53 protein-coding genes (1 of these 53 only partly in view) are annotated in these 55,485 nt (G+C 68.6%); 30 read left to right on the top strand and 23 right to left on the bottom strand.

The window, feature by feature from the left end; genetic code table 11:
* Together MCHT01_RS20805 and MCHT01_RS20800 are read right to left on the bottom strand one after the other, a co-directional pair.
* Window positions 1-268, bottom strand: partial view of a flagellin N-terminal helical domain-containing protein gene (locus tag MCHT01_RS20805; RefSeq protein ID WP_067068231.1) — the 5' portion only. It extends 578 nt beyond the left edge of the window; the window shows 268 of its 846 coding nt (coding positions 1-268); its start codon is at window positions 266-268; its stop codon lies off the left edge, out of view.
* A gap of 448 nt (window positions 269-716) precedes the next feature.
* On the bottom strand, window positions 717-1,556 hold the full coding sequence (locus MCHT01_RS20800; RefSeq protein ID WP_067068228.1) for a flagellin N-terminal helical domain-containing protein: 840 nt from the start codon (window positions 1,554-1,556) through the stop codon (window positions 717-719).
* 640 nt (window positions 1,557-2,196) lie between these two features.
* On the opposite strand from MCHT01_RS20800, the gene MCHT01_RS20795 reads away from it, so the two are divergent.
* The 24 genes from MCHT01_RS20795 (at window position 2,197) to MCHT01_RS20685 (ending at window position 26,916) form a co-directional block, all read left to right on the top strand.
* Entirely contained in the window at window positions 2,197-2,694 is a 498-nt protein-coding gene (locus MCHT01_RS20795; RefSeq protein WP_067068226.1) for a tetratricopeptide repeat protein, read from the top strand.
* Between the two features lie 384 nt (window positions 2,695-3,078).
* Entirely contained in the window at window positions 3,079-3,402 is a 324-nt protein-coding gene (gene flhD, locus MCHT01_RS20790; RefSeq protein ID WP_067068224.1) for a flagellar transcriptional regulator FlhD, read from the top strand.
* 77 nt (window positions 3,403-3,479) lie between these two features.
* Window positions 3,480-4,016 carry a flagellar transcriptional regulator FlhC gene (gene flhC, locus MCHT01_RS20785; protein ID WP_067068221.1) on the top strand — a complete coding sequence of 179 codons (537 nt, stop codon included), beginning with the start codon at window positions 3,480-3,482 and terminating at the stop codon, window positions 4,014-4,016.
* A 78-nt stretch (window positions 4,017-4,094) separates the two neighbouring features.
* Window positions 4,095-5,207 carry a glycosyltransferase gene (locus tag MCHT01_RS20780; protein ID WP_067068219.1) on the top strand — a complete coding sequence of 371 codons (1,113 nt, stop codon included), beginning with the start codon at window positions 4,095-4,097 and terminating at the stop codon, window positions 5,205-5,207.
* A 100-nt stretch (window positions 5,208-5,307) separates the two neighbouring features.
* Window positions 5,308-6,468 carry an RCC1 domain-containing protein gene (locus MCHT01_RS25805; RefSeq protein WP_169806180.1) on the top strand — a complete coding sequence of 387 codons (1,161 nt, stop codon included), beginning with the start codon at window positions 5,308-5,310 and terminating at the stop codon, window positions 6,466-6,468.
* Between the two features lie 256 nt (window positions 6,469-6,724).
* Window positions 6,725-7,048 (top strand): flagellar transcriptional regulator FlhD, encoded by a 324-nt coding sequence (gene flhD / locus MCHT01_RS20770; protein ID WP_067068214.1) that lies wholly within the window; start codon window positions 6,725-6,727, stop codon window positions 7,046-7,048.
* A 48-nt stretch (window positions 7,049-7,096) separates the two neighbouring features.
* The gene (flhC, locus tag MCHT01_RS20765) at window positions 7,097-7,633 is read left to right on the top strand and encodes a flagellar transcriptional regulator FlhC (RefSeq protein WP_067068212.1); all 537 of its coding nucleotides are present in this window, start codon (window positions 7,097-7,099) and stop codon (window positions 7,631-7,633) included.
* A 12-nt stretch (window positions 7,634-7,645) separates the two neighbouring features.
* Complete coding sequence (locus MCHT01_RS20760) at window positions 7,646-8,413, top strand: class I SAM-dependent methyltransferase (protein ID WP_067068210.1); 768 nt, start codon at window positions 7,646-7,648, stop codon at window positions 8,411-8,413.
* Between the two features lie 202 nt (window positions 8,414-8,615).
* Complete coding sequence (gene motA / locus MCHT01_RS20755) at window positions 8,616-9,473, top strand: flagellar motor stator protein MotA (RefSeq protein WP_067068208.1); 858 nt, start codon at window positions 8,616-8,618, stop codon at window positions 9,471-9,473.
* Between the two features lie 83 nt (window positions 9,474-9,556).
* On the top strand, window positions 9,557-10,504 hold the full coding sequence (gene motB, locus MCHT01_RS20750) for a flagellar motor protein MotB (RefSeq protein WP_067068205.1): 948 nt from the start codon (window positions 9,557-9,559) through the stop codon (window positions 10,502-10,504).
* Window positions 10,505-10,603: 99 nt separating this feature from the next.
* Complete coding sequence (gene cheY / locus MCHT01_RS20745; protein WP_067068202.1) at window positions 10,604-10,996, top strand: chemotaxis response regulator CheY; 393 nt, start codon at window positions 10,604-10,606, stop codon at window positions 10,994-10,996.
* Between the two features lie 16 nt (window positions 10,997-11,012).
* Complete coding sequence (locus MCHT01_RS20740; RefSeq protein ID WP_245643487.1) at window positions 11,013-11,651, top strand: protein phosphatase CheZ; 639 nt, start codon at window positions 11,013-11,015, stop codon at window positions 11,649-11,651.
* 206 nt (window positions 11,652-11,857) lie between these two features.
* A complete protein-coding gene (locus MCHT01_RS20735) occupies window positions 11,858-13,054 on the top strand; it encodes an EscU/YscU/HrcU family type III secretion system export apparatus switch protein (protein ID WP_067068200.1) in 1,197 nt (398 codons plus the stop codon).
* 192 nt (window positions 13,055-13,246) lie between these two features.
* Window positions 13,247-15,349: a flagellar biosynthesis protein FlhA gene (gene flhA / locus MCHT01_RS20730; protein ID WP_067068198.1), complete on the top strand. Its 2,103-nt coding sequence runs from the start codon at window positions 13,247-13,249 to the stop codon at window positions 15,347-15,349.
* Window positions 15,346-17,037, top strand: coding sequence for a flagellar biosynthesis GTPase FlhF (flhF, locus tag MCHT01_RS20725; protein ID WP_067068195.1), 1,692 nt, complete (start codon window positions 15,346-15,348; stop codon window positions 17,035-17,037). The genes flhA and flhF overlap by 4 nt, the downstream gene beginning before the upstream one ends.
* A gap of 344 nt (window positions 17,038-17,381) precedes the next feature.
* Window positions 17,382-18,203 (top strand): MinD/ParA family ATP-binding protein, encoded by an 822-nt coding sequence (locus MCHT01_RS20720; protein ID WP_148661645.1) that lies wholly within the window; start codon window positions 17,382-17,384, stop codon window positions 18,201-18,203.
* Window positions 18,204-18,224: 21 nt separating this feature from the next.
* Window positions 18,225-18,938: an RNA polymerase sigma factor FliA gene (locus tag MCHT01_RS20715; RefSeq protein ID WP_067068193.1), complete on the top strand. Its 714-nt coding sequence runs from the start codon at window positions 18,225-18,227 to the stop codon at window positions 18,936-18,938.
* Between the two features lie 57 nt (window positions 18,939-18,995).
* Window positions 18,996-20,369 carry a methyl-accepting chemotaxis protein gene (locus MCHT01_RS20710; RefSeq protein WP_067068191.1) on the top strand — a complete coding sequence of 458 codons (1,374 nt, stop codon included), beginning with the start codon at window positions 18,996-18,998 and terminating at the stop codon, window positions 20,367-20,369.
* 405 nt (window positions 20,370-20,774) lie between these two features.
* A complete protein-coding gene (locus MCHT01_RS20705; protein WP_148661644.1) occupies window positions 20,775-21,119 on the top strand; it encodes a hypothetical protein in 345 nt (114 codons plus the stop codon).
* 448 nt (window positions 21,120-21,567) lie between these two features.
* Complete coding sequence (locus MCHT01_RS20700; protein ID WP_067068185.1) at window positions 21,568-22,167, top strand: DUF6338 family protein; 600 nt, start codon at window positions 21,568-21,570, stop codon at window positions 22,165-22,167.
* A gap of 31 nt (window positions 22,168-22,198) precedes the next feature.
* Window positions 22,199-22,531 carry a hypothetical protein gene (locus MCHT01_RS26450; protein WP_148661643.1) on the top strand — a complete coding sequence of 111 codons (333 nt, stop codon included), beginning with the start codon at window positions 22,199-22,201 and terminating at the stop codon, window positions 22,529-22,531.
* Window positions 22,532-22,699: 168 nt separating this feature from the next.
* Window positions 22,700-23,944 (top strand): DUF445 domain-containing protein, encoded by a 1,245-nt coding sequence (locus tag MCHT01_RS20695; RefSeq protein ID WP_067068182.1) that lies wholly within the window; start codon window positions 22,700-22,702, stop codon window positions 23,942-23,944.
* Between the two features lie 204 nt (window positions 23,945-24,148).
* Window positions 24,149-26,326, top strand: a complete 2,178-nt coding sequence (locus tag MCHT01_RS26880) for an Ig-like domain-containing protein (protein WP_218017922.1) — start codon at window positions 24,149-24,151, stop codon at window positions 26,324-26,326.
* A gap of 74 nt (window positions 26,327-26,400) precedes the next feature.
* Window positions 26,401-26,916, top strand: coding sequence for a DUF1697 domain-containing protein (locus MCHT01_RS20685; protein WP_067068176.1), 516 nt, complete (start codon window positions 26,401-26,403; stop codon window positions 26,914-26,916).
* 110 nt (window positions 26,917-27,026) lie between these two features.
* Here the strand turns inward: MCHT01_RS20685 and MCHT01_RS20680 are convergent, their stop codons facing one another.
* The 3 genes from MCHT01_RS20680 to MCHT01_RS26875 form a co-directional block, all read right to left on the bottom strand.
* Window positions 27,027-28,982, bottom strand: a complete 1,956-nt coding sequence (locus MCHT01_RS20680) for a GGDEF domain-containing protein (RefSeq protein ID WP_067068174.1) — start codon at window positions 28,980-28,982, stop codon at window positions 27,027-27,029.
* Window positions 28,983-29,049: 67 nt separating this feature from the next.
* Entirely contained in the window at window positions 29,050-31,257 is a 2,208-nt protein-coding gene (locus MCHT01_RS20675) for a putative bifunctional diguanylate cyclase/phosphodiesterase (RefSeq protein WP_067068171.1), read from the bottom strand.
* Window positions 31,254-31,661, bottom strand: coding sequence for an Hpt domain-containing protein (locus tag MCHT01_RS26875; protein ID WP_169806179.1), 408 nt, complete (start codon window positions 31,659-31,661; stop codon window positions 31,254-31,256). Before MCHT01_RS26875 ends, MCHT01_RS20675 begins: the two co-directional genes overlap by 4 nt.
* Window positions 31,662-31,867: 206 nt before the next feature.
* On the opposite strand from MCHT01_RS26875, the gene MCHT01_RS27865 reads away from it, so the two are divergent.
* Complete coding sequence (locus MCHT01_RS27865; protein ID WP_148661642.1) at window positions 31,868-33,532, top strand: sensor histidine kinase; 1,665 nt, start codon at window positions 31,868-31,870, stop codon at window positions 33,530-33,532.
* A gap of 87 nt (window positions 33,533-33,619) precedes the next feature.
* On the opposite strand, the gene MCHT01_RS20660 is transcribed toward MCHT01_RS27865, so the two are convergent.
* The 14 genes from MCHT01_RS20660 to flgB all read right to left on the bottom strand — a co-directional run bounded on the left by MCHT01_RS20660 (window position 33,620) and on the right by flgB (window position 49,005).
* Window positions 33,620-34,243, bottom strand: coding sequence for a response regulator (locus MCHT01_RS20660; RefSeq protein WP_245643485.1), 624 nt, complete (start codon window positions 34,241-34,243; stop codon window positions 33,620-33,622).
* Window positions 34,244-34,340: 97 nt separating this feature from the next.
* The gene (locus MCHT01_RS20655; RefSeq protein ID WP_067068164.1) at window positions 34,341-36,899 is read right to left on the bottom strand and encodes a sensor histidine kinase; all 2,559 of its coding nucleotides are present in this window, start codon (window positions 36,897-36,899) and stop codon (window positions 34,341-34,343) included.
* Window positions 36,900-37,060: 161 nt separating this feature from the next.
* Window positions 37,061-38,206, bottom strand: coding sequence for an EAL and HDOD domain-containing protein (locus MCHT01_RS20650; RefSeq protein WP_067068162.1), 1,146 nt, complete (start codon window positions 38,204-38,206; stop codon window positions 37,061-37,063).
* Window positions 38,207-38,219: 13 nt separating this feature from the next.
* Window positions 38,220-39,467, bottom strand: coding sequence for a flagellar hook-associated protein FlgL (flgL, locus tag MCHT01_RS20645; RefSeq protein WP_084453114.1), 1,248 nt, complete (start codon window positions 39,465-39,467; stop codon window positions 38,220-38,222).
* A 41-nt stretch (window positions 39,468-39,508) separates the two neighbouring features.
* Entirely contained in the window at window positions 39,509-41,488 is a 1,980-nt protein-coding gene (gene flgK, locus MCHT01_RS20640) for a flagellar hook-associated protein FlgK (protein WP_067068157.1), read from the bottom strand.
* A 44-nt stretch (window positions 41,489-41,532) separates the two neighbouring features.
* Window positions 41,533-42,420 (bottom strand): flagellar assembly peptidoglycan hydrolase FlgJ, encoded by an 888-nt coding sequence (gene flgJ / locus MCHT01_RS20635; protein ID WP_067068155.1) that lies wholly within the window; start codon window positions 42,418-42,420, stop codon window positions 41,533-41,535.
* Window position 42,421: 1 nt separating this feature from the next.
* Window positions 42,422-43,567 (bottom strand): flagellar basal body P-ring protein FlgI, encoded by a 1,146-nt coding sequence (locus MCHT01_RS20630; RefSeq protein WP_067068153.1) that lies wholly within the window; start codon window positions 43,565-43,567, stop codon window positions 42,422-42,424.
* Window positions 43,568-43,613: 46 nt separating this feature from the next.
* Entirely contained in the window at window positions 43,614-44,309 is a 696-nt protein-coding gene (locus MCHT01_RS20625) for a flagellar basal body L-ring protein FlgH (RefSeq protein ID WP_067068150.1), read from the bottom strand.
* A gap of 77 nt (window positions 44,310-44,386) precedes the next feature.
* Complete coding sequence (flgG, locus tag MCHT01_RS20620) at window positions 44,387-45,169, bottom strand: flagellar basal-body rod protein FlgG (protein WP_067068148.1); 783 nt, start codon at window positions 45,167-45,169, stop codon at window positions 44,387-44,389.
* Window positions 45,170-45,225: 56 nt separating this feature from the next.
* Window positions 45,226-45,954: a flagellar basal-body rod protein FlgF gene (flgF, locus tag MCHT01_RS20615; protein WP_067068146.1), complete on the bottom strand. Its 729-nt coding sequence runs from the start codon at window positions 45,952-45,954 to the stop codon at window positions 45,226-45,228.
* Between the two features lie 52 nt (window positions 45,955-46,006).
* Window positions 46,007-47,410, bottom strand: a complete 1,404-nt coding sequence (flgE, locus tag MCHT01_RS20610) for a flagellar hook protein FlgE (RefSeq protein WP_067068143.1) — start codon at window positions 47,408-47,410, stop codon at window positions 46,007-46,009.
* Between the two features lie 71 nt (window positions 47,411-47,481).
* Entirely contained in the window at window positions 47,482-48,132 is a 651-nt protein-coding gene (locus MCHT01_RS20605) for a flagellar hook assembly protein FlgD (RefSeq protein ID WP_067068141.1), read from the bottom strand.
* A 43-nt stretch (window positions 48,133-48,175) separates the two neighbouring features.
* Window positions 48,176-48,592 carry a flagellar basal body rod protein FlgC gene (gene flgC, locus MCHT01_RS20600; RefSeq protein ID WP_067068139.1) on the bottom strand — a complete coding sequence of 139 codons (417 nt, stop codon included), beginning with the start codon at window positions 48,590-48,592 and terminating at the stop codon, window positions 48,176-48,178.
* Between the two features lie 26 nt (window positions 48,593-48,618).
* Window positions 48,619-49,005, bottom strand: a complete 387-nt coding sequence (gene flgB, locus MCHT01_RS20595; protein ID WP_067068137.1) for a flagellar basal body rod protein FlgB — start codon at window positions 49,003-49,005, stop codon at window positions 48,619-48,621.
* A gap of 198 nt (window positions 49,006-49,203) precedes the next feature.
* Between flgB and flgA the strand changes: the two genes are divergently transcribed.
* The 3 genes from flgA (at window position 49,204) to MCHT01_RS20580 (ending at window position 50,903) form a co-directional block, all read left to right on the top strand.
* Entirely contained in the window at window positions 49,204-50,016 is an 813-nt protein-coding gene (gene flgA / locus MCHT01_RS20590; protein WP_084453112.1) for a flagellar basal body P-ring formation chaperone FlgA, read from the top strand.
* 120 nt (window positions 50,017-50,136) lie between these two features.
* Window positions 50,137-50,454, top strand: coding sequence for a flagellar biosynthesis anti-sigma factor FlgM (gene flgM / locus MCHT01_RS20585; protein WP_067068133.1), 318 nt, complete (start codon window positions 50,137-50,139; stop codon window positions 50,452-50,454).
* 59 nt (window positions 50,455-50,513) lie between these two features.
* Window positions 50,514-50,903: a hypothetical protein gene (locus MCHT01_RS20580; protein WP_067068130.1), complete on the top strand. Its 390-nt coding sequence runs from the start codon at window positions 50,514-50,516 to the stop codon at window positions 50,901-50,903.
* A gap of 121 nt (window positions 50,904-51,024) precedes the next feature.
* Here MCHT01_RS20580 and MCHT01_RS20575 read toward each other — a convergent pair whose 3' ends face one another.
* Genes MCHT01_RS20575 through kefF form a run of 3 tightly spaced genes read right to left on the bottom strand, consistent with a single transcriptional unit; the run spans window position 51,025 to window position 54,030 of the window.
* Window positions 51,025-51,465 (bottom strand): DUF1841 family protein, encoded by a 441-nt coding sequence (locus tag MCHT01_RS20575; RefSeq protein ID WP_067068127.1) that lies wholly within the window; start codon window positions 51,463-51,465, stop codon window positions 51,025-51,027.
* 25 nt (window positions 51,466-51,490) lie between these two features.
* A complete protein-coding gene (gene kefC / locus MCHT01_RS20570; protein ID WP_067068126.1) occupies window positions 51,491-53,413 on the bottom strand; it encodes a glutathione-regulated potassium-efflux system protein KefC in 1,923 nt (640 codons plus the stop codon).
* Window positions 53,413-54,030: a glutathione-regulated potassium-efflux system oxidoreductase KefF gene (kefF, locus tag MCHT01_RS20565; RefSeq protein WP_067068123.1), complete on the bottom strand. Its 618-nt coding sequence runs from the start codon at window positions 54,028-54,030 to the stop codon at window positions 53,413-53,415. The genes kefC and kefF overlap by 1 nt, the downstream gene beginning before the upstream one ends.
* 61 nt (window positions 54,031-54,091) lie before the next feature.
* On the opposite strand from kefF, the gene MCHT01_RS20560 reads away from it, so the two are divergent.
* A complete protein-coding gene (locus MCHT01_RS20560) occupies window positions 54,092-54,733 on the top strand; it encodes a nucleotide-binding protein (protein WP_067068120.1) in 642 nt (213 codons plus the stop codon).
* Between the two features lie 61 nt (window positions 54,734-54,794).
* On the opposite strand, the gene MCHT01_RS26870 is transcribed toward MCHT01_RS20560, so the two are convergent.
* A complete protein-coding gene (locus MCHT01_RS26870) occupies window positions 54,795-55,094 on the bottom strand; it encodes a hypothetical protein (RefSeq protein ID WP_218017921.1) in 300 nt (99 codons plus the stop codon).
* A 4-nt stretch (window positions 55,095-55,098) separates the two neighbouring features.
* On the opposite strand from MCHT01_RS26870, the gene MCHT01_RS27165 reads away from it, so the two are divergent.
* Window positions 55,099-55,485, top strand: a 387-nt coding sequence (locus MCHT01_RS27165) for a hypothetical protein (protein ID WP_218017920.1), incomplete at its 3' end; no start/stop codon positions are given.

Genomic DNA, 55,485 nt, shown 5'->3' with positions numbered 1-55,485 from the left:
GCAGCGAGTCGCCCACCTTGGACAGCGCGCCTTCGGCGGTCTGCGCCAGCGAGATGCCGTCGTTGGCGTTGCGCACCGCGACGTTCATGCCGCGGACTTGCGCGTTCATGCGCTCGGCGATGGCCAGGCCGGCGGCGTCGTCCTTGGCGGAGTTGACGCGCAGGCCCGAGGACAGGCGCTGCATCGACACCGACAGCGAGGACTGCGATTGCGACAGGTTGCGCTGAGCGTTCAGCGATTGCAGGTTGGTGTTGATGATCTGAGCCATGATCCATTCCTTTCGAAATCAGAGACCTTTGTCGGTCCCGACGGACGGTTGAATAACTGTCCGACTGGGCCGGACTACGCGGCCTGCTGATGTTTGCGGACCCGTTGAAGCAGTTATCGGGACGCCTGGAATGGACTTGAGGCCTTCTTGAAAAGAAAGCCTGCAACGGACGGTGTCGTCCGTGAAGGATTGGCGGGAGCCAATCTTGGAACAGGCCCATCTCCCGATGGGCGCGGAGGATCGTCGGGCATGGCCCGGGCCTGGGGCTCGGGCGGCGGCGACAGGGCGCTCAACTCACTTCGCTCGCCTGGCGGCTCGCTGCGTTCAGACAGAACGCGCCAGTCAGTGCTCGATGTCGCCTGGCCTCGCCCCAGGCCCGGGCCATGCCCGACGATCCTCCGCAGGGGCCGGCGTTGCCGGCCCCTGCAGCGTGTGCTGCCTGCTTCTATCAGCGCAGCAGGGCCAGGACCTGCTGGGGCTGCTGGTTGGCCTGCGCGATCATCGCGTTGCCGGCCTGCTGCAGGATCTGGGCGCGCGACAGGTTCGCGGTTTCCGACGCGAAGTCGGCGTCCATGATCCGGCTGCGGGCAGCGGTCTGGTTCTCGACCGAGACCTGCAGGTTCGACACGATCGCGTCGAAGCGGTTCTGCGAGGCGCCCAGCGTGGAACGCTGCGTCGACACCGTGGTGATGGCCGCGTCGATGTTGTCGATGACGGTCTTCAGGCTGGCGGCGTCCGACGTGTTGTCGATGGTGCCGCCGGTCACGGCGGTGATCGAGGCGTCGCCGGTCAGGTCGGTGGTGACCACGTCGACCGAGTCGTTGGTCGTCGTGTTCGCGCCGATCTGGAAGGTCTGCGTGCCAGCGTTGGCGCCCAGGATGGCCTTGCCGTTGAAGGTCGTGCCACCGAGAACGCGGCTGATTTCAGCGCCCAGCTGCGAGTACTCCTTGCCGATCGAATCCAGGTCGGAGCTGGTGTTCGTGGCATTGCGGGCCTGCACCGCCAGTTCACGCATGCGCTGCAGCGAATCGCCCACCTTGGACAGCGCGCCTTCAGCGGTCTGCGCCAGCGAGATGCCGTCGTTGGCGTTGCGCTGAGCGACGTTCATGCCGCGGACTTGCGCGTTCATGCGCTCGGCGATGGCCAGGCCGGCGGCGTCGTCCTTGGCGGAGTTGACGCGCAGGCCCGAGGACAGGCGCTGCATCGACACGGCCAGCGAGCTTTGGCTGGTGGACGTGTTGCGCTGAGCGTTGAGCGACAGCAGGTTGGTGTTGATGACTTGGGCCATGATTGCTCCTAACAGCTATACATAAATACCGGCAAAAGCGCCGAACCACACATGAGCGCCTGAGTCCTCCGATCCTCCGACCCGCCGTGAGGCGAACCGGCCGAGGATCTCGGATGCTCCTGCTGAACCTGCCGGGCCATCCCCGGTTCGGTCCCAGTCCGACGCTAGTCAACCGTTGCCGTCCTACTCCCTCGTCGAGGTCTGAGGAACCGCTGGCCTTCTAACCGGACCACGTGCTGCTGCTGCTTCGATGCGCCAGCTGGTGTTGCTTGCTGGCTTGTCGCTGCGATCAGCAGACCCGTTGTTTTGGTTGTCGGCACGCGTCCCATAGAACTTGAGGGCAATTTGTCAAGACATCTGATCCGTGGATAAGCAGGCCTTGCAACGCGCTATTCATCGTTTGACTTCGACCCGGACTTGCGTCTGGGCGTCGTCTGGCGACGGACATGTCTGTGTCTACGGCCGGTTCGCGGCGGGATTGAGGGCGAAAGGGGGCGCTTTTCGTGCGCTCGATCACGGGGGTGCCCCCCTAAAGTGGCCACCGGCGCTGCCGACAAGGGCGAGCGCCCCATCCGCCGGGGTCCGGAGGGTGACACCAACGGGTCTCGATCGACGAGCCACAACGACCATGGAGAGGTCTATGCCACTGCAATCGCAAACCGAGGCACGGTCCACCGTGTCGATGATCAATGCCTCGATCGAGGAACAAATTCACGGCGAGCGCCGCATCCGCCAAGGATCGAGCGAAGCGCGCCTGCTGCTGGCGCAAGCCCGCAATGCCGCCTATGCGCAGGCCTCGCAAGGTCGCATCGGCGACGGCGTCTCGCTGCTGTGCGACGCGCTGGAGGTGGAGCCCTCGAGCATCGACCTGCTGAGCGACGTCGGTGCGCTGCTGCTGGCCGCCGGTCAGCTGCGCGACGCCGCGCTGTACGCGCACCGCGCCGTCGAGCTGTCGCCGCAGCACGCGCCCTCGCTGTACACGCTGGGCTTCGCGCTGTCGGGCCTGGGCGAGATCAAGGCCGCGATCGAAGTGCTGAGCATCCTGCACGAGGGCGAAGCCTTCGAGAGCCTGAAGAAGGACTCGCCGGAACTCGTCACCATCGTCGAGACCGAACTGGCGCGCCTGCAGGCCGCCTGACCGCCGGCCGGCCCGCCCGGGCCGCCGCATCGCGGGCCGGAGTTCCGAATGTCGGGGCTCCGCGCCACGCCGGATCGCGGGGTCGATCCCAGAAATCTGTCATCCGTCAGCGGGTCGGCCTGTGTCGCGCGTGAGCGCCACCGCCGGCTCGCCTGACAGGGTGTCCGCCTCGCGGCACCCCCGCCCAAGCCCCTGGCCGCCGGCCTTGCGGCCCCTTCGTCCCGAGCTCCCGCCCCCACGGCGCTGGCAGCGTGTAGGAATCCGTCTGACAAGCCCGTCGGTGGGCTTCGTAGCTTGTATCTGGTGGCAACCTGATGTTGCTGGAGCGGCTGCCTGTTCAGAATTCATTCCATCGCAGCACGCCACCGACCAGGAGCCCCCGAGATGAACACCGAGCAGATCCTCGCCGAGATTCGCGAAGCCAACCTGTCCTACCTGATGCTGGCCCAGAGCCTGATCCGCGCGGACCGCGAACAAGCGCTGTTCCGCCTGGGCATCTCGGAAGAGACCGCGACGCTGCTGAACACGCTGAGCCCGGCGCAGATGATGAAGATGGCCTCCGGCAACACGCTGCTGTGCCGCTTCCGCATGGACGACGACCTGGTGTGGGGCCTGCTGACCTCGCACGGCAAGCCGGCCGCCAACGACAGCGTGTCCCGCCTGCACGCCTCCATCCTGATGGCCGGTCGCCACCAGGAAGCCGCCTGATCCCGCGGGGCTTCAGCCCTGCTCAGGCAACCCGATTGCCGCCCGAGAACACCTCCCTATCAAGAGACGGAGCCGTCATGCGTACCAAGTCCATCCTGACCGAAGCCAAGCAGATCGAACGCGCCGTGACGCTGATCAAGCTGGGCGCCCGCCTGCAGGTGCTGGAGTCGGAGACGGACCTGAGCTACGAGCGCCTGCTGCGCCTGTACAAGGAGGTCTCGGGCAAGAGCCCGTCCAAGGGCCAGCTGCCGTTCTCCACCGACTGGTTCATGACCTGGCAGCCCAACATCCACGCCAGCCTGTTCCTCAACATCCACGAGTACCTGAACAAGGTCGCGGAGATGGACGAGATCGACGTGGTGATCAAGGCCTTCCAGCTGTACGACGAGCAGACCAAGGCGCAGGGCCTGGAGCAGCTGCTGTCGGTGACGCGGGCCTGGCGCCTGGTCAAGTTCGTGGACAACGGCATGCTGACGATGACCAAGTGCAGCAAGTGCGGCGGCCACTTCGTGACGCATCCGCACGAGGTCGCCAAGCATTACGTCTGCGGCCTGTGCAACCCCCCGGCGCGTGCCGGCAAGGGCAAGGCGGCCGGCGGCATCCAGATGCATTGATTCGGCGCGACTCGCGTCGACGTCGAATCTCCGCCCGAATCGCTCCGATTCCTTCTCGAACTCAAGCCTCAATCTCCGATGCGCTGGCGCAGCTGTCTCGTCGTGATCGCCCGCAATGAAGCGGCCACGATCACGAGGCTGCTGGCCAGCGTCCGTCCGTTCGTCGACGACATGCTGGTGATGGACACCGGCTCCGACGACGACACCGCGCGACGGGCCGAGGCCGCTGGCGCGCGCGTGACGCATTTCACGTGGATCAATGACTTCGCCGCCGCGCGCAATGCGGCGCTCGAGGCCGCGGGCGCCGATTGGCATGTCGTCCTCGACGCCGACGAATGGCTGATCGGGGAGGGGAGTGGCGCGGCACTCGACGCGCTGCGCACCACCGCGCCGGACTTCGTCGGCACCATCGCCCTGCAGGACCACTTCGACGGCGGCACCGCGCGGTCGCGCCTGAGCCGCGTGCTGCCTGGCGCCGTCCGCTACACCGGTCGCATCCACGAGCAGCCCGCGCATCGTCTGCCCGTTCGCCCGTTGGCCATCGAGGTCGCGCATGACGGCTACCTGCCCGAGCGGCTTCATGTGAAGCAGGGACGCAACGCGGCGTTGCTCACCGCCGCCCTCCAGGACGATCCGTCCAACCCCTATCTCTGGTACCAGCTCGGCAAGGACCACTCGGTCTATGACCGCTTCGCCGATGCGGAGGCCGCCTTCGCGAAGGCGGTGGAGCGCTTGACTGCGCCGACGTCAGGGGAGCCGGGGGACGCCGGGACGAACGGGATGGTGGCGGAGACCGTGACGTCGGCACCGAAGGACACGGTGCTGCCCCCGTGGTGGTTCGACCTCGTGGCCCGCCGGCTGTTCGGGCTCAAATCGCTGAAGCGCCACGCCGATGGCCTGGTCTTCGCCGAGACCCAGCTGCAGGCCTGCGCGGATTCGCCCGACTTCTTCTTCGCGCTGGGCGATCTGCTGCTGGACTGGGCGGCGGAGCTGCCGGCGCAGGCCGAGGTGCTGATCCCCATGATCGAGGACGCCTGGCGGCGTTGCCTGGAGATCGGCGAGCGGCCGGACCAGTCGGGCGCGGTCGCGGGACGCGGCAGCCACCTCGCGGCGCACAACCTGGCGCTGGTCCTCGAGGCCACGGGTCGCACCGAGGAGGCGGAATCTTTGCGACAGTCAATCCCCCCATGAGTTGTGCGATAGGGCGAAGCCATTCCGTAAATGGAAGAGCCCTCAGTCGCCAGCCTCATAAAGTCGATCGCGATGCAATTCGCATCGACAGGGAGAAATGATGAAACGACTAGCTGCAGAAGCACTGGCATTCTTGATGCTGCCGTTGGCAGCCTCCTTCGCCGGCAATGCCCAGGCCGCGATTGCCGAGGAACTGGGGCTCGGATCGACGCATGCCTGCGCGCGGACGACCGATGGCGCGGCCTTCTGCTGGGGTGCCAATGCCCAAGGGCAATTGGGCAACTCGACGGCGGCCAACAGTTCCCAGCCTGTTGCCGTGACCGGACTGGGGGCGAACGTGACCTCCATTGCGGGTGGCTATCAGCATTCCTGCGCCGCGCTCGCCAATGGCTCGGCGGTTTGCTGGGGGCGGAATGACACCGCCCAACTGGGTGATGGCAGCAAAGTGCAGCGCAATGCGCCGGTCCAGGTCTTCGGACTTTCCAATGTGAGCGCCGTGGCCGCCGGGACTTACCACTCCTGCGCACTGCTGAATACCGGGGCCGTGAAGTGCTGGGGGCAAAACAGCGGCGGGCAACTGGGCGACGCCACCGTGCAATCGCCCCGACTGGTGCCGGTCGACGTGGTGAACCTCTCGGGTGCCGTCGGGATCGCGACGGGCCTGGCGCATACCTGCGCGGTGCTGACCAATGGACAGGTGAAGTGCTGGGGCGTGAATACCGACGGGCAACTGGGCAATGGCACCATCGTCAGTTCCAAAACGCCAGTGGTCGTGGCCAATCTCAATGATGCGGTCGCCGTGGTGGCCGGGCAGTACCACACCTGTGCCAGGACCGCTTCGGGGGGCGCGAAGTGCTGGGGCAACTTCAACTACGGTCAGTTGGGCAATGGCATGACGGGGAGCCCGGCCGCCAAGGTGACGTCGCCCGTCGATGTCACCGGACTAACCTCCGGAGTGGCGTCGATCTATGCGCCGAGCGGTGGTGGCAGCACCTGCGCCGTGATGACCGACGGGGCGGCGAAGTGCTGGGGCTACAACGGATCTGGACAATTGGGCACCGGTGACTACACAAACCGCAGCTATGCGGCCGCCGTGACCGGTGTGAATGGCGTCATCAATCGCTTCGCGATCGGGCCGAGCTCGGCGTGCGCCGCGTCCTCTGTGGATGGACTGGTGTGCTGGGGCTCCAATACGGTTGGCCAGCATGGCGCCGGCAATACAACCAACGTGAATTTCCCTCAGCACGTGATCGGCTTCTGACCTCTGCGTCGACAGAAATGCCGCCTCCAGGCGGCATTTTTTCTTGGGGGAGCTGCCAGGGTCATCAATCGGTCAAATATGCGGTCCGCAATGGCGCTGATCCGGCAGCGTGTAGGAATCTGTCTGACAAACGCGTCGGCGCGCTCCCTAACCTTTACATGGAAGCGACCTGATGTTGGCTTCTTGTCCGGATCCCTACAGTTCGTATCACGCTGAAACGCAACGACAGCAACGAACACCCCGCAGGAGCCGCACGATGAACGCTGACCAAATCCTCGCCGAGATCCGCGAAGCCAATCTGTCCTACCTGATGCTGGCCCAGAGCCTGATCCGCGCGGACCGCGAACAAGCCCTGTTCCGCCTGGGCATCTCGGAGGAGACGGCCACCCTGCTGAACACGCTGAGCGCCGCGCAGATGCTGAAGATCGCCTCGGGCAACACGCTGCTGTGCCGCTTCCGCATGGACGACGACCTGGTGTGGAGCCTGCTGACCTCGCACGGCAAGCCGGCCGCCAACGACAGCGTCTCCCGCCTGCACGCCTCCATCCTGATGGCTGGACGTCATCAGGAAGCCGCCTAAGCTAGAGATCGACGCCGTCCGACCCGACCTGAAGCCGGAGACACCGACATGCGCACCAAGTCCATCCTGACCGAAGCCAAGCAGATCGAGCGCGCCGTGACGCTGATCCACCTGGGCGCGCGCCTGCAGGTGCTGGAATCGGAGACGGACCTGAGCTACGAGCGCCTGCTGCGCCTGTACAAGGAAGTCTCGGGCAAGAGCCCGTCCAAGGGCCAGCTGCCGTTCTCGACGGACTGGTTCATGACCTGGCAGCCCAACATCCACGCCAGCCTGTTCCTCAACATCCACGAGTACCTGAACAAGGTCGCGGAGATGGACGAGATCGACGTGGTGATCAAGGCCTTCCAGCTGTACGACGAGCAGACCAAGGCGCAGGGCCTGGAGCAGCTGCTGTCGGTGACGCGGGCCTGGCGTCTGGTCAAGTTCGTGGACAACGGCATGCTGACGATGACCAAGTGCAGCAAGTGCGGCGGCCATTTCGTGACCCACCCGCACGAGGTCGCCAAGCATTACGTCTGCGGCCTGTGCAACCCTCCGGCACGCGCCGGCAAGGGCAAGGCGGCCGGCGGCATCCAGATGCATTGAGCGGCCGCACCGATGGCCGCCCGACTTCCCCGCGCCGCCGCCGAAGGCGACCCCGCCGCGCCATCCGCGTTGCGCTGGCCGACGCTGGCGCTGCTCAGCTGGGCCGCCTGCTTCGCGGTCTGGCGCCTGCTCGGTCCCGGTTGGCCCGCGGCGCTGGTCGCCTCGGGCCTGGGCCTGCTCTTCGCCTGTCTCCATGCCCAGACCTGGCGCCGGTTGATCGTCGCGGGCGGCTTCCCGCTCGCGCTGCTGGCCACCGGGACGGACCTGCCAGCCTGGATCTGGCTGGTCCCGCTGGCCGTGCTGCTGCTGGCCTATCCGCGCCGCGGCTGGACCGACGCGCCCCTGTTCCCCACTCCCCACGACGCGCTCATGGCCTTGCCCGAGCGTGTGAAGTTGCACGACGGCGCCCGGGTGCTGGACGCCGGCTGCGGGCTGGGCGACGGATTGGTGGCGCTTCGCCGCGCTTATCCGGGCGTGCGGCCGACGGGGATTGAATACAGTGGCTTCCTGTGGCTGCTGGCCCGCCTGCGCTGCCCCTGGGCCGAGATCGCCAGAGGCGATCTGTGGGCCCAGTCCTGGCGCGACGCGGACCTGGTCTACCTGTTCCAGCGCCCCGAGTCGATGCCACGCGCGCTGGACAAGGCGCGCGCGGAGCTGCGTCCGGGCAGCTGGCTGGCGAGCCTGGACTTCCCGCTGCCGGGGCAGCCGGTGTTCGCGCAGCTGGACACGGGCACGCGGCATCAGCTGTATGTCTACCGGGCGCGCGATCTGCAGGGCTGAGCGCCGAGGCGGTCGCCCGGACCCGGCCCCCGCATCGAAGGCGCCTTGCGGGCGAAATCAGTGAACGACGTCCGATCGGCGTCCGCGACAGTCACCGGCCGAGACGAGTCGGGCTCAAGCGGGCGGGAAGCCGGTCGATAAGGGATGAGACGGCCCGTACCGCGAGGGGACGCGGCGGCAACTTCAAGACGGAACGATTTCCATGTTTGTCATCATCGGTTGGGTCCTGGCCCTGGCCTGCATCTTCGGCGTCTTCATCGCGCACGGCGGCAACATCAGCGTCGTGCTGCATGCCTTGCCGTTCGAGATGACGACCATCTTCGGCGCGGCCATCGGCGGCATGCTGGCGACCAATCCGCCCAAGGTCATGAAGGCCACGATGAAGGGCCTGGGCGACTGCTTCAAGGGCAGCAAGTACACCAAGGCCCGCTACATGGAGCTGCTGGCGCTGCTCTACGACATCCTGCAGAAGGCCCGCAAGGAGGGCCTGATGTCCATCGAGAAGGACGTCGAGGACCCGCACAGCTCGCCGCTGTTCCAGAAATATCCGACGGTGGGCAACGACCACCACGTCGCCGAATTCATCACCGACTACCTGCGCATGATGGTCTCGGGCAACCTCAACGCCCACGAGATCGAGTCGCTGATGGACGCCGAGATCGACACGCACCACCACGAGGCCTTCCTCGCCGTGATCGCGCTGCAGCGCCTGGCGGGCGGATTGCCCGCCTTCGGCATCGTGGCCGCGGTGCTGGGCGTGGTGAATACCATGGGCTCGGTGGGCCAGCCCCCCGCGGTGCTGGGCGGGATGATCGGCTCGGCGCTGGTCGGGACCTTCCTGGGCATTCTGCTGGCCTACGCCTTCGCCGAGCCGCTGGCGGGCGCGCTCGAGGCCAAGGTCGACGAGGCCGGCAAGGAGTTGCAGTGCATCAAGACCACGCTGCTGGCCTCGATGCAGGGCTATGCGCCGCAGGTCGCGATCGAATTCGGACGCAAGGTGCTGTATTCGACCGAACGCCCGACCTTCGCCGAGCTGGAAGGGCATGTGAAGAAGAAGTAAGCCTGCCTTGCCGGCAGGGATATTCCTTCCGCTCCATCCCCCGTTTCCACTCGCACGAATCGCACGACCAGGAGTGATCCGACATGGCCGGTGACGCCAAGAAACTCCAGCCCATCATCATCAAGCGCGTCAAGAAGGGCGGCCATGCCGCCCACGGCGGCGCCTGGAAGATCGCCTATGCCGACTTCGTGACGGCGATGATGGCCTTCTTCCTGCTGATGTGGCTGCTGGGCTCCACCACCGAGGGCGACAAGAAGGGCATCGCCGACTATTTCGCCTCTCCGCTGAAGGTGGCGATGTTCGGCGGCTCGGGCTCGGGCGACGCTTCGCACATCATCAAGGGCGGCGGTCAGGACCTGACGCGCCAGACCGGTCAGGTGAAGGCGGGCGACGTCGAATCCCCCCGCAAGACCATCAATCTGAAGGCGCTGAAGGAAGAGCAGCGGCGCGCGGAGCGCGTGCGCCTCCAGCAATTGAAGGAAAAGGTCGAGAAGAGCATCGCCGACAACCCCAAATTAGCGGCATTAGGTGGGCAAATCCGGCTCGACATGACTCGCGAGGGCTTGCGCATCCAAATCGTGGACGAGAATAATCGTCCGATGTTTGACAGTGGCAGCGCGGTGGTGAAACCGTATATGCGCGAGCTGTTGCAGGAACTGGGCGGCGTGCTGTCCGAGGTGCCCAACCGGCTGACGCTGGAAGGTCATACGGATGCGCAACCCTTTTCTGCGGGCGAGCGTGGCTACAGCAACTGGGAACTGTCGGCGGACCGTGCCAACGCCTCGCGACGCGAGCTGGTGGCGGGCGGTCTGCCGGATGCCCGGGTGCTCCGCGTGCAGGGTCTGGCGTCGAGCAAGCTGCTCGAACCCAAAGACCCCAACGCCCAGATCAATCGCCGCATCAGCATCATCGTGATGAATCGCGATGCCGAGGATGCGGTGCTGAAGAACCTGCCCGACGAGGACGACGAACCGGCGGACGCGGCGGCCAGTGCGCCGCAGCCCTCAAGTTCAGCGCCCGCGAGCCGATAAGGCTCCGGATGCGCCCGACTCCGAGTCCCCGTCGGACAGGAACACCGCAAAAGAATCGACTAGCCGTCGTTAGCCCTCCAGTCCCCCCAGAGGAACGCCATGAGCACTGACATGAAATTCTTGATCGTCGACGACTTCTCGACCATGCGCCGGATCGTGCGCGGTCTGCTGAAGGAGATCGGCTACAACAACGCCGAAGAGGCGGAAGATGGCGTCGAGGCCCTCAGCATGCTGAAACAGGCGAAGTTCGACTTCGTGGTCAGCGACATCAACATGCCCAACATGAACGGCTTCGAGCTGCTCAAGGCGATCAAGGAAGACGCGACCCTGAAGCACCTCCCCGTGCTGATGGTGACGGCCGAGGCCCGCAAGGAGGACATCGTCCTGGCGGCGCAGAGCGGTGCGGCGGGCTACATCGTCAAGCCGTTCACCAAGGCGACTCTGGAAGAAAAAGTCCAGAAGATCATGCAAAAGCTGGCCGCTGCGGCCTGATGCTGGGGAGTCCACCATGCAGATGGAAGAGCTGGCCAAACTGACCTCGCAGACCAACGAGCCCCTGATGGTCTCGCCCGAGGTGTTCCAACAGATCGGCACGATCACGCGCGTGCTGCACGACACGATGCAGCAGCTGGGCGTCATGCCCAAGCTGCAGGTCGCCACGGACGGGCTGCCCGACGCGCGCAGCCGCCTGACCTACATCGCCAACAAGACCGCCGACGCCGCCAACAAGGTGCTGAACTCGGTCGACCAGGCCAAGGCCGAGCACGCCAAGATCACCGAGGCCGCCAACGCGATGGCCCAGGCGATCACGGCCGACCCGGTGCGCGCCGTGGCCTCGGGCGCGGTGCTGAACTTCGTCAAGGAAGTCGAGAGCTCGACCTCCAAGATCGACACCCACCTGACCGACATCATGCTGTCGCAGGACTTCCACGACCTGACCGGCCAGGTCGTCGCCAAGGTGGTGACGCTGGCCAACGACCTGGAAGACTCGCTGGTGAAGCTGCTGGTCTCGGTGGTCCCGCCGGAACAGCGCGAGAAGGTCGACCCGAGCATCCTGCAAGGGCCGGTCGTCAGCCACGAAGGCCGCACCGACGTGGTGGCCAACCAGTCGGAAGTGGACGATCTGCTGGCCTCGCTGGGCTTCTGAGCCCGCGTCGGCCGCACCGCGATCGCTTGTCGATCGCCCCCCGAAACCCGCGCCTCGGCGCGGGTTTCCGCTTTCTGGCGTCCGCCTGCCGGAACCGGGCGGGCAGGGCGGTGAAGACCGCCGGATTTCCGCCCCTTATCGGACCAAGGCCCGGGGCGCTCCGGCCGAACAATGGCGGCACCACGGCATAGAGCCGTGACCCGCTCATGGCCGATCAAGACGCACAAGACCGCAACTTACCCGCCTCGCAGAAAAAGATCGAAAGATCGCGCAAGGAAGGTCAGCTGCCCCGCTCCCGGGACCTGCCGCATTTCGCGGTGATGGTCACGGGCGGCGCCTTGCTCGCGTCCTCGGCGCCGTACGCCGTCGAGAAGCTGCAGCGCATGCTCGAGGGCTCGCTGCGCTTCGATGCCGAGCAACTGCGCACGGCCGGCATGATGACCGAGCGCCTGTCGGTGCTCACCTGGCAGGGCGCGATGCTGGCGCTGCCGGCGATGCTGATCCTGGCGGCCGCGGCCATCGCCGCGCACCTGGCCGGCGGCGGCTGGAACTTCACGATGAAGCCGCTGGCGCCCAAGTTCTCCAACCTGAATCCGCTGACCGGCTTCGGCCGGCTGTTCCAGTGGCAGCACCTGATGCAAGCCCTGAAGGCGGTGTTGCTGGCCCTGGTGCTGGGCATCGTCGGTGCGCTGGCGCTCAAGGACCGCGTGGCCGGTTTCGTCGGGATCATGTCGGTGCCGCTGCCCGCGGCGCTGGCCTTCGCCGGCAAGCAGCTGATGGGCGGGCTGGCGCTGCTGGGCCTGGCGCTGGCGCTGTTCGCCGCGATCGACGTGCCGCTGCAGCGCTTCCAGTACCTGAAGCGCCTGCGCATGTCCCGCGAGGAAGCCAAGAACGAGCTCAAGGAAGCCGAAGGCAACCTGGAGATGAAGCACAAGATGCGCGCCCGGGCGCGGGAGATCGTCAAGCGTCGCATGATGGCCGCGGTTCCCAAGGCCGACCTGGTCGTGATGAACCCGACCCACTACGCGGTCGCCATCGCCTACGACGAGACCAAGATGGGCGCGCCGCGCGTGGTGGCCAAGGGCATGGACCTGCTGGCCTTCAAGATCCGCGACCTGGCCAAGGAGAACAAGGTCCCGGTGCTGCAGGCGCCGGCCCTGGCCCGTGCCCTGTACGCCCACGCCGAGCTGGACCGCGAGATCCCCGGCGCGCTGTTCGGCGCGGTGGCGCAGGTGCTGGCCTACGTGTACCAGCTCAAGGCCGCGATGAAGGGGCAGGGCATGGCGCCGCAGGCGGTGCCGAACCCGCCGGTGCCCGACGAGCTCGATCCGCACAAGAAGCCGGGCTGGACGCCGCCGGCCGACGAGATGGACGACGCCTTCCCCGAGGGCACGCCGGCCTGATCCCGGGGTGAACACGGCCCGATGCCGGACGCGACGCCGCCCCAGGGCGGGCGACGTGCCCGGCGGCCTCGGGCTCGGGGCCGATTTCAGGGGGGATTCCCCCGCTTATCCCGCTAAAGCGAAAGACCGTCCCGCCGAACAATGGCGGGGCCCGACGGCGGTGTCGGGCGTTTGAACACGAAGGCAGACCCGATGAACGAGCTGATGGCCCGTTTGCAAAACCTGATCGGTCCCCGCGCTGCGATCCTGCAGGCGCTGGGGGCCCCCATCGCCATCATGATGGTGCTGGCGATGATGGTGCTGCCGCTGCCGCCGTTCGCGCTCGACCTGTTCTTCACCTTCAACATCGCCATGTCCATCATGGTGATGATGGTGGCCTCCCAGATGGTCAAGCCGCTGGACTTCGCCGCCTTCCCCACCGTCCTGCTGATCACCACGCTGCTGCGCCTGTCGCTGAACGTCGCCTCCACCCGCGTGGTGCTGCTGGAGGGCCACACCGGCTCCGGCGCGGCCGGCCAGGTGATCGAATCCTTCGGCCACTTCCTGATCGGGGGCAACTTCGCCGTGGGCCTGATCGTGTTCGCGATCCTGGTGGTCATCAACTTCATCGTGGTGACCAAGGGCGCGGAGCGCATCGCCGAAGTCGGCGCGCGCTTCACCCTGGACGCGATGCCCGGCAAGCAGATGGCGATCGACGCCGACCTGTCCGCCGGCCTGATCGACGAGAAGGAAGCCAAGCGCCGCCGCGCCGAGCTCGGCGACGAGGCGGACTTCTTCGGCTCCATGGACGGTGCGTCCAAGTTCGTCCGCGGCGATGCCATCGCGGGCATGCTGATCCTGTTCATCAACATCGTCGGCGGCTTCATCATCGGCGTGGCCCAGCACGGCCTGAGCGCCGGCCAGGCGGCCGACAGCTACATCCTGCTGGCCGTCGGCGACGCGCTGGTCGCGCAGATCCCGGCGCTGCTGATCTCGGTCTCCTCGGCGCTGGTCGTGTCGCGCGTGGGCAAGGACAAGGACGTCGGCCAGATGATCGGCGCCCAGGTGTTCGGCTCGACCAAGGCCGTCGCCATCACCGCCGGCGTGGTCTTCATCCTGGGCCTGATCCCGGGCATGCCGCACCTGGTCTTCCTGCTGATCGCCGGTGGCCTGGGCTATCTGGCGTACTGGATGCGCACGAAGGAAGAAGCCAAGAAGCTGGCCGAATCCCGCGCCAAGCCCGCCGCCGCCGCGGCCGGCGTGCCCAACCCGGATGCCGAGGCCTCCTGGGACGACCTGGTCCCCGTGGACACCCTGGGCCTGGAAGTGGGCTACCGCCTGATCACGCTGGTGGACAAGTCGCGCGAAGGCGACCTGCTGAGCCGCATCAAGGGCGTGCGCCGCAAGTTCGCCCAGGAGATCGGCTTCCTGCCGCCGTCCGTCCACATCCGCGACAACCTGGAGCTGCGCCCCAGCCAGTACCGCGTCACGCTGCGCGGCGCGGTCATCGGCGAGGCCGAGGCTTACCCGGGCATGTGGCTGGCGATCAACCCCGGTCACGCGACGCAGAAGCTGATCGGGACGCCCACCACGGATCCCGCCTTCGGATTGCCCTCGGTCTGGATCGAGGAGCGACAACGGGAAATGGCGCAAATGGCGGGCTTTACCGTCGTTGATTGCGCGACCGTGGTGGCCACGCATCTTTCACACTTGCTGCAAGTTCACGCGGCCCGATTGTTGGGCCGGGTGGAAACCCAGCAGCTGGTGGATCACCTCACCAAGCAAGCGCCTCAGCTCATCGAAGACGTGATTCCGAAGATGGTCAATGTCGCCACCCTGCAACGAGTCCTCCAGTTCCTGCTGGAAGAGGGCGTGCACATCCGCGACATGCGTTCCATCGTCGAAAGCCTGGCGGAGAACGCCACGCAGACGTCCGATCCGGCCGAGCTGGCCCGTCGCATCCGCATCCACATCGCCCCGGCGATCGTGCAGCAGATCTACGGTCCGGCCAAGGAACTGGACGTCATCGCCCTCGAGCCCGAACTGGAGCGTCTGGTCACGCAAGCCCTGAACTCGCCGCACGGTGCGGCGCTGGATCCCGGTGTTGCGGACACGCTTGCGCGGAGTGCCGCCCAGACCGCCCAGTCCCAGGAGGACCGGGGTCTGCCCGCCTGCCTGCTGGTGCCCGATCTCATCCGTGCCCCTCTGGCCCGACTGCTCAAGCGCGCCGCGCCGCGGCTGAAGGTCCTGGGACACAGCGAGATCCCTGAAACGCACACGATCCGCATCGGCTCCATCATCGGAGGCACGGCATGAACGTCAAACGCTTTACCGCCCGCAACACCCGCGAAGCCATGGCCCTGGTCCGCCAGGCCTTCGGCGACGACGCGGTCGTGCTCTCGAACAAGTCGTGCCCCGAAGGCGTCGAGGTGCTGGCCATGGCGCCCGAAGGCATGTCGCAGATCGAGCGCGTGGCGGCATCCGCCCCCCGTGCCGCCGCGCCGCGCCAGCCGGCTCCCCAGCAGCGCCAGGCCGCGCCGCAGCGCCCCGATCCGCAACCGCGTCAGGCGCTCAAGCAGCGTCTGTCCGGCGCGCCGGCCGGCCGCGATGGTCGTGACGCACGCGAACCCGGCTTCGGCGCCTCGGTGGGCGACGACGTCAACGCGATGGCCATGAGCACGCTGTCCTTCCAGGACTACGTGCGCGAGCGCATGCTCAAGCGTCGCGCCGCCGAGATCAACGGCCAGCCCGATCCGATGATGGACGAGCCGGTCGCCGCCTCGCAGTCGCGCCAGATGGCCGAGTCGGTCGCCTCGATGGCCGCGCAGCGCGACCAGCGCGCGCGTTCGGCGATGCAGACCCTCGGCGCCCGCCGCGTCGACGACCAAGGCTACGAACAACAGCCCGCGCCGGCCGCCGCGCCGCGCGTGGTGCCCCCGGTGCTGCGCGACGAGATCCGCGTGCAGCCCTCGCAGGACCTGAGCGGCATCGCCGCCGGCTTCGGCGGCTCGCATCCGCTGAACGACATGCCGGCATCGACCCGCCGCGAGCAGGAAATGATGACCGAGCTGCGCGCCATGAAGGGCATGATCGAAGAGCGCTTCGGCGCCCTGGCCTTCATGGAGAAGCTGCAGCGCCAGCCGGCGCAGGCGCGCCTGACCCAGAAGCTGCTGGATGCCGGTTTCTCGCCGGCCCTGGTGCGCAAGCTGGTCGAGGGCCTGCCCGCGACCATGACCGAGGAATCGGAATCCCACACCTGGGCCTCCGGCGTGCTGGCGCGCAACGTGCAGACCGCCGAGCAACTGCCCCCGCTGGAAGACCAGGGCGGCGTGTTCGCGATGATCGGCTCGACCGGCGTGGGCAAGACCACGACGACGGCCAAGATCGCCGCGGCCTTCGCCACCAAGTACGGCGCCAGCCAGCTGGGCCTGATCACGCTGGACGCCTACCGGATCGGCGCTCACGAGCAGCTGCGCGCCTACGGCCGCATCCTTGGCGTGCCGGTGCACACGGCGCATGACCGCGCCTCGCTGGAAGATCTGCTGGACCTGCTGTCGAGCAAGAAGATGGTGCTGATCGACACGGCCGGCACGGCCCAGCGCGACAGCCGCACCGCCGAGCTGCTGGACATGCTGGCGCACAGGAACATCAAGCGGATCCTGGTCGTCAACGCGGCGCAGCAGGGCGAGACCATCGAGGACGTGGTCGGCGCCTGGCGCGGCGCCGAGGCACAGGGCGTCATCCTGTCCAAACTGGACGAGGCGGTGAAGCTGGCCCCGGCGCTGGACACGGTGATCCGCCACAAGCTGCGCGTGCTGGGTGTGACCAACGGTCAGCGCGTGCCGGAAGACTGGCATCGCCTGTCGGCCCAGGCGCTGGTGCAGCGCGCGCTGCGCAGCCACGGTCAGACCGCCTGGCGCATGGATTCGGCCGACGTGAACCTGATCTTCGCGGCCGGCTCGGTCGGCGCGACGCCCGGTGTATCGCCGATGGGCCTGAACTGAGCGGGCGATCCGCAAGACCGGCGCACTCGGTGGCGCCTTTGCCTCGACTGACCGGATGGTCAGTCAGCGGTCCGAGTTGCCCAAACAGGGCGGAGGTTCTAGAAACAAGGAAGGGCATGGCCCTTCCTTTTTCGTTTCCGGGGACGGAAACCGCGGGGAGGGCGCTGCCGGAAGCGGGTGGCGGTCCGGGTCGGACCCGCCCCGGACCGGTCGAGAAAAGCGGGGTGTTTCCCCCTTTCAATTCCGCGTCACGGGGAGGGCCTCGGGGCGAAACTTCCGGTAACGGCTCCAGTGGTGCAGTCTCTGCGGACTGGAGTGAACTCGAAAGAAGACAAGAGCAGCCCATGCGCGACTTCAGCAATGCTCCCAAGGACCAGGCCGACGGCCTGCGACGCCTGTTCGCCACGGCGCGCGTGCGCGTGGTGCCGGTGGTGAGCAACCCGCATGTGGTGGGCAGCGGCACGCTGCTCGAAGGCCTGTGCGCCGCGTTCGGCGAGCTGGGCCTGCACACGCTGGTGGTGGACGCCGGCGAGCAAGCCGCGGCGGCCTCGGATCTGGCGGCGGTCGACCTGGCCGCGTGCGTGGAGCCGTTGTCGGCCAAGGTGTCCTTCCTGGCCGCGCGCGGCCTGCCGCTGCGCTACATCAACGCGAACGGCTCGGCCGCGCAGTTCCTCGAGGCCGTCACCGACGCCGCCCCCTTCGCCGACGTCGTGCTGCTGCACGCCAGCGCGGCGGAGCTGAGCCGGGTGCTGGTCTCGCGCGAGGTGCGTCCGGTGCTGCTGGCCGACACCGACGTGCAGAGCGTGACCCACGCCTACGCCGGCATGAAGTGGCTGACGCAGCGCGCTGGCCTGATGGTCTACAGCCTGCTGCTGGCCTGCAACCCGCAGCTGCGCCTGGCCGAGCGGATCGCCCAGCAGCTGTCGAGCTGCGGCGACGGTTTCCTCGGCGCGGTGCTGCGCGAGTGGGCCTGCATGGATCCTCGCCAGCCGGTGAGCGCGCCCCTGACGCACGAGCTGCGTCACATGGCGCGTGAACTGCTGCTGGCGTCGGTGCCTGGCGCGGCGCTGGACAGCGCCGCCGATGCCATGCCCCTGCGGCCGCGGCCGATGTGGCAACCCAAGGCAGGTCGCGCCCAGCCGGGTGCGACACTGGCTGCGCATTGACCTCGGATGGGAGACGAGAAGATGTACACCGCCAAGGGTCAACTCGACAACAACTCGCTGATTCGGCAGTACAGCCCGCTGGTGCGGCGTCTCGCGCACCAGATGATCGCCAAGTTGCCGGCCAACGTCGAACTGGATGACCTGATCCAGGTCGGCCTGATCGGCCTGACGGACGCGCTGTCGCGCTTCGACACGGCGCAGGGCGTGCAGTTCGAGACCTTCGCGACGCAGCGCATCCGTGGCGCCATGCTGGACGAGCTGCGTGGTAGCGACTGGATGAGCCGCGGCTCGCGTCGCCAGCAGCGCTCGATCGAGACGGCGGTGCACAAGCTGGAGCAGAAGCTCGGCCGCGCCCCCCAGGAATCCGAGATCGCCGCCGAGATGGGCATCCCGCTGGCCGAGTACCAGGAGATGCTGGGCAAGGTGCGCGGCACGCAGCTGGTCTATCTGGAGGACATCTCCGGGGACGACGACAGCGACGACTTCCTGGACCGTCACGTCAGCGACGAGGCCTCGGACCCGATGGCCATGCTGCGGGACCACCGCATGCGTTCGGCGCTGGTGGAGGCGATCAAGAACCTGCCCGAGCGCGAGGGCTACGTCATGTCGATGTACTACGAGCACGACATGAACCTCAAGGAAATCGCCGCGGTGTTGAAGGTGACCGAATCGCGGGTGTGCCAGCTGCACAGCCAAGCGATTGCCCGGTTGCGCGTGAAGCTGCGCGACTGGTAAAAGAGGCCGAACCGGCCGCATGCCCCTTGTGGTCGAAGACCCAAAGGGAGACGGCCGATGTGGGACTCATGGCGCGGGCGCGCCGGGAAGGCGGCGCCTGACGCGTCGACGGACGACACGGGACTCGTGAGCGCGTCGTCGGCGAACGGCAAGACGTCCACGGTGGTGCGGCAGCTGTCGAGCGGTGTCTCGAAGCTGGGCCGCGATGCCGCCGAAGTGCGTGGTCTGCTGGAGGACACGCAGAAGGTCGTGCTCTCGCAGGCGCAGGCGATGCAGGCGCTGGGCGGCGAGCTCGAGCAGGTCCGCCATGCGCAGGACGGCATCAATCAATCGACCGAACTGACCCGCGAGGCGGTGGAGCGCGCGCGCACGGCGCTGGCCGGCGTCGGCCAGGAGGTCGGCGGGATCGTGTCGACACTGCGGCAGGTCTCGGACGCCGCCTCCGACATCACGCGCATCGCGTTGCAGACCCGGCTGGTCGCGTTCAACGCCTCCGTCGAGGCCAAGCGCGCCGGCGAGGCGGGCCGTGGGTTCGGCGTCGTCGCCGACGCGGTCAAGGATCTGGCCGCTCAGGTGGAGGCCTCCTCGAAGGCCATCATGGGCACGGTCGGGACGCTGGACTCCCGCATCGAGAACTTCAGCCGCGAGCTGCGTGCCGACGGGGCCGGCGGGGCCGGGCAGAGCGCCATCCACCAGGCCTTCGCCGATGTGGAGGTGGACGTCGACAAGATCGCGCAATCGGCGCGGGAGAGCCAGTCCACCACGCAGCAACTGGCGGTGCGCTCGGGTGAGCTGGGGGTCGAGATCCAGCAGGCGATGCGCAAGCTGGAGGCGGCGTTCGCCTGCAGCGACCGCTTCCTGCGGTTGTCCGAGCAGATGATCGAGCAGATCGCCTCGAGCGGCATCGAGGTCGAGGACTCGCCCTACATCCAGGCGGTGCAGGGCGCGGCGGCGGAGATTTCCGCGCTGCTGGAGCGCGCGCTGAAGGATGGCCGGATCGATGCGTCCGCGCTCTTCGACGAGCATTACCAGCCGATGGCCGGGACCGATCCGCAACAGGTCACGACCCGCTTCACGGCGCTGGCGGACCAGTTGTTCCCGGAGGTGCAGGAGCGGATGCTGAGCTTCTCGGACAAGGTGGTGTTCTGCATCGCCGTGGACCGGAACGGCTACGTGGCGACGCACAACAAGCGCTACTGCCAGCCGCAGCGGTCCGGGGACACGGCATGGAACACGGCGAACAGCCGGTATCGGCGGATCTTCAACGACCGGACCGGGTTGGCCTCGGCGCGCAACCAGCGGCCCTTCCTGCTCCAGACCTACCGCCGTGACATGGGCGGCGGGAACTTCGTGCTGCTCAAGGAGGCGTCCGCGCCCGTCACCGTGGCCGGGAGGCATTGGGGTGGGGTGAGGTTGGCGTTCGGGTTCTAGGAACTCGTACCGTTGTCGTACCGTTCCAGAACGAAATACTGATTCCAGTCGGTCGACTACTGGTTGATCTGGTGAATCCCCGATTCCCTACAGATTCCAGTCATGGTGAGGGCGGATGAATCTGTCGATGATTCATTCCAGATGCTCTAAATCATCTGATCAAAGAGCGGGTGGCCGCCCGCTGTGCGGTGTCATCAACCCTCCCCGAGGAATCAACAAATGTCTACGGTCTCCACCCTAGCTGACGTCACCGACGCCGCCCATCGCTTCTCCGCCAAACTCGCCGGGATGGACGCCAAGTCCACCACGGCATTCGGCGGAATCCCACCCCGCAATCCTCCCGTCGACGCCTGCACGGCGCAAGCGGAACCCCCTCGCATCCCCATCCTCGACCGCTGCCCGCTGATGAACGAAACCAGGGTCTCGCTGGAGCTGATCAGCGAACTGAACAACATCCCCGGCCGCTACGAACCCACCCGGCCGCAGGTCGTGGGCTCCCGGTGCTTCCTGCTGAATCCGGGGCTGACGACGCGCGCGGCGCTCTACAGCCTGCGAGATCGGCTCACGCAGGTGACCGCGATCCTCAAGGAATCGCAGGTCCCGTTGGGCACGGCCAATACGGACAGCGGGAACGTCAAGATGGCCTCGGCCGATCTCCTGCACGAGGCCAACTGCCTGCTGTCCACGATCGAGATTGCCGTCTTCGAGGAGCACGACTTCCAGACCCGCCAAGCCCGCCGACTGTCCTGATGTCTCGACTCCCCCATACCCCGGAAAGAGGGCAGGGCTCAAGCAGTAGACAGCCAAGTCGGAGAAAGAAAACGAGCGCCTTTGTGGCGCTCGTTTCGTTTGATGGACCGCAGCATCTTTAGGGCGCCTTTAATAACCAATCCAAGGAAGCTGGAATCGCAGGGTCTTGCTAAGGCGTTCGTGTTTTTCGAACGAATATGGCAGCGAGGGAGTCCACACGAGCGTGGCTCGGAGATCCCGTTCGAAAGTCAATCACTGGAGTGGTTGAGAAAATGACTGGAACGAGTCGTTGAAGAGTTTGGGGCGGGCTCTTAAGCTTTGGCCATCAACTCGTCACTTGCGGTCGCCACCTGCCAAGGCACAGGAGCGGTTGCCAGACTTCCCGAAGAAGTCACTTTCAGATTTGTCCCACGGGGCAGGTCGTGGTGCCATTCATGAGGGGCTCTGAATGATTGAGATCTTGTTGAAGTCAGGCCTGGAAAATTGCATCTTCCTGCTTCCTGGGCTGATCAGCGTGGCGTTTTTCAACGTCATCCTATGCAAAGGCCAGGATCTCGACGGGTTGCGAGTGGTTCTGGCGGTGACGGTGTCGTTTGTCGTCTGGTTTGGTCTGCGCGATCTTCAGAGTAATTTCGGCGCATGGATTCTGGTCATGCGGATCTTGGTCGGTGCGTTGCTCGGCACGGTCGCGGGGTGGGTGTTTCGACTCAAGAGGGATTGGCGACGTCGGGTTCGAGGGGTTCCAGGCAAGCGGGTTTCCAGTGCGCTCGCTTGGTTCGATGCTTTCCGAGGCGAGCAGTCGCATGTGCTGCTCCATATGAAGGACGGTCGGAAGATATTCGGTTGGCCCGAGGGGTGGCCACAAGATCCGGCGGTCGGTCACTTCCTGTTGATTCATCCGCTCGTTCAGGCGAATGGGCGATTCCACAAACTCCGCCCTGACGGCGCCGCGGTCCTGCTACCCGCGGCGGATGTGTCATGGGTGCAATTCTTGGACGCCCTGCAAGCGGAGTCCCATGTTCAGAAGGCTTCCGTGAGCGGGCGGTGATGGAAATTCAATCTGAGTGTTTTGGAGTGCTATGGAACTCGATCTTCGCGAAGAATTTTTCTACCTTCTGCCCGGATTCAGCGGTGGGTGTGTTTACTGGTGGATTTGGCCGGTGCGTCGTCGTCCGTTGGATTTTGCTTTCATGGGCGGATTTCTGGCCCTCGGCTGTCTGGCCTTTGGTCACATGTTCGGCCAAACACTCGTGACCATTGCTGGTAGTTCGTACTTTTTGGGTGCGTGGGGAGATGACTATCTGCTGGCGGCGCGATGCGTGATCGGCATTCTTCTTGGAATCTGGCTGGGGCTTGAAGGGCGCCATCGTGGTCCCGGATACTATCCATTCAGCCCGCTCATGTTTCGCTGATCCGGACGGACCTCCGCCGGGGGATCTCTACAAGGGCTCCACCTGACCCCATCCCGCCCCCGCAGTGATAAAACCCCCGGCATCCCCGCTCCGCACAGGTAGCCCGCCTGCTCTCATGCGCTGATGCCTGAATCTCCATCCGATCCTCGCGCCACCGCCCTCCGCCGCATGAAGCTGGTCGCCCTCGGCTGCCTGCTGCTGTCCTTGGCCGGGCTCGGTCTGAGCCTCGCGATGGGCGCCCGCGGCCCGTGGGCCTGGCTCAAGGCCTTCTGCGAGGCGGCCGCCATCGGCGGCCTGGCCGACTGGTTCGCGGTCGTCGCGCTGTTCCGGCATCCGCTCGGCCTGCCCATCCCCCACACCGCCCTGATCCCCCAGGGCAAGCACCGCATCGCCGACAGCCTCGCCGGGTTCGTCCGCGACAACTTCCTCCATCCCGAGGTCCTGCTCCGCAAGCTCGAGATCCTCGACCCGGCCGCGCGTCTCGGCGATTGGCTGCGCGTGCCCGCCAACCTCGCGCAGGTCACCGGACCGGTCCGGTCCATGGCCATCGAGGCGCTCTCGCTGTTCAACGAACAGGCCGTGCGCCGCGCCCTCGGCGAGTTCCTCGTGGCCCGCGCGCTGTCGTGGAACGCGACGGTCACCGCGGCCTCGGTGCTCGACCTGATGACGAAGGCGGGCCGCCATCAGGACGTGCTGGACGGCGCGCTGTCCAAGCTGCGCGACTACCTCGCCACGCCCGAGGTCCGCGCGCTCGTCGCCTCGCGGCTGGTGAAGTTCTCCCGCGCGCAGTGGCCCAAGGCGACCTCGCTGGTGGACACGATCGCCAATGTGGACAAGATGGCCGACTCGCTGTCCGACAAACTCGCGCTGCAGCTGGTGGAGGAAGTGCAGACCGCGCTCTCCCAGCCCGATCACGCCGTGCGCCGCCAGTTCGATGGCTGGATCGTCGAGTTCATCGAGCGCCTGCGCCAGGATCCCGACTTCGCGCGCGACGTCAACGCGATGAAGGACCGCATCGTGCAGAGCGACGACGTGCGCGCCTACCTCGACGGCGTCTGGACCGAAGTCCGCGCCACCATCGAGCGCGACCTCCGCCGCGACGACTCCGTGCTGATCCGCCATCTCGACCAGTCCCTGGCGTCGCTCGGCGATCGGCTCGGTCGCGACCCGGGACTCGCCCAGGCGATCAACGAGCATGTGCTGTCGTCGGCCGCCCGCATGGTGAGCGGCATGCGCGAGGGCATCACCCATCACATCGCCACCACCGTCAAGGCCTGGGACGACCGCAGCCTCGTGCGGCAGATCGAGCTCAGCGTCGGCCGCGACCTGCAGTACATCCGGCTCAACGGGACGCTCGTGGGCGGCGTGATCGGGCTGGTGCTCTATGGGGTCACGGTGTGGATGGCGGCTTGACCACCTCCAGCCTTTCTGGCTCGGTGAGCCGGGTCCCGAGCGCCAGGTTGAAGAACGCCAGGCGGCTTCCACTCGTTCATGCGGGATGGCTGCTCAGGCGGGTGGAAGACGCTGGCCGGGAATGCAGGAACGGGCTATCGATGCCCGGTCTCGCGAGGGACAGACTGCAGCTCTCCTTGCAGTTTGTTCCCCAGGTCCACCATCATGTCCGCAGTCACCAGAGGGACCGCCCGGTCCCGCACCGTCGCGTCGCCGACCGACACATTCGAGAGAGCCCGCCGCGAGACCGACGATGCCGCGATACGCCGCCGCCTCGACGAGAAGGAGGTGGCGGCCGACGAGGAAGTCCCGCCTGCGTCGCGCGCCGAGTCCGAGGAAGAGATGAGCGACGCGGCGGTCGCCGCCTCGGGGGCCGCGCCCGCGGCAGGTTCGACGCTCTACGTCGGTGGCGCGCTGCTGGCCGCGGGCACTTTGGCGGCGGTCGCGTCGGGAGGCGGTGGCGGGACGGGCTCGGCCCCACCGGTGCAGGTTCAACCCAAGCCGCCCGTGCCCCAGCCGGAGGAGAGCAAACCGTCGCCCGACCCGACGCCATCACCCCGACCCGATCCCTCGCCGACCCCGACGCCCGATCCCCGGCCCGAACCTCAGCCAGAGCCCCAGCCGAAACCGGAACCGGAACCCAAGCCGGAACCGGAACCCAAGCCGGAACCCAAGCCCGAGCCGAAACCCGAGCCGGAGCCGGAGCCGGAGCCGGAGCCAGTGCCCAAGCCGGAGCCAGATCCCGAGCCGAAACCCGAGCCGGAGCCAAAACCAGACCCAAAACCAGACCCCAAGCCCGAACCAGAGCCCAAGCCAGAGCCGGAACCGGAGCCAAGTCGCCCCGCGGTGCCACGGCTGAGCCTGCGCAGCGACACAGGCGCGCCGGTTGAAGCCGACCCCGAACAGCGCTCCACGCGGGACGGTCGCACGCGCGATGCGACGGTCGTGGTCGACGGCATCGTGGCCGGCGCGATCTGGCAGTACAGCCGCGACGGCATCGATTGGGTCGAGGGCAGCGGCAACCGTCGCATCGAGGCGGCCTTCTTCGGCAGCAACGATGGCGCCAAATCCGTGCACGTCCGCCAGATCGATGCCGCCGGCGCGACCAGCGCGATCCAGACCTTCTCCTTCGTTCTCGACAGGACCGCGCCCGCCGTCGCGACGCTCACCTTGCTGGACGGGGACGGGAGCGCGAGCTCGGACCGGCTCAGCAACAACGTCGGGCTGCGGGTCGGCGCGGAGGCCGGCAGCTTCTGGCGCTATTCGTTCGACACCGGTCACAGCGGGCAAGGGGTCGGAGCGGGGACGACCGATCGCACGCTGGCTGTGCCCGACGGGCTGCGGACCGTGGTGCTGCGCCAGTACGACGGCGCGGGCAACTACGCCGAGTCGACGACCTCGTTCGTGCTCGATCGCACGCCGCCGGCCGTCCCCATGGCGCAGCTCGACCACGACACCGGCACCAGCGGCAGCGACCGCCACACGCAGGACGGCAGCCTGACGATCTCCGGACTGGAGATCGCCGCCGTCTGGAAGTACCGCATCGACGGCGGCGCCTGGGTCACCGGCGTGGTCGACAGCAAGACCGCGTCGATCCCGTCGACCGCCTTCGGCGCCGACGGCCACAAGCGGATCGAGATCATGCAGACCGATCCCGCGGGCAACGAGAGCGGCTTGCGCGTCCTCGAGTTCGACCTGGATCGGGTCGCGCTCGCGCCGATGCTCTATCTGCGCGAGGACACCGGCCTGTCCGGTGACCTCATCACCTCGGATCCCATCGTCGTGCTGGGCGCCGTGGAAGGAGGCGCGCGGTGGCAATGGCGTCCGAGCATCTATCAGGCCTGGGAGGACACGACCTCGGTCCAGTTCGACCCGGGCGTGACCGCCGGGCGCGCGACGGTGCACATCCGCCAGATCGACGCCGCCGGCAATGTCAGCCCGGATCGCGTGCTGAGCAGCTGGATCGTGCCCGCGGGCGCCGAACCCGCGCAGCCGCGGCTGAATGCGAAAGGCGACAACGATCTGCTGGTGGGCACGTCCGGCGCGGACGTGTTCCGCTGGCAGCCCAAGACCATCGACTACACGGGCTCCGATCGCGTCATCAATTACCGCGCCGACCAGGGCGACGTCCTCGACCTGACCGGGATCCTGGACATGAGCAGCGGACCGCCGGTCCCGGAGCGGCTCGCGAAGATCAACGACTTCTCGAGCCAGACGGTGACCTTGCTCGTGCAGCACGCGACAGGGCCGTCCGGCACGGTCGACTACACCGTCCAGCTCTGGAACACCCTGCTGTCCGACCCGATCGCGGTGAAGGTGGGTTCGGAGATCTTCATGGTCTGACGGACGGCAAGAGGGGACGGCGCACGTAGACTGCGCCGGTCGCCGACCTGGCGGCGCTTCCACGAACGCCCACCATGCCCCGTTACGTTGCCTTCCTCCGCGGCGTCAGCCCGATGAACGCCAAGATGCCCGACCTGATCCGCGCGTTCGAGGCCGCTGGCTTCAGCCGCGTGAAGACCGTGATCAGCAGCGGCAACGTGGTCTTCGATCACGAGGGCGCGCCGGTCGACGAGCTCGAACGCCTCGCGGAACAGGCCATGACCGACACGCTGGGCAAGAGCTTCGGCACCACGGTGCGGCCGGTCGATCACCTGATCCGCGTCGTCGACGCCGACGTGCACCAGGCCTTCGACCCGCCCGCGACCGCCAAGCGCCTGATCACCTTCCTCAAGCGCCCGCACGAGGGGCAGGTCGAGTTGCCGCTGCGCGGCAACGATGCGGCCATTCTCAAGCTCGAGGGCGTGGAGGTCTTCAGCCACTACCTGCCCAACGAGCAGGGCCCGCTGTTCATGACCATGCTGGAGAAGGCCTTCGGCAAGCAGATCACCACGCGCACCGTCGACACGGTGCGCAAGTGCATCAAGGCCTGACCGTCCTGGCGGCGGCAAGACCCGACCCTCGTCGGCACTGTCGCCATCGCCGTGGTCTTGGCGGTGCGGCGCCGATCGGCTTCGTCACCGCGACGGAGGCGAGCGCGGCCTCAGGCCACGCAGGCCCGGTTCTTCCCGGTGCGCTTGGCCTCGTAGAGCGCCTCGTCGGCGCGGTCCAGCGCCTGCTCCATCGTCTCGCCCATGCGGAACAGCGTGACGCCGGCCGAGAAGGTCACGAACACGTCGCGCCCCTCGTGCATGAACAGGCTGGCCGACAGCGAGCGCTGCAATCGCAGCAGCACGGCCTGCGCCTCCTCGAGCGGCGCCTCCGGCAGGATCAGCACGAACTCCTCGCCGCCCCAGCGGCCGACCTTGTCGCCCGGCCGCAGCAGCCCCGACACCCGCGCGGCGAGCGACTTCAGCGCCTCGTCGCCGGCCGCATGGCCGAGGTTGTCGTTGAGCTTCTTGAAGTTGTCGATGTCCAGCAGCGCCAGCGCCAGCGGCTTGGGATCGCGCTCCAGCTTGGCCCGCTCGGTGTCGAAGGTCGCGATCAGGCCGCGCCGGTTGGCGATCTGCGTCAGCTGATCGGTCTGGACCTCGCTGGAGAGCTTGCGCAGCTCGCCCTCGAGCTGCTCGACGCGCTCGGCCAGCTGCGAGGCGCGGTCGTGCTCGTCGCGCAGGCGGCCCTGCGTGGTCTGCACCAGCGACTGCACGCTGCGGCTTTCCTCGACCATCTCGCGCACCACGCCGGCCAGGCTTTCCAGCGAGTCCGCCTGCTCGATCACGGTGGCGTACTTGCCCACGCTGTCGCTGAAGCGGTCGGTGTGCTGGCCCAGCTCGCCGAGCTCCTGCAGCATGCGGTTGATCAGGCCCTTGAGCGCGTCGCGGGCGCGGCTGCGCTCCTCGCGCAGGCTCTGCTGGCGCTCGCGGGTGTTGTGCAGCAGCTCGCTGACCGAGCGCACGCTGCGCGCCGTCAGTCCCTGCGCCAGCGTCTGGCCCATGGCCTCGCACTGGCCCTGCGCCCAGCTGTCGTCCTCGGCCAGGTCGGCCAGGCTACCGGTCAGTTCGCCGCAGAGCTTGCCCAGCTCGTTGAAGGCATGGGCGCGATGGTCCATCCAGCGGCGCGCGCGGATGCACAGCGCATCCATCTGCGCGGCGCGCTCGGGCGTCGCGCCGTCGCGGATGATCTCGGCGTGCGCGGCGCCCAGTTCCTCGATGAGCTCCTTGGCGCGCGTGTCGTCGGCCAGCAGCGCGTGACGCACCGTGGTGTTCAGGTGGGTGCCGACCTCGGGCCACGATTGCAGGCTGGAACCGGCGTTGGCGGTCGCGGCGCCGGCGTCGCCGTTCGCGCCCATCAGCGTGTCCAGCGATCCGTAGCGCCCGCTCTCGCCCGAGGCGGTGGCCATCGGGGTCGACTCGGCGGGCGGCTGCGCGTTCTCCTCATCGGTGAAGAACTGCGTGGGCGTGCCGGAGCGCTCGTCGTCGTCCTCGTCCTCGTCCGGCGTGGACTTCGCCGAGCCGGCCGTGCCGACCGTCGACGGCAGCTCGTCCAGCGGCGCGGGTTGCGTCTCCACGCGCGCGTCGCTGGTGTCGCCGTCCCAGCTGGTGACCAGCTGGCGCAGCCGCAGCGTCAGGCGTTGCGGATCGCTGCGGTTGCTCTGCAGCACGCGCAGCACGCCGTCCTTCTTGCGTGCCAGCGTCCAGGCGCGGCCACCGCGTTCCAGACCGCGCATCAGCTTCTCGACCAGTTGCGCCAGCTGTTCCGCCTGCGCGCCGGGGCCGTGCGTCTGCTGCAGCGCCTCGAGCGCGCGTTGCAGCTCGTCCCAGCGGCCGTCGCGCACCTGCAGCGACAGGTTCTGGCGCTGCTGCGGATCCGGCACCGCCAGGCCCAGCAGCCGCGCGATGGCGGGCTGGGCGCGCTCGGGCATCGCGCCGTTGTCGCGCATCGGCTCGCCGGCCTCCTGGGCGTAGGCGCGGGCGTAGTTCTCGGGCGTGGGTTCCAGCTTGTCCAGCGCCAGCCGGCGCAGGGCCGCCTTGGCCAGGAGAGCGGGGGGCTGCTGCGGCATCGGTCGGTGCTCGTTGATTCGGTTGATTCAGAAGAGGACGGCCAGCCTGCGCGACATCGGCGCGATGTCAGCGCGGGGGCAGGTCCTCGCCGGCCTCGGAGGCGGGCAGGATCCAGGGCGCCTTGCGGGTCAGCACCGTCTGCGCCAGCCAGCGCTCGAGCTCGTCGGGCGGCAGCGGCTTGCTGAACAGGAAGCCCTGCATCAGGCTGCAATCGAGCCGGCGCAGCACTTCCATCTGGCGCAGCGTCTCCACGCCCTCGGCGATGACCTGCAGGCCCAGCGAGCGCGCCAGCGCGATGATGGCCGTCACCACGGCGGAGCTCTGGGGGGTGATGCCCAGGTCGCGCACGAAGCTGCGGTCGATCTTCACTTCCGAGATCGGGAGCGTCGTCAGATACGCGAGCGACGAGTAGCCGGTGCCGAAGTCGTCGATCGAGATCTCGACGCCGACCTCGTTGAGCCGGTGCAGCGAGGGGATCACGCTCTGCAGGTCCTTCATCAGGCCGGTCTCGGTGATCTCCAGCTGGATCGCGCGGTGGGGCACGCCCCATTGGCTGACGAACTGGTGGATGTGCTCGACCAGGTCCGAGCGCTCGAACAGCCGGTTGGGCAGGTTCACCGCGATGGACTCGCTGAAGCCGAAATTGAGCTGCCAGACCTTGGCCTGGCGCGCGGCCTCGCGCAGCGCCCATTCGGACAGCGGGACGATCAGGCCGGTCTCCTCGGCCAGCGGAATGAAGTCGCCCGGAGGGACCAGCGTGTTGCCGCGGCGCCAGCGCATCAGCGCCTCGGCGCCCACCATGCGGGCGGTGCGCACGTCGATCTTGGGCTGGTAATGCAGCACCAGCTCGTCGCGCTCGATCGCCTTGTGCAACGCGGACTCGAGCTCCAGCTTCTCGCGGCCGCGGCCCGCCAGCATCGGCGAGTACAGCGCCGACGCGTTGCGGCCCTGGTTCTTGACCGCGTACATCGCCACGTCGGCGTTGCGCAGCAGGTCGGCCATGGTCAGGCCGTCGCGCGGGTACAGCGCGATGCCGACCGAGGCGGTGACGAAGCACTCCTGGCCGGCGATGAAGATGGGCTCGCGCAGCGCTTCCAGCACGCGCTCGGCGACGCGCTCGGCGTCGGCCTCGTCGCCGACCTCGGGCAGCAGGGCGACGAACTCGTCGCCGCCCAGACGGCCGACGGCCTCCAACGTGCGGTGCGAGCGCGTGCCGACCGATTCCAGCATCCCTTCCATCACCTGGTCGCTGTGCCGCACGCAGCTGCGCAGGCGGCGGCCGACTTCCATCAGCAGGTCGTCGCCGGCCGCGTGGCCCAGCGTGTCGTTGATGACCTTGAAGCGGTCCAGGTCGATCAGCAGCAGGCCGACTTCATGGCCCATGCGGCGGCCGGCCTCGATGGCGCGCTCGGCGCGCCACATCAGCTGGCGGCGGTTGGGCAGGCCGGTCAGCGCGTCGAAGTTGGCGAGCTCGCGGATGCGGTCCTCGGCCATGCGCCGGTCGGTCACGTCCTGGATCACGCCGGTGTAGCCGCAGGCGTTGCCGTGCTCGTTGAACTCGGGCTCGGCCTCGATGTGGATGACGCGCTTGCGGCCGTCCAGCAGCGTGAAGGGGAGGTCGGTCACCAGCACCGAGTTGTGGGCCACGACGTCGCGCAGCAGGCGCATGAAGAGCAGGCGTTCCTCGCGCGGGACCATGCGCATCACGCCGATGAAGTCCAGCGGATCCGAGGGGCCGCGGCCGAAGACGCGCAGCGCCTCGTTGGCCAGCTTGAAGCCGTGGCCGGTCTGCCACTCGAAGCTGCCCATGCGTGCCAGGTCTTGCGCGCGGGCCAGCTTGGCCTTGCTGCGCTCAAGTTCCTGCCGGGTGCGCGAGCTGCGCAGCAGATAGCGCAGACGTCCCGCCAGCAGACGCCACTGCGTCGACTTGACGAAGAAGTCGGTCGCGCCGGCCTGGTAGGCGCGGTTGATCGAGGCCTCGTCGTCGAGGCCGGTCAGCATGAGGATGGGGGCGTTCTCGAAGCCGGGCAGGGCGCGCAGACGCTCGCACACCTCGAAGCCGTCGATCCCGGGCATCAGCGCGTCCAGCACGATGAGCTCGGGGGTCCAGGTCGTGACCAGCTGCAGCGCGGGCTCGCCGCCGGTCAGGGCGGTGACGTCGAAGCCATGCTCCTTGAGCGCGGCCTCGATCAGCATCAGGTTCACCGGGTCATCGTCCACCAGCAGGACGCGGGGACGCTCGATCAGTTCGACTTCCTTCACGTCGCGGCTCATCGGGACTCGCCGACCAGTTGCCGCATCGCCAGGCGTGCGGAGGAGATGTCGCCCAGCACGGCCTCGATCAGCGCGGCCAGGCCGTCCTCGCGACCGGCGCGGGCCAGGGCCTCGATCTCGGCGCAGCGCTGCGAGAGCGCGTTGGCGCCCAGGCTGGCGGCGGCGGACTTCAGGGTGTGGGCGACATGACGCAGCCCGTTCAGGTCACGCGGAGCCTCCAGGCCCTGCGCGAGCACCAGCTCCTGCTGGTCCAGCGATTTCAGGAAGGCGGCCACGACACGGTGCAGCAGCTGGTTCACGCCGTCCGGGTCCAGTTCGCGCAGGCGGGCGAGCGCCTGCTCGTCCAGCACGGCGGGTTCTGGCTGCGGCAGCGAGGGCATGGTCGTGACGTGGTGGGGTGACATCTTCTGATCATGGCGCCGCGCGGACGGTTCCACGCGGAGTTGCGGACCATTGTCGTTCACCGCAAGGATGGGAGCGCGCGAAAAAGCAGTCAATTCTGGTGTTCTTGGAGGCGCTGTCCGGGGTAACCCCCAGGGTGAGGTGTCGCTTGGAGGCCGCATCCCGGCCGGCCGCCGAGGGCCCCCTCGGTCTACATACAATCGCGCGCATGAACAGGTTGGGGGAAGCTGCCACGCGTCGGCGGCCATGGAGAGCTGCCGCGCTGGCCTTGGGCCTGGCGGTGCTGGTCCTGCTCCTCTTGCTGGCGCTCAATCTCGATCCCAGCGGCCCCGGCCTGGTGCTGACCTCGGTGCTCGCGGGCGCGGCGCTGGTGGTCTTCGTGGCCGCGCTGACCTGGCACCTCGCGGTGCGGCTGGCGCGGGCCCAGTTCGGCGAGCTGCTGCGCGAGAGCCGCCAGCAATCCCAGACCCTCACGCAGCTGGTCCCCGACTGGCTCTGGCAGACGGACGCGCATCACCATCTGGTGCGCTGGCAGGCGCCGCAGGGCGGGCTGGCCTCGAGCTGGGCCGGCACCCCGATGAACGGCGCCGTGACGCAGCGCTTGTGGGAGCGCTTCGAACCGGTGGACGCGGGCCTGGACCTGCGCCGGCGCATCGAGCAGGGGCAATCCTTCGACGGCCTGCGCGTGCGCGACACGCAAGGCAAGGGCTGGGAGCTGCGCGGGCAGGCGGTGCTGGATGCCGCGGGCCGCTTCGCCGGCTACCTGGGCGTGGCACGGGTGGTCGACCCGGCCGTGGCGACGATCGCCGCCGATGTCCCCTCCACCGAGCTCATCGCGTCCCCGGAAGATTCCCCCGCCCTCACCGACTGGCTGCAGGCCTTGCCCGGTCCGGCCTGGCTGATCAGCGACGCGCAGCCCGGCGCGCAGACCCGGCTGCTGGACTACAACGAGGCGGCGGCCCAGATGATGGGCGCTGGCGCCGAGGCGCGCGGCCAGCTCTGGCGCGCCTGCGAGGAGCGCCTCCCCGAGGAGTTGCGCGAGGCGCTGGCCCAGCCCGACCTGCAGTCGGGCAGCGCCTGCGGCGCGTGGTGGTTGTGCCTGACGGCGCTGCCGCAGGGCGGTCAGACGCTGCTGAGCCTGTGGCCGCAGGGCGCGGCCGACACGGTGCCGGCCGCGCTGGCGATGCAGGCGGCCGAGCAGGCGCGGGCGGACCAGGCCTCCTTCAGCTACACGGTGTCGCACGACCTGCGCGCGCCACTGCGGGTGGTCGAGGGCTTCACCCGCATCCTCAAGGAAGACTACGGCCGATTGCTGGATCGCGCCGGCAACGACCACCTGGAGCGGGTGCTGGGCGCCGCGGCGCGGATGCACAGCATGATCGACTCGCTGCTGGCGCTGTCGCAGCTGTCCTCGCAGGCGCTGCGGCACGAGACGGTGGACCTGTCGCTGCTGGCGGCGCAGGTGATGGACGAACTCAAGCGCGCCTCGCCCCAGCGCGAGGTCGATGCGCAAGTGCAGCCCGGCCTGCGGGTGCAAGGCGATCCGACGCTGCTGCGCATGGTGCTGGAGAACCTGCTGGGCAACGCCTGGAAGTACAGCGGCAAGCGCGAGCAGGCGGTGATCCGTTTCGACGCGCAGCAGCGCCAGGGCGAGCGCGTCTTCGTCGTGACCGACAACGGTGCCGGCTTCGACATGCGCTTCGCGGATCGCCTGTTCGGCGTGTTCCAGCGGCTGCACAGCGCCAGCGATTTCCAGGGGACGGGCGTGGGCCTCGCGTCGGCGCGCCGCATCGTGCGCCGTCATGGCGGGGACATCTGGGCCGAGTCCGAGGTCGGGCAGGGCGCCCGCTTCTTCTTCACGCTGCCGGGCTGAACGCCGGACGCCCGCGTGGCGCGGCGGCCGTGCGGGCCGCCATCGGGCTTCAACGCATCAAGGAAGGTGGGCTCCGAGCCCGCGCGCTCAGCTGCCGAGGGCGAGCTGTTCGACCGCCTCGACCAGCCGGCGGGCCTGCTCGCCCAGTTCGATGCGCTGCTCGGCGGCCATGCGTTCCAGGCGCGCGAGGGCCTGGGCGCGGGTCAGCGAGTAGCGGTGCATGAGCACGCCGAGCGCCATGGCCTCGACGACCTGGAGCGACGCGGACGGATCCGCAGGGGCCGCCGCGGGAGCGATGCCGGTTCCGGGTGCCGCGCCGGGCTTGGGCCGGTTGGCGAAGGCGGCCTCGACGGCCGGAACGATCTGGTGGATGTCCAGCGGCTTGACCAGGTAGGCCAGCGCGCCGAGTTCCTTGACCTTGGCGACGGTGGCCTCGTCGGCGAAGGCCGACAGGAACATGAACGGGAGCTGCAGGTAGTCGCGCAGGTAGCCGGCGACGTCGAAGCCAGTCATGCCTTCCATGCGGATGTCGAGCAGCGCCAGGTCGGGGCGGTGCTGACGGGCGATGAGGATGGCGTCGTCGCCGTTGTCGGCGTCGAGCACCTCGTAGCCGGCCTGGGCCAGGCCGTGCGTCAACGTGGCCAGCACCAGCCGGTCATCGTCCACGACCAGGATGCGGCCCTTGCCGCTCCCGCCAACGTTGCTGCTCACGCCGTCCACGCTGCTCCCGTCTGTAGGCTCCCCAAGCGGGGATGACCCGGGATTGTCACCGAAATGCCGCCCGGGGGATTCCCGGGGACGCGGGGCGTCACAGGGCCTCCAGCAGCTGCACGCCGGGCGGCCACAGGCTGAGCTCGCAGACCACATGATCGCCTTCCTGCGTCAGCCCCAGCAGCGCGCTGCGGCGCGGCAGCAGCGCGCGCACCAGGCCCAGGCCGGACACGCCGCCCCGCACCTGCGCCAGGTCGAAGCCCGCCGGCAGCCGCCCCGTGTTGACGATGCGCAGCAGCACCTGCTCGGACTCGAACTGCAGCTCGCAGCGCACTGGCGCGTCGCCGCCGTGCTTGAGCGCGTTGGTGAACAGCTCGTTGAGCGTCAGCGCGATGGGGATGGCCTCGGCCTCGGGCAGGCCCCAGCGGTGCGACTGCTCCGCCAGCGCGCCGTCGACCTCGACCAGGATCTCGCGCCCGAACATGCGCTGCACCGAGCCCATCACCGCCTCGACGATCTTGCGCAGCCGCAGCGGGCCGGACATGCCGACCTGCAGCCCGTAGACCTGCGCGATCGCCTGCACCTGGCCGACGGCCTCGTTGATGACGCCGCGGACCTCCGGCCGGCGCGCGGCGATCTGCTGCAGCAGGCCCGCCACGCCTTGCAGGTTGTTCTTGATCCGGTGATGGACCTCGCGCACCAGCAGCTCGCGCTGCGCGATCGCGGCCTCGAGCCGCGCCGCCTCCTGCGCGCGCTGCTGCGTCACGTCGGTCGCGACCATCAGCAGCTGTTCGGCCTCATGCGCGCCGGTGGGGTCCTGGACGCCGGACAGGTGCAGCAATCGCGCGTCCCAGATGCGGGCCTGGCCACGCACGGTCAGGCGGTACTCGCGCTGCAGCACCTCGCCGCTCTGGAGCGCGAACTCCATGTCCGAGCGGATCGTCTGCGCCTGCTCCTCGCCGAAGAGCGCCTCGGGGCTCGCGCCGAGCAGCTCCTCCTCGGGACGGCCGGCCAGCGCCGCGGCGGCCTGGTTGATCTGCTGGACCTGCAGGGTGCGGGCGTCGTGCAGGCTGATGGCGATCGGGGCCGCCTCGATGATGCGGCTCAGCGAGGCCTGCGCCTGCTGGCTCTGCGCCTCGGCCTGGCGGCGGCGCTCGATGTCCAGCAGCGCGTAGGTCAACTGGCGGGTGCCGTCGATGCCGCCGCCCGTGGCCACCGCGTTGCCCACGACCCAGAACTCGCGCCCGTCGCGCGCGACCAGGCGGCACTCGAAGGTCTCGGCCTGGCCTTCGGGCAGGTCGTCCAGGTAATGCGTCTGGCGGAAGGGGTGGTCGGGCGCGTCGGTCGCGACGATGCTGATGGGCTGGCCGGCGAACTCCGGCAGGTCGCCGCCGAACATGCGCCGCGCCGACCGGTTCATCCACTCGATGCCCTGGCGGCCCACGGTGACGATCCCCACCAGCACCGAGTCCAGCACCGCGCGCTCGCGCTCGGTCTGCAGGACCAGCGACTGCTGGAGCAGCTCGTTGCGGGCCTGCGCTTCCTGGTGGTCGGTGATGTCGACCGTCAGGACGGAGGTCGTGCGCTGGCCCGAGGCCAGCTGGCCGATCTCGACCCGCGTCATCAGCCAGCGCAGGCCGTGCTCGGGATGGCGCACCGCGTAGCGGGCCACTGTCGGCGTCTGCTGCTTGAGCGCGAGCTGCAGCTTCTCGTACTCGACGCGGGAGGCGGGCTCGACCATCTCGCGGTTGACGCCTTGCAGCGCCGGCGTGGGGCGAGGGCCGGCCTCGCCGCTCAGGCCGGCGCCCAGTCCGGTCATGCCGGCGGTCGAGGGCGCCGGCGCGGCGCCGGTGCCCGGCCGGGACCAGCCGGCCTCGGGCTGGAAGGTCGCCAGGCCGACACCGGCCGTGTCCATCAAGGTCTGCAGCTGCTGCTGGGCGAGCTCCAGATCCTGCTCCGCGCTGCGGTCCTCCAGCATCACCAGCGTGCGGGGCCGTGGCCAGGGGCCGGACAGCCGGCGCGCCCGCACCCGCATCCAGCGGCGGCGGTCGCCCGGCGGCGCGAGCAGCGCGTTGCGGGTCGCCTCCTGGCCGGGCTCCGGCGCGGGACCGGCGATCAGCGCGCGCCATTCGGACGGCAGCTCGTGCAGGCTGATGGGCAGTTGCGGCAGCAGGCGCCTGCACAGCGCGCCGAAGGCGGCGTTGAAGCGCAGCAGCAGGCCCTGGTCGTCGTGCATCAGGGCGGGGAGGGGGCAGAGATCGAGCCACTGGTCGATCTCCGACTGCATGCGGTCGGCGCGCTCGCGGGCGGCCAGTTCGGTGCTGTGGTCCTGGAGCAGCGCCAGGCCGAGGTCGCCTCCGTCCAGGGGGTGGACCCAGGCTTCGAGCAGGTGCTCACGGCCCTGGTCGTCGACCAGGCGCAGCTCCTGCGCCTTGCCGCTGGGAAGGAGCCGGCGGCCCTTCAGGGAGACCTCCCCCATCAGGTCCTGCAACCGCGCGTTGGTAAGCAAGACCTGGCCCCGGGCGTCCAGCACGAAGGCGGGCCAGGGGCCGTCCCATAACCCGGCCAGCAGGTCGGGCAGCGCCAGGGCGCGCGTCTTCAGCAGGGCGCGCAGGGCGTCCAGGTCCGGAGAGGCAAGGGGGAGTTGGGGTGACACGGGGCGAGTTTAAGAGACCCTCACCCCAACCCTCTCCCGCAAGCGGGCGAGGGAGTGACTCGTGCGGCAACCGAGGCTGGCGGTTGGAGCGCTCGGTGCGGCGCGACATCCTCTCCCGAGCGGCGGGAGAGGGGGAGCGGCGGCCTCGCGGCGCGCCGGAATTACTCGAGCTGCGAGGCCTTGTGCAGCGCGCGCAGCACGGCGTGGTTGACCTCGTCGGCGCCCAGCATCAGGGTGTCCAGCGCGGCGCGCACGTCGAAGACGGATTCGTTCTCGATGGCCTGCACCAGATCCAGGTAGCCCTGGTACGGGCCGGTCTTGTCGACCAGCGCCTGGCGCACGCGCTCCGGGACCGGGATCGACTGCAGCAGCTTCTCGAAGGGCTGCTTCAGCATGTGGTCCAGCAGCGAGAACAGGCCGCAGATGAACATCTCGTCGCGGACCTCGGAATCGTCCATGCTCTTGGCCAGCTCTTCCATGATCAGGCCGCGACGCAGGGCGCCGAACATGACCGGACGCATCGCGTGGTCCTTGCTGGCCGTGGCCAGCAGCAGCGCCAGCCAGCGGCGCAGGCGGGCGTAGCCCAGCAGCATGATCGCGTGGCGGAAGGAGGACACCTCCACCGACAGGCCGAAGGCCGCGGAATTCATGTAGCGCAGCAGCTTGAAGGCCAGGCTGGGGTCGCGCTTGAGCGTCTGCTCCAGGCGCTCCACGTCCTCGCCCTGGTCGACGCGCGACATCAGCTCGACGATCACCTGCAGGTCGGCCTGCGAGTCGCTGCGCGCGGCCGGAGCGGCCGGGGCCTCGAAGTCGCCATGCACGGTCCAGCCCAGCACGCCGGCCGCGCCCGCGTCGAAGGACTGCTTGAACTCGGCCGCGTTGCGCGCGCCGGCCACCAGCACCGACTTGCCGGCCGGGAGCGGACCCGCGCCCAGCTCCTGCAGGTCCAGCACCAGCTGCTTGAAGCCGGCCGCGTCGGAGCGGCCCTTGATCAGCGCGCCGCGGGCCTGGGCCTGGGCGGCCACATCCGCGTCGGACAGCAGGAAGGCGGGGACCTCGACCTTGACGTTGCCGGGGAGCGTCGCCGCCAGCAGCCCCTTGAGCAGCCCCTCGTGGGCCACGTTCAGGATCACCGCCTTGGCGGGGAAGGCCTCGGCGATCGCCGCGAGCAGCTCGCCCGCGTCGGGCGAAGTCTCGGGGCGAAGCGCGAACGCCGTGACGCGGGTGGCCTCGATGTCGAGGGACTTGGAAACCAGGGGCGCGTACCCCAGGGCCAGTTGGCCCAGCACGGCGTGGGTCGAATTCATGCGGAGGGGGGCATCAGGTGTTGAGGTACTGGAACAGCGACATGCGCTGGACCATCGAATAAGTCTTCAGCGCCGCATCGTAGCCCGTCTGCTGGTTCTGGAAGTCGGAAATGCCCTGCGTCATGTCCAGATCCTCTGCGGCAGATTGCTCAGCCTGGTTGTAAACCTTCAGCGTCTGCAGCCGCGACTCCGACCCGTCCAGGTTGTTCATCTGCTCGCCCACCTGGCTGCGCACGTTGCTCAGGTTGCCCATCACGGCGTCCAGGTCGCGCAGGTTCATCAGGTTGTCCTGGGTCACCTCGGACCCGGTCCGACCGGTCTTCTTCAGCGACTCGATGGTCTTGTCCAGCACGTCGAAGACCTTCAGGCTGGCCGTCGACGGCTTGACGCTGAAGCTGTCCCCGTCCACGGGCGCGCCCGAGATGCTCATCGCCATGCCGGCGAACTTGACGGTGTTGCCGGCGCTGTAGTTGTCGCTGGCCACCGGCACATGGCCCTGGGTCTCGTCGAAGACGGTGTAGGTCTGCGAGGGCGCCGTGCCGTTGATGACGATGCTGTAGGTGTTGCCCGTGACCTGCGTCGGATCGGTGACCCGGCCCGAGTCGATGTAGCCCGCCGGCGACTTGCCGGTCAGGGTGTTGGGCGCCGGGCCGGTCTCGAAGGTGCCGTTGCCGCTGCGCGCCTGCTCCCAGGCCAGGCGGCCGTCGACGCTGGTGGGGTAGTTCTCGAGGTTGCCCGTGGTGGTGGCGCCGCCCACGCCCTCGAAGCCCACGCCGCCGCCGATGCGGTTGCCCGAGGCGTCGCGCTGCACCGGGTTGTCCAGGAAGGGCGTGCCCTGCGTGCCCTGGCCGCCGAACAGGTAGCCGCCCGAGCCGTCCTGGCGGTTGGCGATGGCCAGCAGCTGGTTGCGCAGGCCCTCGACCTTGTTGGCCAGGCCCTTGCGCTCGTCGTCGCTGTAGCTGGCGTTGCCGGCGGCCATCAGCGCCTCGCGGATCTGCTGCATCAGCTCGTTGGCGTCGCCCAGCGCGCTTTCGGCCAGCGTCATGCTGTTGCGGCTGGCGTCCAGCGCGCGCTGGCTGGCGTCGACCTGGCCGATCGAGGTGCGCGCGCGCTCGGCGCGCGCCGCGGCGGTGGGGTCGTCGCTGGCCTTGCCGACGCGCTTGCCGGTGGTGAGCCGCTGCTGCGCGTCCTGCATCGCCTCTTGGCGGCGTTGCAGCGTCGCGATGCTGGCGTCGAACATGTTGGCAGTGGAGAGTCGCATGGCTCGCTCCTGGGAGATCGGTTCGGGAACGTCGCTCGGGCTCAGCGGCCGCCGGCGATGCTCAACAGCTGGTCGAAGAGGTTCTGGGCGGTCTGCAGCACCTTGGCCGCGGCCTGGTAGCCCTGCTGGAACTGCATCAGCTTGGCGGCTTCCTCGTCGAGGTTGACGCCGGCCTGGCTGGCGCGGGTGGTCTCGGCGTCGCTGGCGACCGAGGTCGACACGCCCGCCAGGTAGTCCGCGCCCTGCACCCGCGAGCCGACGTCGGCGATCGCCGCCGCGTAGGCCTCGGTCACGGTCTGGCCGCGCGACAGCGTGCCGTCGGTCTGCAGCTGCTTGCCCACGAAGGGCGTGCTCTGCAGCGCGAGGAAGGCCTTGGCGTTGCCGTTGTTGGTCGAGACCACCTGGTCCGAGACCTGCATGTTGATCTTGTCGCCCTGGCGCGGCGCGCCGTTGATGCGCAGCTCGAAGCCCAGGTCCACCCCGTTGGCCGGATCGTTGCCGATGGCCTGGCCGGCCTTCCACGTGCCGCTGTAGGAGGTGTTGTCCGACAGCGTGATCGTGTAGTTGATGGTGTTGTCGGCGTTGACGGTGCCGAACTGCACCGTTGCCGGCTGCTTGGACTTGTCGAACTTGGTGTTGACCGCGTACAGCGTGTCGACGGTGGCCGTGCCCTGGTTGTTGACGTCGGTGGTGGCGATGATGGGCGCCGCCGCGGCCAGGCCGTTGGGATCGTCCAGCGCGCGCTTGAAGCTGCCCGCCGCGTTGGCCACCGGCTCCAGCAGGAAGCTGTCGCCCTGCTGCATCGTGCCGGTCTGCGACAGGCTGACGCCGTAGGCGGCCTTGATCTGGTCGTTGGTCATCAGCGTCGGCAGGCCGCTGGGGCGCACCGCGATCTGATAGCTGTCGGGCGTGCCGGTCGGATCCGGCGTGACGGTGAAGGACAGCGCCGGCACCTTGCTCCCGTCGACCACGGTGGCGGTGAGGCGCGCGTCGCCGCGGTTGGTCACCGCCGGCAGCACCGTCGGATCGGCCACGGTGAACAGCGGTCCGCCGGTCTGCGACTTCAGGTCGATGCCCAGCTTCTGCTGGTCGTTGACCTTCGAGGCCAGGGCCTGCGCCATCTGGCCCAGCAGATTGCGGGCGTCCTGCAGGTGGGTGTTCTGGTAGCGCAGCAGCGCCGTCAGCGAACCACCGGTCAAGGTGGAGTCGTCCAGCACGCGGTTGCCGCCCGCGTCGCTGATGGACAGCTGGGCGCGCGTGCCGTCGTACGGGTCGGGCGTGACGGCGAGCTGTTGCGCCTCGCCGCCCAGCACCAGGCGCTGGCCCCCGCCGATGAACACGCCGACGGTGCCGTCGCGCGCGTTGTCCACCGTGGTCACCTGCACGTACTGGCTGAGCTGCGAGATCAGCTGATCGCGCTTGTCCAGCAGGTCGTTGGGCGTGTGGCTGGTGCCGGCGGAGCGGGCGATCTGGTCGTTGGCCGCGGCGATCTGCTTGGCCAGCTCGTTGACCTGCTTGACGTTGGCGTTGAGGTCGCTGACCACGCCGGACTGCAGGTCGGCCAGCTGCTGGCCGGCGCTCTGGAAGCGGGAGGCCAGGTCCTGGGCCTTGCCCAGCACCACCTGCCGCGCGGACGGGTCGGCGGGGCGGCTGGCCACGTCGACCAGCGCGTTCAGGAAGTCGTTGGTCGCCTGGCCCAGGCCGTCGGAACCGGTGGGGAACAGCTTCTCCAGCTGGCCCAGCTGCGACTGCATGGTCGTGTCCATGAAGGCCTGCGACTTGGCGGCCGCGGCCTCGCGGGTCAGGAACTCGTTGTGCGAGCGGGTGACCGTCTCGACGTTCACGCCCTTGCCGAAGTAGCCCGCGCCGGTGAACTGGCCGTCGGGCGTGGTCAGCACCACATCCTGGCGCGAGTAGCCCGGCGTGTTGGCGTTGGCGATGTTCTGGCCGATGGTCTGCAAGGCCGCCTGGTTGGCGAACATGGCGCGCATGCCCAGCGACAGCAGCGGAGAGGTCCCCATGACGTGCTCCTCGTTCCTTCCTGGTCGACCTCAGCGGGCGCCGATCACGCCAGCGCGCGCTGCACGCGCATCGTGGTGTTGATCGTGCGCGCGAGCTTGGTCGCGTACTCGGGGTCGGTGGCGTAGCCGGCCTTCTGCAGGCCCTTGGCGAAGCCCTCGGCGCTGCCGGTGTTGGCCTTGGCGACGACGTCGCGATAGCGGTCGTTGTTGCCGATCAGCTTGGCGTAGTCCTTGAAGGCCTCTTCGTAGCTGCCGTAGGCGCGGAACTTCGCCATCACCTTGGTGGGCTTGCCGTCGACGTACTCGGTGGTGGGCACCTCGGCGACCTTGCCGGTCCAGTTGGCGCCGGCCTTGATGCCGAAGACGTTGAAGCTGGTCGAGCCGTCCTTGTTCAGGATCTCGCGCTTGCCCCAGCCGGACTCGTGCGCGGCCTGCGCGATCATGAAGCTGGCCGGGATGCCGGTGGCCGCCTGCGCGGCCTTGGCGGCGCCGTCGTGCTTGAGGATGAAGTCCTGCACGTGCGGCTGCACGTTCTTGACCGCCAGCTGCGGGATCTGCGTCGTGGCGGCGGCGTTCTTCGCGCTGGGCAGCTCGCCGTCCTTCACGCCGAGCTGGCGCTGCAGATGGCGCTCGATGGCCTGGGACAGGCCGCCGGGCAGGCCGGTCATCTTGGCCGCGTACTGCTGGTCCAGCATCTCGGAACCCATCTGGGTCGCCGAGTTGTCCATCATCCCGCTGCTCATGGTGGCCTGGCGCATGCTCTTCATCACTTCCTGCATGAACAGGGCTTCGAACTGCTTGGCCGTTTCCTTGACCGCCAGCTTGGGATCGCGCGAGGCGGTGCCCTTGAGCTGCTCGATCGAGCGGGTGTCGGCGCTCAGGCCGTTGGCGCCCATGCCGAGCGCGGTGCTGAGGGGGGTGGAGAGGGCCATGTCAGATCACCTCGAGCTCGGCGTTCAGGGCGCCGGCGCTCTTCATCGCCTGGAGGATGGCCAGCAGGTCCTGCGGCGTCGCGCCCAGCGTGTTGAGCGCCTTGACGACGTCGTTCAGCCGCGCGCCCGCCGGCAGCTGGATCAGCGAGCCGGGTTCCTGCTTGATCGAGATGTCGGTCTTCTCGGTCACCGTGGTCTGGCCGCCGGACAGCGCGTTGGGCTGGCTCACCTGCGGCGTGCTGGAGATGGTCACCGCCAGGTTGCCGTGCGCGACCGCGCAGGGCTGCAGCGTGACCGCCTGGTTCATGACCACCGAGCCGGTGCGCGCGTTGATGACGATGCGCGCGGCGGGGATGTCCATGTCGATGGGCAGGTTCTCCATGTCGGCCAGGAAGCTGACGCGGGCGTCGGGCGTGAGCGGCGCGCGCACGCGCACCACGCGGCCGTCGACCGCCGCGGCCGTGCCCTCGCCCTTGGCGCGGTTGATGGCCTTGGCCACCGCGCGCGCCATGCCGAAGTCGGAGGCGTTCAGGTCGAGCTGGAGGTATTCGTTCTGCTGCAGCGGCGTGGGGACGCTGCGTTCCACCAGCGCGCCGCCGGGGATGCGGCCGGCGCTCAGGTGGTTGATCTGGACCTTGGAGCCGCCTTGCGAGGCGCCCGCGCCGCCCACGACCATGTTGCCCTGGGCGATGGCGTAGACCTGGCCGTCGGCGCCGCGCAGCGGGGTGGCGATCAGCGTGCCGCCGCGCAGGCTCTTGGCGTTGCCCATGGAGGACACCGTCACGTCCAGCGGCTGGCCGGGTTGGGCGAAGGGGGGGAGGCTGGCGGTGATCATGACCGCCGCGACGTTGCGCGGCTGCATGGTCACGCCGGGCGGGAGCAGCACGCCGAACTGCTGCAGCATGGCGGTCATGCTCTGGCCCGTGAAGGGGGCCTGCGTGGTCTGGTCGCCGGTGCCGTCCAGGCCCACGACCAGGCCGTAGCCGGTCAGCGGGTTGGAACGCACGCCCTGCACGGCCGCGACTTCCTTGATGCGTGTCGCCTGGGCCGGCGTCGCGATCGACAGCAGGGCCATCAGCGCGAGCAGGCCGGAAGCCAGCAGGCGAGGGGAGCGATGGAAGAAGCGGGGGGTGGTGGAGGGGTACATCTCGGTCACACGGTTGCCAGACTCGTGTGACCGATTGTGGGGAAACTTAAATGGGCGAAAGGTTCAAGAAGAAGCGGGATAGCCAGCCAATTCCATGCGCATCCGCGACCGCGCCGCGGCCGCGCTGCTCCACCCGGACGTTGGCGACCTGGGTCGAGGCGACCGTGTTCCCCTGGCGGATCGACTGCGGGTCGACCTGGCCGTAGAAGCGCAGCACGTCCACGTTGTTGTTCACCCCGACCTGCTTCTCGCCCGAGATCAGCAGGTGACCGTTGGGGAGCACGCCGGTGACCACCGCGGTGATCGTGCCGGAGAAGTCGTTGGTGTTCTCGTTCGTGCCCTTGCCGGTGTTCTTGTTGGACGAGGAGCCGCTGAGCTCCGCGCGCCCGTTGGCGAAGGAGTTCGGGTTGAAGCCCGGGATGGCGGTCACGCCGGCGGTCATCGCGCCGGTCTTGTCCAGCTCGGAGCTGGACTTCTGCGAGGCGCTGACCTTCTCCGTGATCTGCACCGTCACGATGTCGCCGACCAGGCGGGCGCGATGGTCCTCGAACAGCGGGCGGTAGTTGGCGTTCTGGTAGATCGCGCCGTTGTTGGCCGCGGCCGGGATGGGCTCGGGCATCTTCACGACGGGCGCGGGCTGCATGTCCACGCGCGGCTGCGGGTACATGGCCCCGCAGGCGGTGAGGGCGAGCGCGGCCGAAGCCACCAGGCTCAGGCGGAGGGCGGACAGGAACGAAGGCATGACTACTCCTTGGAAGAGCCGCCATCCTCGCCCGGGCGCGTGGCGCCCGATCGCCGGATGTGAGGCTCTCAGGTCGATCAGATCTGCGAGAGCTTCTGGAGCATCTGGTCGGTGGTCTGGATCGCCTTGGAATTCATTTCGTAGGCGCGCTGGGTCTGGATCATCTGCACCAGTTCCTCGACCACGTTCACGTTCGAGGTCTCGACGAAGCCCTGCTGCACCGCGCCCAGGCTGTTCGTGCCGGGGGCGCCGGTCTGCGGCGTGCCGGAGGCGACCGTCTCCGAGTACAGGTTGCCGCCCAGCGATTCCAGGCCCGGCGGGTTGATGAAGTTGGCCAGCTGCAGTTGGCCCAGTGTCGTCGGCGCGGTGTTGCCGGCGGTGGTGACGCTGACGGTGCCGTCGGCGCCGACGGTCAACGCGGTCGCGTTGGCCGGCACGATGATGCCGGGCAGCACGGTGTTGCCGTTGTTGGTGACGATCTGGCCGTTGGGATCGAGCTGGAAGCTGCCGTCGCGGGTGTACGCGGTGGTGCCGTCGGGCATCTGGATCTGGAAGAAGCCGTTGCCCTTGATCGCCATGTCCAGGTAGTTGGACGTCTGCGTCAGGCTGCCCTGCGAGTGGCTGCGCGAGGTGGCCACCGCGCGGGCACCCAGGCCGACCTGCATGCCGGTGGGCAGGGTGGTCTGCTCGGTGTTGTTGGCGCCGGGCTGACGCAGCGTCTGGTACATCAGGTCCTCGAAGACGGCGTGCGACTTCTTGTAGCCGTTGGTCGAGACGTTGGCCAGGTTGTGCGAAATGACGTCCAGCTGGGTCTGCTGGGCTTCCATGCCGGTCTTGGCGGTCCAGAGCGAGCGAAGCATCGGGGACTCCTGAATCCTGATCTATGCGGTGGCGGATGCGTCCTGACGGGGACCGATCAGCTGTCGGACAGCAGCTTGGAGGCTGCCTGGCCGTGGGTCTGGGCGATCGTCAGCAGCTTCATCTGCTGCTCGAACTGGCGGGCGGCGGCGATCATGCCGACCATGGTCTCGACCGGGCTCACGTTGGAGCCCTCGAGCGCGCCGGACTGCAGCCGGGCGGCCGGGTCGGCCGGCAGCGGGTCGCCGCCGGCGGCCACGAACAGGCCGTCGTCGCGACGCGTGAAGCGGCCGTCCTCGGTCACCAGCTTGATCTTGCCGATGTTCACCGGACGCTGGCCGTCGGCCTTGGCCACCACGGTGCCGTCGTCGCCGATCGAGATCGTCGAGTTGGGCGGGACCGTGATGGGGCCGCCGTCGCCCAGCACCTGCAGGCCGTTGCGCATGCGCAGCACGCCGTCCTGGTCCACGTCCATGGAGCCGGCGCGGGTGTAGGCCTCGGTGCCGTCGAGGGCCTGCACGGCCATCCATGACTTGCCCTTCATCGCCACGTCCAGATTGCGGTCGGTCTGCTGGATCGGACCGGCCGACAGGTCGTGGCCGGTGGTCGTCTCCAGCGCGAACGCGCGGGTGGTCGCGCCGTCGCCGCGGATGGGCACCGCGCGGAAGGCCTGCAGCTCGGCCCGGAAGCCGTTGCTGTTGGCGTTGGCGAGGTTGTTGGACAGCACGTCCTGGCGCGACATCGCCGCCTGGGCGCCGCTCATCGACAGGTAAATCATGCGATCCATGGGAATTCCTCTGCGGGGGGCGGGTTCGAAGGGTCAGCCGGTCAAGCCGGCGTCAGCGCAGGTTGACCAGCGTCTGCAGGACCTGATCTTGCGTCTTGATGGTCTGGGCATTCGCTTGATAAACGCGCTGCGCGGTGACCATATTCACCAGCTCGGAGGTCAGGTCCACGTTGGATTCCTCCAGCGCGCCCGGCGTCAGCGAGCCCAGGTTGCCGTCGCCGGGCACGCCGACGACCGGCGCGCCCGAGGCATTGGTCTGCGCCCACAGGTTGCCGCCCAGCGGCTGCAGGCCTTGCGGGTTGCGGAAGGTCGCCAGCTCCACCTGACCGGCGGGCTTGGATTCGCCGTTCGAGTAGCGGGCCGTGACCACGCCGTTGTCCTCGATCTTGATGCCCACCAGTTGGCCCGGGGCGTAGCCGTCCTGGGTCAGGTCGGTGACGGCGAAGTTGGAGCCGTTCTCCGTGGCCGAGCGCATGTCCAGCTTGATGCCCTGCACCGACGGATCGGACGGGTCGGCCGGCGGGGCCGGGATCGGCAGCGTCGGAGCGCCCTGCGAGTTCACGCCGGCGGGGATCTTGAGGTTCAGGAACTCGCTCGGGCCGGGCGAGACGGGCTTGCCGCCCGTGGGCAGGAAGGTCATCTGCGTGAAGGGGGTCAGCGGGTTGCCGCTGGCCTTGCCGTCGTCCGTGTCGATCGGGTTGCCCTTGGCGTCGAACTGCACCGCCGAGCCGTTGGCCGTCATGTAGACGTTCCACACGGTGTTGCCGTTGGCGTCGTCGTTGTTGGCGCGCTGGTAGTACATCGTCAGCGCGATGGGCTGGCCCTTGGCGTCGTAGACGGTCATCGACGTGGCGTTGTTGTACGTCGACGGGTCGTTCAGCGTGATGCCGGTCTTGTCGATCTTGGCCGAGTTCGGGTCGGCCGGATCGGTCAGGTCGTAGGCGGCGGTGGCCTTGGAACGGGAGTCCAGGTTGAACTCCATGTTGATGTTGCCGGTGGTCTTGGGGTCGATGCCGCCGGTGGGCAGCTTCAGCGCCTGGGCCAGGCCGGGCTGGATCACGCCGTTGGCGTCGGCGGGGTAGCCCTGCAGCTTGAGCTGCGAGTTGTTGACGATGTAGCCGTCCTTGTCGACCTTGAACTGCCCGTTGCGGGTGTACGTCGTCGGGTTCTTGCCGTCGCTGACCTGGAAGAAGCCGTTGCCGTTGACGGCCAGGTCCATCGGGTTCTCGGTGACGGTGATGTTGCCCTGCGTGAACTGCTGGGCCACGGCCTGCAGCTGCACGCCGATGCCGACCTGGTTGGTGCCGGCCCCGTTCAGCGCGGAGGCGTACATGTCGCCGAACTCGGCGCGCGAGGACTTGGCGCCGTAGGTCTGCGCGTTGGCGATGTTGTTGCCGATCACCTCCAGGTTCTTGGAGGAGGCGTTCAGTCCGGAGAGGCCTTGTTGGAAGCTCATGGTCGATCCTTGGGCGTGTCAGGCAGGTGGGCTGGCGTCGTGGACGCGTTCTTGCGGGAAACGGCTGAACGTCAGCCGAGCGCGCGGACCTTGTCGTAGTCGACCAGTCCGGAGTTCTTGAGATCGAGCTGCAGCGTCGAGCCCGTCGTGCTGACGGCCTTGACGGTGTCGTGCATCAGCGTGGTGGTGCTGACGGGGTTGCTGTTCTTGGTCGCCGTGACGCGGAAGCTCAGGTTGGCGGTCTCGGGCGACTTGGAGGCGTCCCAGGTGTAGTTCTGGTTGCCGGCCTTCATCGCGCCCAGGTCCTGGGTGGAGATGACCGCGCCGGCGCCGTTGAGCACCTCCAGCTTGACCGTGTCGGCCGCGTCGGCCAGGTCGAAGCTCATCTGCGCCTTGCCGTCGGTCACCGCGACCTTGTTGCCGGGGACGGTGACGTCGCGGCCCACCAGGCTGACGCTCTGCAGCGCCTGCATCTGCTGGAACTGGCCGGACAGGCTCTGGATGCTGTTGTTCAGCGTGCCCACGCCGGTCACCGTCTGGATCTGCGCGAGCTGGGTCGTGACCTGCGCGTTGTCCATCGGGTTCATCGGATCCTGGTTCTGCATCTGCGCGACCAGCAGCTTCAGGAAGCGGTCCTGGGTGTCGGCCGCGCCGCTGCTCTGGGCGGCGGTGGTCGGAGTCTTGCCGGTGCTGCTGTTGACGTTGAGCGAGGTGTAGTCCATGGCGGGCCTTCCCTTTCAGATGGCGGGCGAGGGCGGCGGGGCGTCAGCCCTGGCCCATCTGCAGGGTCTTGAGCAGCAGCGACTTGGCGGTGCCCATGACCTCGAGGTTGTTCTGGTACGAGCGGGAGGCGGAGATCATGTTGACCATCTCCTCCACGCTGTTGACGTTGCTGTAGGTGACATAGCCGTCGGCGTCGGCCAGCTGGTGGCTGGGGTCGTGCACGCGGCGGCCGGGGGTCTGGTTCTCCTGCACGCCCACGACCTGCACGCCGACGTCGGTCGGATCGGTGCCGTTCTGGGCCAGCACGCTCTGGAACACGACCTGGCGCGCCTTGTAGGCCTGGCCGTCCGGGCCGGCCACGGTGTCGGCGTTGGCCATGTTGCTGGCCACCGCGTTCAGGCGTTGGCTCTGGGCGCTGACCGCGCTGCCGGAGATGTGGAAGATGCTGAACATCGACATGACGGGCTCCTGCTTCTAGTGCTGCGTCAGGCCGCGTTGGGCGACTTCATCGCATCCATCATGGTGCGGATGGAGCCGTTCAGGAATCGCAGCGAGGCCTCGTACTTCACCGTGTTGTCGGCGAAGCTGGCGCGCTCGCGGTCCATGTCCACGGTGTTGCTGTCCATGCTGGTCATGGCGCTGAGGCTGCTCTGGATCGCGTTCTGCGTGCGCTGGGTCAGGGTCTGGTTGCTGTCCGCGTTGGCGGCCGGGGCGGTGGCCTCGCGCAGCGCCTTGGCGAAGTCCAGGTCCTTGGACTGGTAGCCGGGGGTGTCCGCGTTGGCGATGTTGCTGGCGAGCAGACGCTGACGCTCGGCCCGCAGGGTCAGCGCCTGGGCCTGGAAGTTCATCGCGTCGGTCAGTTTGTTCAGCATGTGAATCTCCTTCGGGGACGGCGTCCGGCAGGGCGGGACGCACGGTCGGCGGGTCTCGTTCCGGCCGGGCGGCACGCGCTCGGCTTTTCACGTTCGGCCATTGTGGGCAACGGGTCGAAGAACTTGAGCGGGATAAGACGGGTGTTCCCGGCGCATTTCCCAGCCATCGGCGACGGGGCTGGCCCTACAGTTCCGTCCATGTCGAAAAGCTGCCCCCACACCCACGCGCAAGCGCTGCCAGGCCTGTTGGCCGGGGCGTTGCTGTCGGTCTGGCTGCTTTTTGGTGGCCTGGACGAGGCCTCGGCCCAGACCGTGCCCGCGCAGGCGGTGGCCGCTCCGGCCAGCCCGCTTCTGAATAGCGACGCGTCGGGACTGGCCGCGCTGGACGCCACGCTGGAGCAGCGCCTGCAGGTGCTGGCCGTCGCCGGTGCCAAGCAGGTGGCGCCGAACCAGGCCCGGGTGGAGGTCGAACTGGGCCGCCTGGATCCGCGCCTGCGCCTGGCGCCCTGCGCGCAGATCCAGCCCTATCTGCCGCCCGGCCAGCGCATGTGGGGCCGGACCCGGCTCGGTCTGCGCTGCCTGTCGGGCGCGACCAAGTGGAATGTGACGCTGCCGCTGACCATCAAGGTCTACGGACAGGCCTATGTCGCGGCATCCGACCTTCCCGCGGGGACGGTTCTGGCTCAAGATCAGCTGCGTCTGGCCGAAGTGGACATTGCAGGCGAGGCCGGCGCCGTCTATACCCAACCGGAAGGCTGGGTCGGACGGCATCTGGCCAAGCCCATGGCCGTGGGGGAGACCCTGCGGTCGGCGGATCTGAAACTGCGCCAATGGGTGCAGCCGGGCGACCGGGTGCAGGTCATGGCCACCGGCAGCGGCTACGCCGTGGCCGGTGAGGGACAGGCGATGGGCGTCGGGCTGGAAGGCCAGGACGTCCGAGTGCGCTTCGACAACGGGCGCATGGTCACCGGACGTACCATCGGTGAACGGCGGGTGGAGGTGTTACTGTGACGCCCCTGACCCGACGAGTTGTCGGATTTGTGAACCTCTTCCCTAAAGTCGGCGGCCCCAGGGCCGATATACCGGGTATTGGAAGGGGTCCGTCCGTGATCGGACCCGTGGAGATATCCCATGAAAATCGGTAACAGCCCTGAACTGAACGCGTACACCAAGCTGAGCAACGAGCGCACCGGTGGCGCCGACGCCGGCAAGGCGAAGGCGGGCAAGGCCGGCGCCGCCGATGCGGGTTCGCAAGTGGAACTGTCCAGCACCGCCAGCAGCCTGATCGCTGGGGCGGGCTCGGAGGATGGCAGCTTCGACACCGAGAAGGTGTCGCGCATCGCCAAGGCCATCGAGGAAGGCAAGTTCACCATCAACGCCGACGCGATCGCCGACAAGCTGATCGCCAACGCGAGCGAGATGGTGAGCCGGGCCCAGCCCTCGCACTGATGGGCCGCTGAGAAAACCTGACGTCAGCGCCTGAAGACAACGATTTTTCCGTCGCCGCCATGACCGCCACTGCCGTGAACACGACCGTCGTCGACCTGGAGCAACCGCTCCAGGACGTGGAAAGCTGCCTCAACCTGCTGGGCGAGGCGCTGCACCGACGTGACTCGGCCGCCATCGAGCTGCATGCCGCATCCCTGCATCTGGCCCTGGCGCGCGCCATCGAGCAATTCACCGCCGCGGCGCGCAACGGCACGGTGCCGGCGAACCTGCGCACCCGCCTGATGCAGGCCGGCGGCCGTGTCGCCGCCCAGCGCGAGTCCCTGGCCCGCGCCACCGCCGCGCTGGATCGCGCCATCGACGTGCTGATGCCCGGCGAGCCCACGGGCCTGTACGGCGCCTCGGGCAAGAACGAGCGCAAGTCGGCATTCGGCGGGTCGATCCAGGCCTGAACCAGCAACACGCAGGAAGCATCCGACCCGATCGAGAAACCGCTCCCTGAACGAAGAAAGCCACGCGATGCGTGGCTTTTGTGTTTTTTGGCGTCCGAAGCGGCGCCGGCGCCGGCGCCGCTCAGGTCGGCGTGCGGGTCGCCTTGCGGCGCAGGCAGTCCAGGTAGGCGTGACCGTCCGGCGGCAGCCCGCTGCGCTGGGACGACCAGATCATCTCGCCCAGGCACTCCATCGCCTCGTGGTGCGCCTCGTGCAGCGACTGGCGGCGCGCCGCCAGCAGATCCAGCGCCTGGCGCACGCCGGTGGGCTGGTCGATCTGATGCTGCTCGATCAGGCTCAGGTGCATGGACAGATGCAGGAAGGGATTCGTGCGGCCGTCCTCGACGGTGTAGACCGCCGCCAGCGCGGCGTCCTCGTCGGCCAGCTCCTCGTGGTACTCCGGGTGCTGCTCGATCCAGTCGGCGGCGATGGCCTCCATCGGCGTCAGGGGCAGGCGGTCGCGCTGCTTGCGGTAGGTCTGGCAGAAGAAGCGCCTGACCTCGAGTTGGGATGGGGCAAACATAGGGGGGTGATTGTCGCCTCGGCCGTCAGGCCTTGTCGGGCTGGGGATGATCGGGCGAGCCGGCCTGCGGCGCCACGGCGGGCGCGACCTGGGGCGCGGCACCCGGCGCCATCGACGGCTCCTGCCACGGGCGCGTGCCCTGGCCGTCGGCCAGCGCGCGACGCTCGGCCGCCAGGCGTTCCTCCAGTTGCTCCCGGCCGCGCTTGGACATCGCGATCAGCGTGTCCAGGTCGCCGCGGTGGGGCCGCATCTCCTCGGTCTGCTCGACCGTGTGGCGGCGGAAGCGCCAGGCCATCTGCCGCGCCGCGTGCGGCGTCCAGCCGATCTGCTCCAGCACGCTGCGGGCGCTCATCAGCGCGGAGTCCAGCGTCTCGCGCTCGATGAGTTCCACGCCCAGTTCGCGCAGCGCGTAGTAGTGCTGGACGTTGCGCGCCCGGGCCACGATGGTCAGGTGCGGGAAGTGCTGGCGCGCGATCTCGGCGATCTTGACGCTGTGGTTGAAGTCGTCGACCGCCAGCACCAGCACGTGCGCCGTCTCGGCGCCGGCGATGCGCAGCAGCTCCAGCCGCGTCGCGTCGCCCCAGAACACGCGCCAGCCGAAGCGGCGCAGCGACTCGACCGTGTCGGCGTCGTGATCCAGCACCGTCGCGGGGATGCCGTTGGCGAACAGCATCCGGCCGATGATCTGCCCGTAGCGGCCGAAGCCGGCAATGATGATCTTGGAGTCCTGCTGCTCCTTGAGCTCGTGCGGGGACTTGCGCTCGATGTTGCCCGCGCGGCGCTGCGCCCAGGCCAGCAGGGCCGGGGTCAGCGCCAGCGACAGCGCCACCGCCGCCACCAGCACCGAGCGCTGGGCGGAGTCGATCAGCGTGGCCTGCTCGGCCAGCTGGAAGACGACGAAGCCGAACTCGCCGCCCTGCGCCAGCAGGATGACGAAGACCGCGCGCTCGGGCCGCGGCAGACCCATCAGCCGGCCCAGGACGGCCAGCACCAGGCCCTTGCACAGCCACAGCGCGGCCAGCAGGCCCAGCACGGCGAAGGGCTTGTGCCACAGCACCGTCAGGTCCAGGCCCATGCCCACCGCGATGAAGAACATCCCCAGCAGCAGGCCCTTGAAGGGCTCCAGGTCGGCCTCCAGCGCGCGGCGATATTCGCTCTCCGCCAGCAGCACGCCGGCGGCGAAGGCGCCCAGCGCCATCGACAGCCCGACCTTCTGCATCAGCATGGCCGCGGCCAGCACCAGCAGCAGCGAGGCGGCGGTGAAGATCTCCGGCGTGCCGCTGCGGGCGATCCAGCGCAGCAGCGGTCGCAGCAGCAGGCGCCCGCCCAGCACGATCAGCACCAGCGCGCCGATCGCGATCCAGATGCGCGCGCCCGAATGTCCGGCGGCGGGCCGGCCCTGGCTGGCCAGGATGGGGACCAGCGCCAGCACGGGGATGGCGGCGATGTCCTGCAGCAGCGCCACGCTGATGACGCTCTGGCCGGCGCGGGTGCCGCCCAGGTTCTTCTCGCTGAGCACCGCCAGCGCCACCGCGGTCGACGACATCGCCAGGCCCAGCGCCACGATCACCGCGGCGTGCCAGTCCGTGTCGATCAGGAAGGCGGGCGCCAGCAGCAGCGCCGCGCAGCCCAGCATCTGCGCCGAGCCCCAGCCGAAGATGGGCCGGCGCAGCGCCCACAGCCGCTTGGGCTCCAGCTCCAGGCCGACCAGGAACATCATCAGCACCACGCCGAACTCGCCCACCTCCAGCACGGTGGCCGGCTCGCTGATCAGCCCCAGCACCTGCGGCCCGAGCAGCACGCCCGCGACCAGGTAGCCCAGGATGGATCCCAGCTTCAGCCCGCGCGCCAGCGGCACCGCGAGCACCGCCGCCGCCAGCAGCACCAGCGGCGTGAACAACCAGTTGCCGTGCACGGCATGCGTCGTCGCTTCTATCGTCGCTTGCATCAGACCGGCACTCCTTCCTGGTTGGCGGGGCGCTCGTCGTCGGGGACGGCCTCCTGGGCGGGTTCGGGTTGACGCTCGCACCAGGCGGGCAGCTCGCGCAGGCCCTCGAGGAAGTCGCGCGCATGGGCCTGGACCTGCTCGGCCGAGGCCTTCTGCGCGCCATGCAGCACCAGCGGCGGCAGGAAGCGCATGCCGCACAGCGCGGCCGTCTGCGCATAGGGCAGCAGGAAGTCGCCGACCGGATGGCGGTTGTAGCCCTCAGCGCTGTACGAGTGGGCGCTGCCGCCGGTGGAGGTCACCAGCCACAGGTCCTTCCCGTGCAGCGCATGGCCGGCCTGACCATAGGCGAAGCCCACGCTGAGCACCTCGTCCACCCACAGCTTCATCAGCGCGGGCATGCCGTACCAGTGCATCGGGTGCAGCCAGACCAGCATCTCGGCATCGCGCAGGGCGTCCTGCTCGGCCTGGGTGTCGATCGAGTAGTCGGGATAGAGCGCATAGAGGTCGCGGACCCGCACATGGGGCTGCCCGTGCGCGGCGGACAGCAGCGCGCGGGTGATGCGGGAATGGGCGAGGTCCGGGTGCGCGGCCAGGATCAGGATGGACGGGGAGCTCATGGCGGCGGATTTTGCGGTATCGCCTAAGATCCCGCGCACCTCATCGAGGAGAGGAGAGGCCATGCCGGTGATCCTGGTCGCCAACCCCAAGGGCGGGGTCGGCAAGAGCACGCTCGCGAGCAACATCGCGGGCTTCCTGGCGCATCGCGGCCATGCCGTGATGCTGGGCGACATCGACCGCCAGCAGTCCTCGGCGCGTTGGCTGGCCCAGCGGCCCGCGGCGCTGCCGGCCATCCATGGCTGGGCGCTCGAATCCACCGAGCAGCTGCGCACGCCCAAGGGCGTCTCGCATGCGGTGCTGGACACGCCGGCCGGGCTGCACGGGAAGAAGCTGGCGCAGGCGCTCAAAGTCGCGGACCGCGTGGTGGTGCCGCTGCAGCCGTCGCTCTTCGACATCCAGGCCACCTTCGACTTCGTGAAGGGGCTGAGGGAAATGGCCAAGGACGGGCGCGCGCCCGCCATCGGCCTGGTGGCGATGCGGGTGCGCGAGGGGACGCTGTCCCAGCAGCAGCTGCACCAGTTCATCGAGCAGTTGGGCCTGCCGCTGCTGGCCGAGCTGCGCGACACCCAGAACTATGTCCAGCTCGCGGCGCGCGGGCTGACGCTCTGGGACATCGCCCCCGGGCGCGTGGCACGGGATCTGGCGCAATGGGAGCGCCTGAGCGCCTGGCTGGAGCGCGCCGCGCCGGTGGGCGCGGAGTGACCGTTCGCCGCGCCTGAGGCGGCCATGGCCAGGGCCACGGGGGGCGCAGTGGCCGAGACCCTCAGTGGGCGCCGTCCGTCGAGGCGGCGCCGGACAGCCAGACCGTGGTCGGGCCGGACTCCGGCCAGACGCCGCCGCCGGTGACCTTCAGGTCGATCCGGTCGGCCGGCAAGCCGGCCCTGGACAGTTCGTCGCGCAGGGCCATCAGGCGCAGACTCGCCGCGCGCCGTGCGGTGGCCTGGCGCAGATCGGTCGCCGCCCAGAGCGTCAGCGCGCGATCGGCCAGCGCCGACCCCGCCAGCGCCTGCAGGCGCTGCCGCGCAGCGTCGTCCAGCGAGGCCATGCCGGCGGCGAACGACACCCGGATGCGGACACCCTCGTCGGTCTCGACCCGCTCGACACGGACCGGTGACGCGATCTCCTGCGGGGTGGTCGCGCGGACACTCAGGCGCAAGTCGAGCCGGGGCTCGGGGGAGGGCGACGGATCGCCTCGCCGGTCGGAGGTCATCACAGCCGCGGTCGTCGACGTCGATGTCGATGTCGATGTCGATGTCGATGTCGATGTCGATGCAGACCTTGAAGCCGAACCTGCTCCTGATCCTGATCTCGCGTTGGCATTGGCATTGACCGTGGCTGTAGCTGAAGCTGAAGCTGAAGCCGAAGCCGAAGCCGAAGCTGTGCCTGTGCCTGTGCCTGTGCCTGTGCCTGTGGCTGTGGCTGTGGCTGTGGCTGTGGCTGTGGCTGTGACTGTG

The organism is Mitsuaria chitosanitabida ATCC BAA-476 = NBRC 102408, from assembly GCF_001598255.1.
Taxonomy (GTDB): Bacteria; Pseudomonadota; Gammaproteobacteria; order Burkholderiales; family Burkholderiaceae_C; genus Roseateles; species Roseateles chitosanitabidus.
The sequence above is the reverse complement of the archived record's forward strand: the minus strand, read 5'-3'. Positions and strand labels throughout refer to the sequence as shown.

Excerpts from the sequence above, each read along its gene's own strand:
- motA (WP_067068208.1), top strand. The coding sequence starts at position 8,616 with ATGTTTGTCATCATCGGTTGGGTCCTGGCCCTGGCCTGCATCTTCGGC.
- MCHT01_RS20680 (WP_067068174.1), bottom strand. The coding sequence starts at position 28,982 with ATGCCGCAGCAGCCCCCCGCTCTCCTGGCCAAGGCGGCCCTGCGCCGG.
- flgJ (WP_067068155.1), bottom strand. The coding sequence starts at position 42,420 with ATGGCCCTCTCCACCCCCCTCAGCACCGCGCTCGGCATGGGCGCCAAC.
- MCHT01_RS20700 (WP_067068185.1), top strand. The coding sequence starts at position 21,568 with ATGATTGAGATCTTGTTGAAGTCAGGCCTGGAAAATTGCATCTTCCTG.
- MCHT01_RS25805 (WP_169806180.1), top strand. The coding sequence starts at position 5,308 with ATGAAACGACTAGCTGCAGAAGCACTGGCATTCTTGATGCTGCCGTTG.
- flhC (WP_067068212.1), top strand. The coding sequence starts at position 7,097 with ATGCGCACCAAGTCCATCCTGACCGAAGCCAAGCAGATCGAGCGCGCC.
- flhF (WP_067068195.1), top strand. The coding sequence starts at position 15,346 with ATGAACGTCAAACGCTTTACCGCCCGCAACACCCGCGAAGCCATGGCC.
- MCHT01_RS20695 (WP_067068182.1), top strand. The coding sequence starts at position 22,700 with ATGAAGCTGGTCGCCCTCGGCTGCCTGCTGCTGTCCTTGGCCGGGCTC.
- MCHT01_RS20715 (WP_067068193.1), top strand. The coding sequence starts at position 18,225 with ATGTACACCGCCAAGGGTCAACTCGACAACAACTCGCTGATTCGGCAG.
- cheY (WP_067068202.1), top strand. The coding sequence starts at position 10,604 with ATGAGCACTGACATGAAATTCTTGATCGTCGACGACTTCTCGACCATG.
- MCHT01_RS20675 (WP_067068171.1), bottom strand. The coding sequence starts at position 31,257 with ATGAGCCGCGACGTGAAGGAAGTCGAACTGATCGAGCGTCCCCGCGTC.
- MCHT01_RS20740 (WP_245643487.1), top strand. The coding sequence starts at position 11,013 with ATGCAGATGGAAGAGCTGGCCAAACTGACCTCGCAGACCAACGAGCCC.
- flhD (WP_067068224.1), top strand. The coding sequence starts at position 3,079 with ATGAACACCGAGCAGATCCTCGCCGAGATTCGCGAAGCCAACCTGTCC.
- MCHT01_RS20685 (WP_067068176.1), top strand. The coding sequence starts at position 26,401 with ATGCCCCGTTACGTTGCCTTCCTCCGCGGCGTCAGCCCGATGAACGCC.
- flhC (WP_067068221.1), top strand. The coding sequence starts at position 3,480 with ATGCGTACCAAGTCCATCCTGACCGAAGCCAAGCAGATCGAACGCGCC.
- flgA (WP_084453112.1), top strand. The coding sequence starts at position 49,204 with ATGTCGAAAAGCTGCCCCCACACCCACGCGCAAGCGCTGCCAGGCCTG.
- motB (WP_067068205.1), top strand. The coding sequence starts at position 9,557 with ATGGCCGGTGACGCCAAGAAACTCCAGCCCATCATCATCAAGCGCGTC.
- kefF (WP_067068123.1), bottom strand. The coding sequence starts at position 54,030 with ATGAGCTCCCCGTCCATCCTGATCCTGGCCGCGCACCCGGACCTCGCC.
- MCHT01_RS26880 (WP_218017922.1), top strand. The coding sequence starts at position 24,149 with ATGTCCGCAGTCACCAGAGGGACCGCCCGGTCCCGCACCGTCGCGTCG.
- flgG (WP_067068148.1), bottom strand. The coding sequence starts at position 45,169 with ATGCTTCGCTCGCTCTGGACCGCCAAGACCGGCATGGAAGCCCAGCAG.
- MCHT01_RS27865 (WP_148661642.1), top strand. The coding sequence starts at position 31,868 with ATGAACAGGTTGGGGGAAGCTGCCACGCGTCGGCGGCCATGGAGAGCT.
- flgL (WP_084453114.1), bottom strand. The coding sequence starts at position 39,467 with ATGCGACTCTCCACTGCCAACATGTTCGACGCCAGCATCGCGACGCTG.
- flgE (WP_067068143.1), bottom strand. The coding sequence starts at position 47,410 with ATGAGCTTCCAACAAGGCCTCTCCGGACTGAACGCCTCCTCCAAGAAC.
- flgC (WP_067068139.1), bottom strand. The coding sequence starts at position 48,592 with ATGTCGATGTTCAGCATCTTCCACATCTCCGGCAGCGCGGTCAGCGCC.
- MCHT01_RS20605 (WP_067068141.1), bottom strand. The coding sequence starts at position 48,132 with ATGGACTACACCTCGCTCAACGTCAACAGCAGCACCGGCAAGACTCCG.
- MCHT01_RS20625 (WP_067068150.1), bottom strand. The coding sequence starts at position 44,309 with ATGCCTTCGTTCCTGTCCGCCCTCCGCCTGAGCCTGGTGGCTTCGGCC.
- MCHT01_RS20560 (WP_067068120.1), top strand. The coding sequence starts at position 54,092 with ATGCCGGTGATCCTGGTCGCCAACCCCAAGGGCGGGGTCGGCAAGAGC.
- MCHT01_RS20705 (WP_148661644.1), top strand. The coding sequence starts at position 20,775 with ATGAACGAAACCAGGGTCTCGCTGGAGCTGATCAGCGAACTGAACAAC.
- flhA (WP_067068198.1), top strand. The coding sequence starts at position 13,247 with ATGAACGAGCTGATGGCCCGTTTGCAAAACCTGATCGGTCCCCGCGCT.
- kefC (WP_067068126.1), bottom strand. The coding sequence starts at position 53,413 with ATGCAAGCGACGATAGAAGCGACGACGCATGCCGTGCACGGCAACTGG.
- MCHT01_RS26450 (WP_148661643.1), top strand. The coding sequence starts at position 22,199 with ATGGAACTCGATCTTCGCGAAGAATTTTTCTACCTTCTGCCCGGATTC.
- MCHT01_RS20720 (WP_148661645.1), top strand. The coding sequence starts at position 17,382 with ATGCGCGACTTCAGCAATGCTCCCAAGGACCAGGCCGACGGCCTGCGA.
- flgF (WP_067068146.1), bottom strand. The coding sequence starts at position 45,954 with ATGGATCGCATGATTTACCTGTCGATGAGCGGCGCCCAGGCGGCGATG.
- MCHT01_RS20735 (WP_067068200.1), top strand. The coding sequence starts at position 11,858 with ATGGCCGATCAAGACGCACAAGACCGCAACTTACCCGCCTCGCAGAAA.
- MCHT01_RS20800 (WP_067068228.1), bottom strand. The coding sequence starts at position 1,556 with ATGGCCCAAGTCATCAACACCAACCTGCTGTCGCTCAACGCTCAGCGC.
- flgB (WP_067068137.1), bottom strand. The coding sequence starts at position 49,005 with ATGCTGAACAAACTGACCGACGCGATGAACTTCCAGGCCCAGGCGCTG.
- flgM (WP_067068133.1), top strand. The coding sequence starts at position 50,137 with ATGAAAATCGGTAACAGCCCTGAACTGAACGCGTACACCAAGCTGAGC.
- MCHT01_RS20780 (WP_067068219.1), top strand. The coding sequence starts at position 4,095 with ATGCGCTGGCGCAGCTGTCTCGTCGTGATCGCCCGCAATGAAGCGGCC.
- MCHT01_RS20795 (WP_067068226.1), top strand. The coding sequence starts at position 2,197 with ATGCCACTGCAATCGCAAACCGAGGCACGGTCCACCGTGTCGATGATC.
- flgK (WP_067068157.1), bottom strand. The coding sequence starts at position 41,488 with ATGGGGACCTCTCCGCTGCTGTCGCTGGGCATGCGCGCCATGTTCGCC.
- MCHT01_RS20575 (WP_067068127.1), bottom strand. The coding sequence starts at position 51,465 with ATGTTTGCCCCATCCCAACTCGAGGTCAGGCGCTTCTTCTGCCAGACC.
- MCHT01_RS20650 (WP_067068162.1), bottom strand. The coding sequence starts at position 38,206 with ATGAATTCGACCCACGCCGTGCTGGGCCAACTGGCCCTGGGGTACGCG.
- flhD (WP_067068214.1), top strand. The coding sequence starts at position 6,725 with ATGAACGCTGACCAAATCCTCGCCGAGATCCGCGAAGCCAATCTGTCC.
- MCHT01_RS20760 (WP_067068210.1), top strand. The coding sequence starts at position 7,646 with ATGGCCGCCCGACTTCCCCGCGCCGCCGCCGAAGGCGACCCCGCCGCG.
- MCHT01_RS20710 (WP_067068191.1), top strand. The coding sequence starts at position 18,996 with ATGTGGGACTCATGGCGCGGGCGCGCCGGGAAGGCGGCGCCTGACGCG.
- MCHT01_RS26875 (WP_169806179.1), bottom strand. The coding sequence starts at position 31,661 with ATGTCACCCCACCACGTCACGACCATGCCCTCGCTGCCGCAGCCAGAA.
- MCHT01_RS20580 (WP_067068130.1), top strand. The coding sequence starts at position 50,514 with ATGACCGCCACTGCCGTGAACACGACCGTCGTCGACCTGGAGCAACCG.
- MCHT01_RS20630 (WP_067068153.1), bottom strand. The coding sequence starts at position 43,567 with ATGTACCCCTCCACCACCCCCCGCTTCTTCCATCGCTCCCCTCGCCTG.